This is a genomic window from Enterobacter sp. 120016, assembly GCF_018383635.1.
GTDB lineage: Bacteria > Pseudomonadota > Gammaproteobacteria > Enterobacterales > Enterobacteriaceae > Enterobacter > Enterobacter asburiae_D.
Map to the genome: position 1 here is coordinate 1 of NZ_JAHAWC010000006.1, position 56,242 is coordinate 56,242.

Genomic DNA, 56,242 nt, shown 5'->3' on the forward strand with positions numbered 1-56,242 from the left:
GACCTGAAGAAAAAGTCGATCACCATGGGTAAAGGATGTTAAAAAGTGTTCACCATGTCCCCGAACACCTGTCTACCATGTCCCCGGACCGTACACCCACGGGGAGAGGGAGCAAACACTAAAAACGGCAACAGGGTTGCCGTTTTGCTTTTACCTAGGGCTCAAACGGCCGACGCTGGAACTGATCGTGGCCGCATTTCGGACACATCGGCAGGACATCCGGCGTATACACCGCAATATGGTGGTGGCAATTCTCGCACACCAGATTTCCCAACCCGACCACCTCACCACTGTGATACACACCGTGATGGTTCAAATCCTGAAAAACCTCGCGCCACTCCAGCTGCGTTTTATCCGTGATATCGGCCAGCTCTTGCCACAGGCTCTCTTTAATCACCCGCATAAAAACGCTGTCCGTGACCTCCTCCTGACTCTCCTGGTAGCTGCGCGCGAACTCTTCCAGATCGCGACGCACGGCGCGCGTCACCTCTTCCACTTCGGTTCGCGTTAACTCACCCGTTTGCGTCACGCGGGCACGCGCTTGCTCCACCAGCGCGTCGATATCTCGCTCGCCGTTACGCAGCCGTTCCGTCAGTGTCGCCACCAGTTCGCGGTAAAATTGAGCAACCTTGTTCATCATTTTGCCTCCCGGGTAAGTAACTATTTCTAATAATAGACCTTATTTAATCGCCGCTTTGTCAGGTGAAGCACAGACCCGGTAAATTCCTGCAAAGCGCATTTGTGCGAAAGGCTGTTTTGACGCGGGCGTTTGGGCTATGCTATGCGGATCTGAATTACCACATCCATTGGCTACATTTGTAGCTGTATTGAAAACAGGACCACTGGCTGCCATGCAAGAGCAATACCGCCCGGAAGAGATAGAATCAAAAGTCCAGCAACACTGGGACGAGAAGCGCACCTTTGAAGTAACCGAAGACGAGAGCAAAGAGAAGTATTACTGCCTGTCGATGCTTCCCTATCCTTCTGGTCGACTACACATGGGCCATGTGCGTAACTACACCATCGGCGATGTGATTGCACGTTACCAGCGCATGCTGGGCAAAAACGTTCTGCAGCCTATCGGCTGGGATGCGTTCGGTCTGCCTGCGGAAGGCGCGGCGGTCAAAAACAACACCGCACCGGCGCCGTGGACGTACGACAACATCGCGTACATGAAAAACCAGCTCAAAATGCTGGGCTTTGGCTATGACTGGAGCCGCGAGCTGGCAACCTGTACCCCGGAATACTATCGCTGGGAGCAGAAGTTCTTCACCGAGCTGTACAAAAAAGGCCTGGTGTATAAGAAGACCTCTGCCGTTAACTGGTGCCCGAATGACCAGACCGTTCTCGCGAACGAACAGGTTATCGACGGCTGCTGCTGGCGCTGCGACACCAAAGTTGAGCGTAAAGAGATCCCACAGTGGTTTATCAAAATCACCGCTTACGCTGATGAGCTGCTGAACGATCTGGATAACCTGGACCACTGGCCAGATACCGTTAAGACCATGCAGCGCAACTGGATCGGCCGTTCTGAAGGCGTAGAAATTACCTTCAACGTTGAGAACTACGACCAGACCCTGACCGTCTACACCACCCGTCCGGACACCTTCATGGGCGCGACCTACCTGGCCGTGGCCGCTGGTCACCCGCTGGCGCAGAAAGCGGCAGAGAACAATCCGGAACTGGCTAGCTTCATCGACGAGTGCCGCAACACCAAAGTGGCCGAAGCCGACATGGCGACGATGGAGAAAAAAGGCGTTGCAACGGGCTTCTATGCTAAGCATCCACTGACTGGCGAAGCGATCCCGGTCTGGGCCGCGAACTTCGTTCTGATGGAGTACGGTACAGGCGCGGTAATGGCCGTACCGGGCCACGATCAGCGCGACTATGAGTTTGCCACCAAATACAGCCTGCCGATTAAAGCCGTTATTCTGGCCACCGATGGTTCTGAACCAGACCTGTCCGAACACGCGCTGACTGAAAAAGGTACCCTGTTCAACTCCGGTGAATTTAGCGGTCTGAGCTTCGAAGAGGGCTTCAACGCCATCGCCGACAAGCTGGCCTCTCTGGGCGTGGGTGAGCGTAAAGTTAACTTCCGTCTGCGCGACTGGGGCGTGTCCCGTCAGCGTTACTGGGGTGCGCCAATCCCGATGGTGACGCTGGAAGATGGCACCGTGATGCCAACGCCAGAAGATCAGCTCCCGGTGATCCTGCCGGAAGACGTGGTCATGGACGGCATCACCAGCCCGATCAAAGCCGATCCCGAGTGGGCAAAAACCACCGTTAACGGCCAGCCTGCGCTGCGTGAAACCGACACCTTTGACACCTTTATGGAGTCATCCTGGTACTATGCGCGCTACACCTGCCCGCAGTATCAGGACGGTATGCTCGATTCCGATGCGGCAAACTACTGGCTGCCGGTAGACATCTACATTGGCGGCATCGAACACGCCATCATGCACCTGCTCTACTTCCGCTTCTTCCATAAGCTGATGCGCGATGCGGGCATGGTGAACTCTGACGAACCAGCAAAACAGCTGCTGTGTCAGGGCATGGTGCTGGCGGATGCGTTCTATTACGTCGGTGCCAACGGCGAGCGTAACTGGGTTTCTCCGGTTGATGCGATCGTTGAGCGCGACGAGAAGGGCCGTATCGTTAAGGCGAAAGATGCCGAAGGTCATGAGCTGGTCTACACCGGCATGAGCAAGATGTCCAAGTCTAAAAACAACGGTATCGACCCGCAGGTGATGGTTGAGCGTTACGGTGCGGATACCGTACGTCTGTTCATGATGTTTGCCTCTCCGGCCGACATGACCCTGGAATGGCAGGAGTCCGGCGTGGAAGGCGCGAACCGCTTCCTGAAACGCGTCTGGAAACTGGTTTACGAACACACTGCACTGGGCGATGCTCCGGCGCTGAACGCCGCCGCACTGACTGAAGATCAGCAGGCGCTGCGTCGTGATGTTCATAAAACGATTGCGAAAGTGACCGATGATATTGGTCGTCGTCAGACCTTCAATACCGCAATTGCGGCTATTATGGAACTGATGAACAAATTGGCGAAGGCTCCGCAGGACGGCGAGCAGGATCGTGCCCTCATGCGTGAAGCGCTGCTGGCCGTCGTTCGTATGCTGAACCCGTTCACTCCGCACGTTAGCTTTACCCTGTGGCAGGAGCTGAAAGGCGAAGGCGATATCGACAACGCGCCGTGGCCGCAGGCTGACGAATCAGCAATGGTGGAAAACACGACGCTGGTTGTAGTCCAGGTAAACGGCAAAGTCCGCGGTAAAATTACCGTGGCGGTCGATGCAACCGAAGAACAGGTTCGCGAGCGCGCGGGCCAGGAAACTCTGGTCGCAAAATATCTTGAGGGCGTTACCGTGCGTAAAGTGATCTACGTACCGGGTAAACTGCTCAATCTGGTCGTTGGCTAAGCGCGGGAGGAAACGTGCGACAACTGGCAACAATATTCTTATCTCTGGCGGTGCTTGTCACCGCTGGCTGTGGCTGGCACCTGCGCAATACCACGGCGGTGCCCGCTGAGATGAAAACGATGATGTTCGACTCATCAGATCCGAATGGCCCACTCAGCCGGGCAATTCGTAATCAGCTGCGTCTGAACGGCGTTGAGCTTGTTGAGAAACAAACGCTGCGCAAGGATGTTCCGTCCCTACGTCTATTAGGAGGCGGTCTGTCTAAAGATACAGCCTCTATCTTCCAGGATGGGCGTACCGCAGAGTACCAGATGGTGCTGACGGTCAACGCGGCAGTTCTGATCCCGGGTAAAGACATCTACCCAATCAGCACTAAAGTGTACCGTTCGTTCTTCGATAACCCGCAGACGGCGCTGGCAAAAGATGCCGAGCAGCAGATTATCATCAACGAAATGTACGACAAGGCAGCGGAACAGCTGATCCGTAAACTGCCAAGTATTGCAGCGTCGACTAAACAAGGATCTGACATCGTTGAAAAACCGGTTGCCGGCACGCTTCCTGCTGCTAACTCTCTGGGTAAATGATGATCAGGCTGTATCCTGAACAACTCCGCGCGCAGCTCAATGAAGGGCTGCGCGCGGCGTATCTGCTCCTTGGAAACGATCCGCTATTACTTCAGGAAAGCCTGGATGCCGTGCGGCATGCCGCCGCCGCTCAGGGCTTCGATGAACACCACACCGTCCAGCTGGACAATAACACCGACTGGAACGCCCTCTTCTCGCTTTGTCAGGCAATGAGCCTTTTTGCATCGCGCCAGACCATTCAGATCCTGCTGCCGGAGAACGGTCCTAACGCGGCAATGAATGAGCAACTCGCCACGCTGGTCAGCCTGTTACACAGCGATCTGCTCATTATTGTGCGGGGCAACAAGCTCACCAAAGCACAGGAAAACGCGGCGTGGTTTACCCAGCTCGCAGCCCACGCGGTGCAGGTCACCTGCCAGACGCCTGAACAGGCGCATTTGCCCAAATGGGTGGCCGCGAGAGCGAAGCAGAACAACCTTCAGCTTGATGATGCGGCAAATCAACTGCTTTGCTACTGCTATGAAGGTAACCTGCTGGCCCTGGCGCAGGCGCTGGACAGACTCTCGCTGCTCTGGCCGGATGGCAAGCTGACCTTGCCGCGCGTCGAGCAGGCCGTTAATGACGCGGCACACTTCACGCCGTTCCACTGGGTGGACGCGCTGCTGTCGGCGAAGAGCAAACGCGCCCTGCATATTCTGCAACAGCTGCGTCTTGAAGGGAGCGAACCCGTTATTCTGCTGCGTACGCTGCAGCGCGAATTACTGCTGCTGATTACGCTCAAGCGTCAGTCCGCCCATACGCCGCTGCGTTCGCTGTTTGATAAACACCGCGTGTGGCAAAATCGCCGGGCTTTGACCACGGAGGCCGTCAACCGCCTGAGCCATGAACAGCTTCGTCAGGCTGTACAGCTTCTGATGCGCGCAGAGCTCACGTTAAAACAAGATTACGGCCAGTCGGTCTGGGCGGAGCTGGAAAGCCTTTCTCTGCTGCTCTGCCACAAGGCGCTGGCAGACGTTTTTATTGATGGATAGTATGCATTCTTTACAGGCCTTGTATGGCGGCACCTTCGACCCGGTACATTACGGGCACCTGAAGCCGGTTGAAATTCTGGCGAATCTGATCGGCCTTCAGCGCGTCACCATCATGCCCAACAATGTCCCGCCCCATCGTCCGCAGCCCGAGGCGACCAGCGAGCAGCGAAAAGAGATGCTGGCTCTTGCCATCGCAGATAAACCGCTCTTCCGACTTGATGAGCGTGAGCTGCGTCGCGACACGCCCTCCTGGACGTCGCAGACGCTTCAGGAGTGGCGCGCCGAACAAGGGCCAGACAAGCCGCTGGCGTTTATCATCGGCCAGGATTCCCTGCTGAATCTCCCCACATGGCATCAGTATGAAACCATTCTGGAGAACAGCCATCTGCTCGTCTGCCGCCGTCCCGGCTATCCGCTGACCATGCGCGAAGAGCAATACCAGCAGTGGCTGGAAGACCATCTCACCGATAATGTTGAAGATCTCCACAATCAGCCTGCCGGGAAGATCTATCTGGCGGAAACGCCGTGGTTCGATATCTCTGCGACCCTCATTCGTGAGCGTTTACAGCAGGGTTTAGCATGTGACGATCTGCTGCCGACCCCAGTGCTGGCCTATATCCATACGCACGGTTTGTATCAGAAAAGCGCAGATGAATAGCCGGAGGGCATAAAAAGCGGCTTATTGTTTATCCTGCCTTGACAGGGTAAGCCATACTGTTATTCTCCGCTGCCAGACTTTCCCGCCGATCATTGCTTTACAGAAATTGTTTTACAAAAATGGCGATGCAATCTCAGGCGGAGGGTGGGATGATACCCGCCTTCAAAAGCCCGGCCGGAGACATTTGTCCCGACACAGGCGTGAGTTCAGGTATACTGTCTGGCTACGAATTCAAAGTTATACAATCTTATTCACCCCAGGGGGAAAACTTGCAGGGTAAAGCACTCCAGGATTTTGTTATTGACAAAATTGATGACCTGAAAGGTCAGGACATCATCGCTATCGACGTTAAGGGTAAATCCAGTATTACCGATTGCATGATCATCTGCACCGGTACATCGACGCGTCATGTTGTTTCGATTGCCGATCACGTGGTTCAGGAATCGCGTGCAGCAGGGCTATTGCCGCTGGGCGTTGAAGGTGAAGCGACGGCTGACTGGGTGGTGGTCGACCTCGGCGATGTGATTGTCCACGTCATGCAGGACGAGAGCCGTCGCCTGTATGAGCTGGAAAAACTCTGGGGTTAATGCGTGAAGTTGCAGCTGGTCGCTGTCGGCACCAAAATGCCGGACTGGGTACAAACCGGTTTTACTGAATATCTGCGTCGCTTTCCAAAAGACATGCCGTTCGAACTGGTGGAAATTCCCGCCGGTAAGCGCGGCAAGAACGCGGATATCAAACGTATTCTCGATAAAGAGGGCGAACTGATGCTGGCAGCCGCAGGCAAAAACCGCATCGTCACCCTCGATATTCCAGGAAAACCCTGGGATACGCCGCAGCTGGCGCACGAACTGGAGCGCTGGAAGCAGGATGGCCGTGACGTCAGTCTGTTGATTGGCGGTCCAGAAGGGTTATCCCCCGCCTGCAAAGCAGCGGCTGAACAAAGTTGGTCCCTCTCCGCGCTGACGCTTCCCCACCCGCTCGTCCGGGTACTGGTGGCAGAAAGCCTGTATCGCGCGTGGAGCATTACTACCAACCACCCCTATCACCGCGAGTAATGACTGACCAGGGTAGATTAAGCAGCGGATGAAACTACAGAATTCTTTTCGCGACTATACGGCTGAGTCCGCGCTGTTTGTGCGCCGGGCGCTGGTCGCCTTTACCGGGATTTTGCTGCTTACCGGCGTGCTGATCGCCAACCTTTATAATCTGCAAATTGTCCGCTTTACCGACTACCAGACGCGTTCAAACGAAAACCGTATTAAGCTGGTGCCTATCGCCCCCAGCCGCGGCATTATTTACGATCGTAACGGCACCCCGCTGGCGCTAAACCGCACCATCTATCAAATCGAGATGATGCCGGAGAAAGTCGATAATGTTCAGGATACGCTTGAAGCGCTGAAAAGCGTTGTCGACCTTAACGATGACGATATCGCGGCCTTCAAAAAAGAGCGCTCCCGCTCTCATCGTTTCACCTCCATTCCGGTTAAAACCAATCTGACGGAAGTCCAGGTAGCCCGCTTTGCGGTGAATCAGTACCGCTTCCCCGGCGTGGAAGTGAAGGGATATAAGCGTCGCTACTATCCCTACGGCTCCGCGCTGACGCATGTGATTGGCTACGTCTCCAAGATTAACGACAAAGACGTCGACCGCCTTGATAAAGACGGCAAGCTGGCAAACTACGCTGCAACGCACGACATCGGTAAGCTGGGGATCGAACGTTACTACGAAGACGTCCTGCACGGGCAAACCGGCTATGAAGAGGTTGAGGTTAACAACCGCGGCCGCGTGATTCGCCAGCTGAAAGAAGTGCCTCCTCAGGCGGGGCATGACGTCTATCTGACGCTCGATCTTAAACTTCAGCAGTATATCGAAACCCTGCTGGCGGGCAGCCGTGCAGCCGTTGTGGTCACCGATCCTCGTACCGGCGGCATCCTGGCAATGGTCTCCATGCCTAGCTATGACCCGAACCTCTTCGTTGACGGCATTTCCAGTAAAGACTATTCCGGCCTGCTGAACGATCCGAACACGCCGCTGGTGAACCGCGCGACGCAAGGGGTTTACCCGCCGGCATCAACGGTTAAACCTTACGTGGCGGTCTCTGCGCTGAGTGCCGGCGTTATCAACCGTAATACCAGCCTGTTTGACCCGGGCTGGTGGCAGCTGCCGGGTTCAGACAAGCGCTATCGTGACTGGAAAAAATGGGGCCACGGTCATCTGAACGTCACCAAATCGCTGGAGGAATCTGCGGATACCTTCTTCTATCAGGTGGCGTATGACATGGGCATCGACCGCCTGTCAGAGTGGATGAGTAAATTCGGCTACGGGCATTACACCGGCGTTGACCTTTCAGAAGAACGTTCTGGCAACATGCCAACGCGTGAATGGAAGCTGAAGCGCTTTAAAAAACCGTGGTATCAGGGTGACACCATTCCGGTGGGTATCGGCCAGGGCTACTGGACGGCAACGCCGATTCAGATGAACAAAGCCATGATGATCCTCATCAATGACGGCGTGGTAAAAGTGCCTCATCTGCTGCAGAGCACGGTTGAAGACGGCAAAAAAGTGCCGTGGAACCAGCCGCACGAGGCCCCGGTGGGTGACATTCATTCCGGCTTCTGGGAAATTGCGAAAGACGGTATGTACGGCGTGGCAAACCGCCCGAACGGTACCGCGCACAAGTACTTCGCCGGTACGCCGTATAAAGTAGCCGCAAAATCCGGTACTGCACAGGTGTTTGGTCTGAAAGCCAACGAAACCTATAACGCGCACCGCATTGCTGAACGTCTGCGTGACCATAAGCTAATGACGGCGTTTGCCCCTTATGATAACCCGCAGGTCGCGGTGGCGATGATTCTGGAGAACGGCGGTGCCGGGCCAGCAGTAGGGACCATCATGCGCCAGATCCTTGACCACATTATGCTGGGTGATAACAACACCGAACTGCCGGCTGAAAACCCGGCCGCCGCTGCGGCGGAGGACCAATAATCATGACGGATAATCCAAATAAAAAATCGCTGTGGGACAAAATCCACATCGACCCAGCCATGCTGCTGATCCTGCTGGCTCTGCTGGTTTACAGCGCCCTGGTTATCTGGAGCGCCAGCGGCCAGGACATCGGCATGATGGAGCGTAAAATCGGCCAGATCGCCATGGGTCTGATCATTATGGTGGTGATGGCGCAAATCCCGCCGCGCGTCTACGAAGGCTGGGCGCCCTATCTCTACATCTTCTGTATTATTTTGCTGGTTGCGGTAGATGCGTTTGGCGCCATTTCAAAAGGGGCGCAGCGCTGGCTGGATCTGGGCGTTGTCCGCTTCCAGCCTTCGGAAATTGCCAAAATCGCCGTTCCATTGATGGTGGCACGCTTTATTAACCGCGACGTCTGTCCGCCGTCTCTGAAAAATACCGCCATCGCGCTAGTGCTGATTTTCCTGCCGACGCTGCTGGTTGCGGCGCAGCCTGACCTCGGTACCTCAATCCTTATTGCCCTCTCCGGCCTGTTTGTCCTTTTCCTGTCGGGTCTGAGCTGGCGTCTGATTGGTATCGCCGTGGTGCTGATTGCGGCGTTCATTCCTATCCTCTGGTTCTTCCTGATGCATGATTACCAGCGTCAGCGCGTCATGATGCTGCTCGATCCGGAAACCGATCCGCTGGGCGCGGGCTATCATATTATTCAGTCCAAGATTGCGATTGGCTCCGGCGGGCTGCGCGGTAAAGGCTGGCTGCACGGCACGCAGTCGCAGCTGGAATTCTTACCGGAACGCCACACCGACTTTATCTTCGCCGTACTGGCGGAAGAGCTGGGGCTGGTGGGCATCCTGATACTACTGGCGCTGTATGTCCTGCTGATCATGCGAGGATTGTGGATTGCAGCACGCGCACAAACCACCTTTGGTCGCGTCATGGCTGGCGGGTTGATGCTGATTTTATTCGTTTATGTCTTCGTAAATATTGGTATGGTGAGTGGTATTCTGCCGGTGGTAGGCGTACCGCTGCCGCTGGTGAGTTACGGAGGCTCGGCACTGATCGTGTTGATGGCCGGGTTTGGTATCGTGATGTCGATCCATACCCACAGAAAAATGTTGTCAAAAAGCGTATAAAAATAAGGGGATCGGAATGCGTAAGCAGTGGCTGGGGATCTGCATCGCGGCAAGTTTACTTGCGGCCTGCACAAGTGATGATGGTCAGCAACAGGCAACCGTCGCGCCGCCGCAGCCTGCGGTGTGTAATGGCCCGATCGTTGAAATCAGCGGTGCCGATCCCGTTTATGAACCGCTGAATGCCAGTGCCAATCAGGATTACCAGCGCGACGGCAAAAGCTATAAAATTGTTCAGGACCCTTCCCGTTTCAGTCAGGCGGGCTTTGCCGCCATTTATGATGCCGAGCCGGGCAGTAACCTGACGGCTTCCGGGGAAGCGTTCGACCCAATGCAGCTGACCGCGGCACACCCAACGCTGCCAATCCCGAGCTACGCCCGTATCACCAACCTGGCTAACGGCCGCATGATCGTCGTGCGTATCAACGACCGCGGCCCCTACGGGAATGACCGGGTGATTTCCCTGTCGCGCGCGTCTGCCGATCGCCTGAACACCTCGAACAACACCAAAGTCCGTATTGACCCGATTATCGTCGCGCAGGATGGTTCGCTCTCCGGGCCGGGTACCGCGTGTACGACGGTGGCAAAACAGACCTATGCCCTTCCTGACCGCCCAAATCTTGACGGCGGAATGGGAAGCGTCTCGTCTCCGGCAGAGCCTGCTCAGCCGGGGGGAGAAATACGCCCGATCAGCAATGATACGCTGCAAAGCGAGGATGCTACCGGCGCGCCGGTAAAGAGTAGCGGCTTTCTTGGCGCACCGACGACCTTAGCCTCGGGCGTGCTGGAAGGCAGTGAGCCCACTCCAGCGCCTGCTCCCATAGCTGCGCCAGCCACCCAGCCGGCTCCCGTAACGGCGCCAGCGGCCACGCAAAGTGCGGCGGTGGCGGCTCCAGCAGCGGCCAGCGGCAGCTATGTGGTTCAGGTAGGTGCAGTGAGCGATCAGGCCCGGGCCAAACAGTATCAACAGCGTCTGAGCCAGCAGTTTGGCGTACCAGGACGCGTTGAGCAGAACGGCGCGGTCTGGCGCATTCAGATGGGGCCGTTTGCCAGCAAATCGCAGGCAGCATCCCTGCAGCAGCGTCTGCAGAATGAAGCTCAACTTCAGTCATTTATCGCTGTTGCGAAATAATGAACCGGCGGTATCCGAATTGTCAGTTAGTGTAAAATACATTCACAAACTCATGCTTAAAGTCGGATGCCTGCCTGAATAGCATTTGCTATAGTAAGGCACTTTTTTTAATTCCATCACGGATGTCGTAGTTCTGACCATGAAGACCACTTTTTCTGCTCGTTTTGTGCAGCGCATGGCGCTGACCACGGCCCTTTGCGCTGCTGCGCTCTCTGCAGCTCACGCCGATGACCTGAATATCAAGACCATGATCCCTGGCGTTCCGCAAATCGACGCGGAATCCTACATCCTGATCGATTACAACTCTGGCAAAGTGCTGGCAGAACAGAATGCCGATGCCCGCCGTGACCCGGCCAGCCTGACCAAAATGATGACCAGCTACGTTATCGGCCAGGCGATGAAGGCAGGTAAATTCAAAGAATCGGATCTGGTCACCATCGGTAACGATGCTTGGGCAACCGGGAACCCTGTCTTCAAAGGTTCCTCTCTGATGTTCCTGAAGCCGGGTATGCAGGTTCCTGTTTCCCAGCTGATTCGTGGTATCAACCTGCAGTCGGGTAACGATGCCTGCGTGGCGATGGCCGATTTCGCCGCCGGTAGCCAGGATGCCTTCGTGGGTCTGATGAACAGCTACGTAACCGCGCTGGGTCTGAAAAACAGCCACTTCCAGACCGTACACGGCCTGGACGCAGACGGTCAGTACAGCTCCGCACGCGATATGGCCCTGATTGGTCAGGCGCTGATCCGCGATGTCCCTAATGAATACTCTATCTACAAAGAGAAAGAGTTCACCTTCAACGGTATTCGTCAGACCAACCGTAACGGCCTGCTGTGGGATAACAGCCTGAACGTTGACGGCATTAAAACTGGCCACACCGACAAAGCGGGCTACAACCTGGTGGCCTCTGCTACTGAAGGTCAGATGCGTCTGATCTCTGCCGTGATGGGCGGCCGCACCTTTAAAGGTCGTGAAACCGAAAGCAAGAAACTGCTGACCTGGGGCTTCCGCTTCTTCGAAACCGTGAATCCACTGAAAGCAGGCAAAGAGTTTGCGTCTGAACCCGTCTGGTTCGGCGACAACGACCGTGCTTCTCTCGGCGTTGATAAAGACCTCTACCTGACCATTCCGCGCGGTCGTATGAAGGATCTGAAAGCCAGCTACGTGCTGAACAGCACCGAGCTGCATGCCCCGCTGCAGAAAAACCAGGTTGTGGGCACCATCAACTTCCAGCTGGATGGAAAAACGATCGATCAGCGTCCGCTGGTTGTCCTGCAAGAAATTCCTGAAGGCAATTTCTTCGGCAAAATCATTGATTACATTAAATTGATGTTCCACCACTGGTTTGGTTAAAAATTGAACACTTGAAAGTGTGATTTTGATCCCCATATACTAAGTATCCTGATAACTCCCACCTGACGTGGGAGTTATTATTTTTTGACGTTACGCCGGAGCTGACATGAAAACCAAACTTAACGAACTGCTTGAATTCCCTACCTCATTTACCTACAAAGTAATGGGTCTGGCGAAACCTGAGCTGGTTGATCAGGTGGTTGAAGTGGTACAGCGCCATGCGCCGGGTGACTACTCTCCGTCAGTAAAACCAAGCAGCAAGGGCAACTACCACTCGGTTTCTATTACCATCACTGCGACACACATTGAGCAGGTGGAAACGTTGTACGAAGAGCTCGGCAATATCGAAATTGTTCGTATGGTGCTGTAGTCCCTTTGCGGTTACCCGGTTTGCCGGGTAACCCCTCTCCCCGCTGTGATATACTCCCCCACACCTTTTGTCCCTCGTCTTCGGAGACGCAGTTTTGTATCAGGATAAAATTCTGGTCCGTCACCTCGGGCTGCAACCTTATGAGCCTGTCTCCCAGGCCATGCATGACTTCACCGATTCACGCGATGACAGCACCCCAGATGAAATCTGGCTGGTCGAACACCTGCCGGTATTTACGCAGGGTCAGGCGGGTAAAGCAGAACATCTATTAATGACGGGAGATATCCCGGTTATCCAGAGCGATCGCGGCGGTCAGGTCACTTACCATGGGCCCGGGCAGCAGGTGATGTACGTCCTGCTAAATCTGAAACGCAGAAAGCTGGGCGTGCGTGAGCTGGTGACCCTGCTGGAACAAACGGTCGTCAACACGCTGGCGGAATATGGTATTGACGCGCATCCGCGCGCCGATGCGCCGGGCGTCTACGTTGGGGAAATGAAGATCTGCTCCCTGGGGCTGCGTATTCGTAAAGGCTGCTCATTCCATGGCCTGGCCTTGAATATTAATATGGACCTCGCGCCATTCCAGCGCATAAACCCCTGCGGCTACGCCGGCATGGAAATGACGCAAATGTGCCAATGGGTCGAAACCGCTACGCCAGAAAATATTCGTCCCGTGCTTTTGAAGAACGTGTTAGCGCTACTTAACAATCCCCCGCACGAATATATCCCTGCTTAATATATCGTACAACAGGGCTCGATAATTTGACGAGCCGCTGTTTATTTACCGCTTTTGCACTTTACAATAATCCACAGATTCTATATTTTCGAAGCGCCCGAATATTACCGCTACATATTATTTAGCCTCCAGCAAGCACGGCAAACACGGCATAAGTAACGTGAGCAATTATCACACAACTGTTTGCTTTTGATAAACAAGTGAAACAGAACCAACACTTTACGAATCTCTACAAGCATAATAAATAAATTCAACTATCATTCATATTGTGAATGTATACGGAGTGAAAGCGTGGAGTATAATAATTTACCAGCCAAACGACTGAATGAACCTGGTGGCGAAGACAAGCCGCAAATTTTTCGGACTTTACGTAATATTGATCTCAATTTACTGACTATTTTTGAGGCAGTATATGTCCATAAGGGTATCGTTAACGCTGCGAAAATTCTTAATCTCACGCCATCAGCAATAAGCCAGTCAATCCAAAAGCTACGCGCTATATTTCCTGACCCGTTATTTATCCGCAAGGGCCAGGGGGTAACACCGACGGCTTACGCCACGCATCTCCACGAGTACATCAGCCAGGGGCTGGAGTCGATTCTGGGCGCGCTGGATTTAACCGGGAGCTATGATAAGCAGAGAACCATCACCATCGGCTGCTCCCCTTCTGTGGGTGTGCTGGTGATGCCGGCGATCTTCCAGGCCGTGAAAGAACATGCTCCGCAGCTCCTGCTTCGCAACGTGCCGCTCAATGAACCTGACATTCAGCTTGCGCAGTTCCAGACGGACCTGATTATTGAAAGCGGCAGCTTCAGTGCCAGAGCGCTGGGGCAGAACGTGCTCTATGCAGATAATCTGGTGCTGGTTTGCCGGCAGCAGCATCCGGTTCTCAGCGAACCGCTGACCATCGAAAACCTGCGCAACTACGACCACTCGTCTTTCATGACCGAAGGGCAGTCAAACCATGCGCTTCGTCAGCGTATTGATGAAATTTTCCCGGAACGTCAGATCAGCTTCAGCAGTTACAATATGTTCACCACCGCATCCCTGATCGGCAGCAGCGACATGCTGTGCGTTATGCCATCACGCCTGTATGGCCTGCTACGAAAATGCTGGCCGCTGGAGAGCATTCCGCTCAGTCAGCTTAATGCGGAATCTATCGAGATTTCACTGCATTACAACAAGCTGAGTTTGCGCGATCCGGTCCTGGAAAACGTCATCCGCATTATCCGTCAGGCCTTCTGACAGGTTTAGCCAGCACAAGCCCCTGCAACAGGCAGGGCAAAAGGCACAAAACAACAACTATTTTACAAATTGGCGATCTGGCAGGCTGCTTTAACGACCGTTTCAATGATATACTGCCTGTCGTTCGTTCAAAAATAGTTGATAAATACAACATTCCCTTGAATTGAAACGCTTTCCTTCGATATTCGCAACTGGAACACGCACGCTATGAGTAAACCCATTGTGATGGAACGCGGTGTTAAATACCGCGATGCCGATAAAATGGCCCTTATCCCGGTTAAAAACGTGGCTACAGAGCGCGAGGCGCTGTTAAGAAAACCGGAATGGATGAAAATCAAACTTCCGGCCGACTCTTCGCGTATCCAGGGGATCAAAGCGGCGATGCGCAAGAATGGCCTTCACTCCGTATGTGAAGAAGCCTCTTGTCCGAACCTTGCTGAATGTTTCAATCACGGTACCGCGACGTTTATGATTCTGGGTGCTATCTGCACCCGCCGCTGTCCGTTCTGCGATGTTGCTCATGGCCGTCCAGTCGCACCTGATGCTAACGAACCCCAGAAGCTGGCGCAGACCATCGCCGACATGGCGCTGCGTTATGTGGTGATCACCTCCGTTGACCGTGACGATCTGCGTGACGGTGGTGCTCAGCACTTCGCCGACTGCATTACGGCCATTCGCGAGAAGAGCCCTAACATCAAAATCGAGACGCTGGTACCTGACTTCCGTGGCCGTATGGACCGCGCGCTGGATATCCTGACCGCAACGCCGCCAGATGTGTTTAACCACAACCTGGAGAACGTGCCGCGTATCTACCGTCAGGTCCGCCCGGGTGCTGACTATAACTGGTCTCTGAAACTGCTGGAGCGTTTCAAAGAAGCGCATCCGCATATTCCGACCAAGTCTGGTCTGATGGTGGGTCTGGGTGAAACCAATGAGGAAATCATTGAGGTGATGCGCGATCTTCGCCGCCACGGTGTGACCATGTTGACCCTGGGACAGTATCTGCAGCCAAGCCGTCACCACCTGCCGGTACAGCGCTACGTGAGCCCGGACGAGTTCGATGAAATGAAAGCCGAAGCGATGGCGATGGGCTTCACCCACGCTGCCTGCGGCCCATTCGTTCGCTCCTCATACCACGCCGATATGCAGGCAAAAGGCGAAGAAGTTAAATAATGCTGTAATATTCTTTTACAGTAATACAAAAAAACCGGCCTCATGAGCCGGTTTTTTTTCGCAAGCCCTCAGGCGTTGCTGTCACTCTTTGTGAGAAAGCTTGTCTGCCGGGACGTCATCCTCGGCGCTTTTCTTCGCCGCTGCATCATCGTCGTTCATCGCTTTCTTAAAGCCTTTGATGGCAGCCCCCAGGTCACCACCCAGCGTGCGTAACTTCTTGGTACCAAACAGCAGGACGACCAGTGCGGCAACCACCAGCAGTTTGGTAATACTAATCTCACCCATAGATACCTTCTTTACTTAAAACAGGCTGCATTCAGCGCCAAAACCTGATTGTATTAACGGTCATTTAGCGCGTGCACACAATAGCAATCTGTAACAAGGTGAATCAAGCATTGTTGAAAAAAACATCACAATAATTGCGGTGGCGCAAACCGACGATTGCGAAGAACGGGTAATTGCTGACGCGCAAGCGCAATTCTCTCTAAGTTTATCTCCGCCACCAGCAAATGCGGGGCTTCAGCGGCGGCGGCGATCGTCACCCCCAGCGGATCAACCACCCTGCTTTGCCCGATGTTTTTCGTGCCACATTCCCCTGCGGCAACGACGTAGCAGGTTGTATCCAGCGCGCGCGCCGCAAGCAGCGTTGTCCAGTGGTGCTCTTTTAACGGCCCTCTGACCCACGCGGCAGGCAGTACCAGTACGTCCGCCCCCTGCAGCGCCAGATGGAGCGCCAGCTCGGGAAAACGCAGGTCATAGCACGTCATCAGCCCAATCTTAAATCCGTCAATCTCCAGCAGCGGGGGGATATCGTCTCCGGGATCAACGCGACGCGACTCCTGAATGCTGAACGCATCATAGAGATGAAGCTTGGCGTAGCGTGCGACAATAGCCCCGCCACGAAGAGCCACAAGCGTATTGACTGCTCGACCCGGCGCTGAGGGAACATGGATCGTTAAGATCGTCGTCATCGTATTGCCCGCGCTCTGGGCAAGCAGCTGCTGTAAAAATTCACCGTCCAGCGGCTGCGCGGACTTCACGGATAAATCCGGGTCATTATCATCCCTGGCCAGCAGCGCCTCGGGGAGAACCAGCAGCGACGCGCCTTTCTTCCGGGCCTGCTTCATCAGGTCGACGCACGTGAGCGCATTTTCACGCCAGTCAGGCGTGACCACAAATTGCCCTACCGCAACATACATATTTGTCCCCTCATCATAAACGGCGTTAAACTCGCTTCTCTTACACATCAAATAGCAGGTATTTAGCGTGTTACAACTACTTTTAGCCGTTTTTATTGGTGGGGGAACGGGTAGCGTTGCGCGATGGTTTCTGAGTATGCGGTTTAACCCCCTGCATCAGGCGATTCCCATGGGGACGCTTGCCGCTAACCTGATCGGCGCCTTTATCATCGGCATGGGGCTGGCCTGGTTTAACCGCATGACGCACATCGACCCGATGTGGAAAGTCCTGATTACAACGGGTTTCTGCGGCGGGTTAACCACCTTCTCGACCTTTTCTGCGGAAACGGTTTTTCTCTTTCAGGAAGGCCGTATCGGCTGGGCGCTGATGAATATGGCGACCAATATGTTCGGCTCCTTTGCGATGACGGGGATCGCATTCTGGCTATTTTCTTCCGCAAGCGCGCATTAACAGCCGAACCGTTAATGTTGGCTTAATTTTTCTCTGTCACTCTGGATGCAGTACTGAACGAGGGTGACAGAATGAAAGAGAGTCTGATGAGCGCAGGAATGGTGTTGTTGAGCGTGCTGATCGTTGCCAGCTTCCTGAAAATGTATCTGCTTGGCTGATTCAAAAACAAAAAAAACCCGCTCAGTGAGCGGGTTTTGAAATTCTTGCTGACGCGTCTGAATTACAGAGCGATTACGTTAGCAGCAGAAGGGCCTTTGGCACCGTTAGTGATTTCGAACTCTACACGCTGACCTTCAGCCAGAGTTTTGAAACCATTAGTCTGGATTGCAGAGAAGTGTACGAACACGTCTTTGCTGCCATCTTCAGGAGTAATGAAACCGAATCCTTTGGACTCATTAAACCACTTAACGTTACCTTTAATCTTAGACATCAAAATTACCTTTACATTAAAAAACGACACAAATGCTGTGTCGGTTATCAGTACATCAATTGTGGGACCTTTTGTCCAGCGGATCTTTGATAAAAAGTGACTAAAGTCGCGTTAATTTTCACTGACAGATTTTTATCGCTTATGAATCAACGCCTGCGCGTTTTTTCACCACCATTTCACGTTTTGTCAGTTAAAACTGAAAACGCATCCAGGCGAAGTAAACGTTTCCGTTGTTGTAAGTCCCCGGAATGTAGGTCATCTGGAACGTTGCGGGGCCATAGCCAATAGAGGCCAGCGGCAGCAGCACCGGGATCGGGATGTAGTTCCAGTTGTCACGTGCAGTGACCCCGGCGGTATAGCCCAAACCGACGTGGAAGTTCTCGTCCGCCAGCGGACGCCAGGTTTTCTCCCAACCATACCCCCCAATCGGCTCCCATTTATTAAACGAGTCTTTGAAGGCCATCAGATAGATGCCATGCCAGTTTCCCTTTTCATCCCAGCGAGACTGGCCAAAACCCGCGCCCCACGGACGCTCGTTGTATTTATCGGTTTTCTCTTTGTCATAAGCAAAACGCGCATGCCACGTTATTGCCGGAACATAGAGATCGTAATGTTCAGGTGCCGTCCATGTCTGGGAAACATTATCCGTAAAGGTTGAAAACCAGCCTTTATCCGCCGCGTTGCCTTCTGCCTGTGCAACAGAAGAAAACGTTAACTGCCCAAAAATAAACAACAAAATAGAGAAAAATGTATTACGTACGATCACAATGCAATTACCATTCTTAGTATTCGAGGCAAAGTTTACCATAAAATAGTTGAATCAAGGCTTAACGGCATCGGCGTTATTCCTAATTATTCGGTCTCTTTCCGGGAATATTCTTAAAGAAAGCGAGAGATACATGCAAATAAGCCCACAAGGGGTGTGACTTTTCACATTAAGCCTTGTTAATCAACGGCATGCAAAACCACACAAAACATTAACAATTTGTTATCATTAATGGGACATGTTGCGCTATTTCTGACGGTCAAGGGCCGTATGACATAAATGTATGGGCCATGGCAAAAACACGGTTGTTCTGTTCTCTAGTCGTCTGTTTATTGATTTTAATCAGCAAGAACAGGCCAATTATTCGGCACATTTCATCCTTCTTTTTTTTATTGATTTTTTGTGCTCCATTGCAGCAGAGATACAGGGGAAGTCATGCTTACGTTATTCGAGCTCCTTATTGGCGTCGTCGTCATTGTCGGCGTCGCGCGCTACATCATTAAAGGCTACTCGGCCACGGGCGTATTATTTGTTGGCGGTTTAACACTGCTGATTATCAGCGCAATAATGGGGCACCAGGTGTTACCAGCCAGCGCGACCAGCACCGGTTACACCGCTACAGATATTGTTGAATACATTAAAATATTGCTCATGAGCCGCGGCGGCGATCTGGGCATGATGATCATGATGCTGTGCGGTTTTGCAGCCTACATGACCCACATCGGCGCCAACGACATGGTCGTTAAGCTTGCCTCCAAACCCCTGCAGTACATCAACTCGCCGTATTTGCTGATGGTCGCGGCCTATTTCCTCGCCTGCCTGATGTCGCTGGCCGTTTCGTCGGCTACCGGACTTGGCGTACTGCTCATGGCGACGCTGTTCCCGGTCATGGTGAACGTCGGTATCAGCCGCGGTGCGGCAGCGGCAATTTGCGCGTCTCCGGCAGCCATTATTCTCTCCCCGACCTCTGGCGACGTTGTGCTGGCAGCAAAGGCGGCGGAGATGCCCCTCATTGACTTCGCCTTTAAAACCACGTTACCGATCTCGATTGTTGCCATCGTGGGCATGGGTATCGCGCATTTCTTCTGGCAGCGCTATCTCGACAAGAAAGAAAACATCAGCCATGAAATGATGGACGTGAGTGAAATCACCACCACCGCTCCCGCGTTCTATGCCATTCTGCCGTTCACCCCGATCATCGGGGTGCTGATTTTTGACGGCAAATGGGGTCCACAGCTGCACATCATCACCATTCTGGTCATCTGTATGCTGCTGGCCGCCGTGCTGGAGTTTGTGCGCGGTTTTAACACGCAAAAAGTCTTCTCAGGTCTGGAAGTAGCGTATCGCGGTATGGCGGATGCCTTCGCTGGCGTGGTGATGCTGCTGGTTGCGGCAGGCGTTTTTGCCCAGGGTCTGAGCACAATCGGCTTTATCCAGAGCCTGATTTCTATCGCCACCTCGTTCGGCTCGGCCAGTATTATCCTGATGCTGGTTCTGGTGGTGCTCACCATGCTGGCGGCCATGACCACCGGTTCCGGTAATGCGCCTTTCTACGCTTTCGTTGAGATGATACCGAAACTGGCCCACTCATCCGGTATTAACCCGGCCTATCTCTCCATTCCCATGCTGCAGGCGTCAAACCTGGGCCGTACCATTTCTCCGGTGTCGGGCGTGGTCGTTGCCGTTGCCGGGATGGCGAAAATCTCGCCATTCGAAGTCGTCAAACGCACCTCAGTGCCCGTTATGGTTGGCCTGATTATCGTGATTATCGCCACGGAAGTGCTGGTACCCGGCGCGGCCTAAGCTAAATTAGGGATATCCAAAAAGCGCCTGCGGGCGCTTTTTGTGCTTTAATAACTTCCAGAAATTAATCGTGCTCATTCGATCAGGAAATCATATGTTCAGGAAGGATATCGTCATCCCGTCTGGCGCAATGGCGCTTGCACTCTGTCTCTTCTCCGCACAGGCGGAACCGCTGAAGGCAACACAGTATGGTGATTTCGATCGCTATGTGCTGGCGCTGTCCTGGCAAACCGGGTTTTGCCAGAGCATGGTCGAGCGCAACCGTAATGAACCTGACGAATGTCGCCTGCAAAAAGAGCGCGAGAATAAAGCCGATTTTCTGACCGTTCACGGGCTATGGCCCGGCCTGCCGAAATCTATTGCCGCGCGCGGCGTGGATGAACGTCGATGGATGCGTTTCGGCTGTGCCACACGTCCGATTCCGAACATGCCGGAAGTGAAGGCCAGTCGCAAATGCGATGCCGCCGAAACCGGACTGTCGCTTTCCGCTGCCGCCAAGCTCAACGACGTGATGCCGGGCGCGGGCGGAAACTCCTGCCTGGAACGCTACGAATATGCCAAACATGGCGTCTGCTTTGGTTTCGACCCCGATGCCTATTTCGGCACGATGGTGCGGATGAATCAGGAAGTTAAAAGCAGCGCGGTCGGTAAATTCCTCGCCGACAACTACGGGAAACCCGTCAATCGCAGCGACTTTGACAGTGCCGTTGCCAAAAGCTGGGGCAAGGAGAACATCAAAGCGATCAAGCTGACCTGCAACGGTAATCCGGCGTATCTGACCGAAATGCAGATTTCCCTGAAGGCAGACGCCATTAACAACCCGCTTTCAGCGGCGTCATTTGCACCGCAGCCACATCCGGGTAACTGCGGAAAACAGTTCGTGATTGATAAAGCCGGTTACTGATCTACCGTCGGGCGCACCATATCAAACCGGTTTTCGTCACTGATGCCATAGTACGCCGTCGGCCCACCCGCACGCAGGATGGGCTGCGCTTTTGCCGTCTGGTATATCCCCTCTTCCAGCAGCGTTTCGGCGATATGGATACCGACCACCTCCCCCAATACCAGCCAGGTATCGACCGGCGTGCCGTCGGCACCGGTAAGCTGAATGCACTGCGACAGGCGGCACTCAAAGTTCACCGGGCTTTCTGCGACGCGGGGCGCGTTAACCAACCGGCTTGCCGCTGGCGTTAGCCCGGCGAAGCTAAATTCATCCCGATCGTGGGGAAGCATTGCTGAGGTTTGGTTCATCGCTTGTGCGAGATCGCGCGTCGCCAGGTTCCAGACAAATTCCTTTGTTTCGGTAATATTACGCACGCTGTCCTTCCAGCCGTTGCTGGAAAAGCCGATGATCGGCGGACGATAGTTAAAGCAGTTAAAGAAGCTATACGGCGCGAGGTTCAGCTGACCGGCCTTATCGCATGAGGAGATCCAGCCGATCGGACGTGGACCAATAATGGCGTTCAGCGGATCGTGCGGCAGGCCGTGACCCTTAGACGGTTGGTAGAAGTACATAGTTCTCTCTCGTTGGTGGGCAACGCCCTGGTTCAGGATCTCAGCGTAACGTATTCCTCCCGGAATGAAGACTGAATAAATTTCAGCGAAAATTCATATGGACCATGAATGTGACCTTCATCACTTCAAACTTGGGCGCTCAGCCAGTATCATCGGGAGAGTTAAACCCTCGCTGCCAGACGGCGAGGGTTTTCTTTTGGATCGGTTTCTGCGTGACACGCAGCATTAACGACATGGAGTAAAAATGTCCAGACCTACAATTATCATCAATGAGCTCGACGCAGAACGTATCGACAGATTGCTGGAAAAAGCAGAGTTTGCCTCACTTCCCGTGGCCGACGCCCTGAATGAGGAGCTCGACCGGGCGCAGATGTGCACGCCTGAGTCAATGCCGCATGACGTGGTCACCATGAACAGCCAGGTAAAATTCCGCAACCTGACCACCGGCGAAGAGCTGACCCGCACGCTGGTTTACCCGGCGCAGATGACCGACAGCAGCGCCCAGCTTTCCGTGCTTGCGCCTGTGGGTGCCGCGCTGCTCGGTCTACGCACGGGCGATACCATCCACTGGGAATTGCCGGGCGGCGCCTCTGCCCATCTTGAAGTGCTGGCATTACTGTACCAGCCAGAAGCCGCGGGCGATTACCTGCGTTAACCTCTTCTGAACAAGCGCCTCCGCGTTGCACAGAGGATGCAGCCGCATCCTCTTTCCGCAAATTCACCCCATTTTCCTATATCGCGCAAAGCGGCCTTCATCCACGCTTAATCTGTTTTGGTGCCGCGGGGACGGTCATGAGTGAGATACTGGTTATCACACTTATTTTTCTGATATTTGTGGCGATTATCGTCACGGCCGTGCTCTACCTTGAACGCCACAGGTAAGCGAGCACTCATGCAACCCCACCCGGAAAAGCGTTCACCAGGCCCTTAACTTTCTGCTCTGCGGCCTCGGGCGTTTCTGCTCCGGGGACCAGAATCACCTTCCGGCACTCCTCCTCCCGTTTTTCGAATACCTGATAGGCGCGTTCCGCATCAGCAAGGGGAAGATAATGGGTCACGATCTCTTCCGGCGTAAGCAGCCCTTTTTCGATCAGCGGTAACAGTTCACCCAGCCAGGCATGGACGTGCGTCTGGCCCATCTTAAACGTCAGCCCCTTATCAAAGGCATCGCCAAACAGGAAGCCATGAATAAACCCGGCGTACACGCCGGGTACGCTAACCACCCCACCGCGTCGAACGGCAGCAATGCACTGACGCAACGCTTTGCCGCTGCTGCCTTCAATTTTAAGATTGCTGAGGATCGTTTCGGTGGTGCTGCCTTTCGCTTCGAACCCTACCGCATCAATCACGGCGTCAACGCCGCGCTGGCCAGCGGTCTGCTCGATGATTTTTTCCGCTGCGTCGTTATCATCATCAAAGTTGATGGGGATTGCGCCGTAACGCGCCTCGGCAAAGCGCAAACGGTACGGGTGGTGATCGATAACAAAGATCTGCTCCGCTCCCAGCAGCCGCGCGCAGGCAATGGTCAGTAGCCCCACCGGCCCGGCGCCGAAAACCGCTACGCTTGAGCCTTTTTCAATCTGCGCATTTTTTGCGGCCTGCCAGGCCGTGGGCAAAATATCGGAAAGGAAAAGCGCCTTATCATCGGAAAGGAGTTGTGGGACCTTAAACGGCCCGACGTTGCCTTTTGGCACGCGGACATATTCTGCCTGTCCCCCCGGCACGCCGCCATAGAGATGGCTATAGCCAAACAGCGCGGCCGGCGCGGGGATTTGCTTTTTGTTCAGCGCGGCGCCCTGCCCGGCATTGGTATTCTCACAGGCCGCGTATTGCTGCAGGCGGCAAAAGAAACAGTCCCCGCAGGCGATGACAAAGGGGATCACCACCCGATCCCCTTTTTGCAAATTCTTCACCTCTGCGCCGCACTCGACGATTTCCCCCATAAACTCATGGCCAAAAATGTCGCCGTGCTGCACCTTCGGGATCTTTCCGCGATAGAGATGCAAATCGGAGCCGCAGATCGCCGTGGCCGTGACGCGCAGAATGATATCGTCGGGCTGTTCGATGATGGGATCGGGGACATTCTCGACGCGAACATGGTGCGGACCGTGATACGTAAGTGCTTTCATGCGACCTCCGAAAGGTTCCAGGTAAGTGTATAAGGGTAGCTACCCCTCAAGGTCTGCCCCGGAATACGGGGCTTTTGAGATTTATCCTGGCGAGATAAGAAAACTGACGGAGCGCTTACAGAAACCATTTATATTTTATGGTTAAATGAGTTCAGCGTTTATAAACAAGGAGAAACGGGTATGTATCAGAGAATCATTATGCCGGTTGATGTTTTTGAGATGGAGCTGAGCGACAAGGCCGTTCGCCATGCGGAGTTCCTGGCGCAGCAGGACGGAGTCATCCATCTGCTGCACGTCCTGCCGGGCTCCGCCAGCCTGAGCCTTCACCGCTTTGCCGCCGACGTGCGTCGCTTCGAGGAGCATTTGCAGCATGAAGCGGAAACCCGTCTGCAAACCATGGTCAGCCACTTCAGCATCGACCCTTCACGGATCAAAACGCACGTCAGATTCGGCAGCGTACGCGATGCGGTAAACGAACTGGCGAACGAGCTGAAAGCAGACGTGGTGGTCATCGGTTCGCGCAACCCTTCCATTACCACGCATCTGCTGGGCTCTAACGCCTCCAGCGTGATCCGCCACACCCACATACCGGTGATGGTCGTAAGATAAAAAAAGAGGCCACCTTTCGGTGGCCTCTCGCTATTGCAGGTGTAGCCTTACTTTCTTCTATTATGCGGTTTTGGTGCGGATCAGATAGTCAAACGAACTCAGAGACGCCTTCGCACCTTCGCCCGTGGCGATGATGATCTGTTTGTACGGCACGGTGGTGCAGTCGCCTGCCGCAAACACGCCCTTCACGCTGGTTTCACATTTCGCATCGATGATGATTTCGCCCATGCGGTTGCGCTCAATCGCGCCTTCCAGCCAGGTGGTGTTTGGCAGCAGACCAATCTGCACGAAGATCCCTGACAGCTGAACACTGTGCACGTCGCCGCTCACGCGGTCGCGGTATTCCAGGCCGGTCACTTTGCTGCCGTCGCCCTTCACTTCCGTGGTCTGCGCGTTCAGGACGATATCGACGTTTTTCAGGCTGCGAACTTTATCCTGCAGAACCTGGTCAGCCTTCATCTCTGGCGCGAACTCCAGAAGCGTAACGTGTTCAACAATCCCCGCCAGGTCGATAGCCGCTTCCACGCCGGAGTTGCCGCCGCCGATCACCGCCACGCGTTTGCCTTTAAACAGCGGGCCGTCGCAGTGCGGACAGTAGGTCACGCCTTTGGTACGGTACTGATCTTCACCCGGTACGTTCATGTTGCGCCATTTCGCGCCGGTGGCAATGATAATGCTGCGCGCTTTCAGCACCGCGCCGGACGCGGTTTCAATCTGGTGTAAACCACCCTCGACCGCTGCCGGAACCAGCCTGCTGGCGCTCTGGCTGTCGATCACGTCCACGTCGTAGTCGCTGACGTGCGCCTTCAGCGCCCCCGCCAGCTTCTGGCCTTCGGTCTTCGGCACGGAGATGTAGTTTTCGATGTCTACGGTATCCAGCACCTGGCCGCCGAAGCGTTCGCCCATCAGGCCGGTACGAATACCTTTACGCGCGGAGTACACCGCTGCCGCCGCACCCGCAGGGCCAGAACCGACGATCAGCACGTCGTAGGCATCGCGTTTGTTCAGCTCTTCCGCCGCACGCTTTTCTGCGCCGGTATCCACTTTGGCAACGATTTCGGTCAGCGTCATGCGGCCCTGGCCGAACTCTTTACCGTTCATGTAGACCGCCGGAACGCCCATCACGTTGCGATCGGTGATTTCATTCTGGAAGGTACCGCCGTCAATCGCCGTGTGCTTAATGCGCGGGTTCAGGACCGACATCAGGTTCAGCGCCTGCACCACGTCCGGGCAGTTGTGGCAGGAGAGCGAGTAATAGGTTTCAAACTCGAAATCACCGTCGATATCGCGGATCTGCTCCAGCAGCGCCTGCGCTTCTTTTGACGGATGCCCCCCGGTCCACAGCAGCGCCAGCACCAGTGAGGTAAATTCGTGACCAAGCGGAGAGCCAGCAAAGCGCGGCCCCTGGTCGGAGCCTGGGTTGGTAATCAGGAAAGAGGGCTTACGGACCGGCAGCGCGTTGTCTTCTTTGAAGGTCACTTTCGGAGACAGTTCGGCGATCTCCGCCAGCAGTTCTTTGATTTCTGCCGATTTGGCGCTGTCGTCAAGCGTAGCAATCAGCTCAACGGGTTTGGTCAGTTTCTCAAGGTAGGCCTTGAGCTGGGTTTTCATATTTGTGTCGAGCATTGTTCTTCCCTCTCTTAAGACGTCATCATGCAAGCTGCCTTATACGGGCGGCCTGAATGCAACTTGCATCATGGTGCTGGAATGAAATGGGCGCGGGTGCGCCCATTGATTGCCGGGTGGCACTTCGTTTACCCGGCCTACGATACGGTAGGCCTGTGCAAGCGCAGCGCCGCCAGGCTTTACAGACTTAGATCTTGCCGACCAGATCCAGAGATGGAGCCAGCGTCGCTTCGCCTTCTTTCCATTTCGCCGGGCACACTTCGCCTGGGTGAGAAGCCACGTACTGAGCGGCTTTCACTTTACGCAGCAGGTCAGAAGCATCACGGCCGATACCTTCAGCGGTAACTTCGATAGCCTGGATAATGCCCTGCGGGTCAACAACGAAGGTGGCGCGGTCAGCCAGGCCTTCATCTTCACGCATATTTTCGAAGTTACGGGTCAGGGCGCCAGTCGGGTCACCGATCATCGCGTATTTGATTTTCGCGATGGTTTCAGAGCTGCCGTGCCATGCTTTGTGGGTGAAGTGGGTGTCGGTAGAGACAGAGTAAACGTCTACGCCCAGCTTCTGCAGTTCGTCGTAGTGGTCTGCCACGTCGCCCAGTTCAGTCGGGCAAACGAAGGTAAAGTCAGCCGGATAGAAGAAGAAGACGCTCCAGCGGCCTTCGGTATCTTTCTCGGTAACTTCGATGAACTCACCGTTTTTGAACGCCTGGTTTTTGAAAGGTTTAATTTTGGTATTAATCAAAGACATCTGTACTTCCTCCGTGTTTTCGTTGAGATGTAAGGTAACCAACTTTATTCATCGGGGCTAATGCGTATGCTTTATCAAATCAATCAGCCAAACCTTACAACGTCGACAAGACAACAAGGTGAACCTTTTACAGGAAAGCCTGAAAGTAAAAAGGCCGCCTCAACGGGCGGCCCTGATACCTGAATTCCCCGCAGGTAGATTCAGTGCCAGCCGAAGCTGGCGTTGCGTTGCGCTCTACAACCCTTTATATCAAGGCGGTAACAGCCGTTTGATTACACCACCCGTGCAGGGATTGAGCAATCCATAAGAGCGGCATTCCTGCCTATAGCTGCGATAGGTTGTGTCAAACATCATTCCGGAGCGTTATAAATTTATTTTTATTATAAAACTATCGCAATATATAAATGACAATTGTCATTTAAAGCGTTCATTCCCTCTTCTAAGATAAAATTATCTTAATCACCTTTGAAGCGCTATTTCAATAATCTGACGTCGTGATATATTAAGAACAGTTTAATTTAAAATTAAGAGAGTTAACCGAAAGGATTGTAAATGGTTAACTTCAAACTATAGTTATCAGTGATGTGATAACCACAGCAAACACGGCATCCTCAGGACGAAACATGGCAAACCTCTACGACCTTAAAAAATTCGATCTTAATCTGTTAGTCATTTTCGAGTGCATTTACCAACATCTTAGTATCAGTAAAGCCGCCGAGACGCTGTATATCACCCCCTCTGCCGTGAGCCAGTCGCTGCAACGCCTGCGAGGACAACTCAACGATCCTCTGTTTATCCGTTCCGGTAAAGGGATCACGCCCACGACCGTCGGCGTCAATCTGCATCATCATCTGGAACAGAACCTGAACCAGCTTGAGCAGACCATCAATATGATGCACAGCAGCGGGTTGAAGAAGAATTTTGTCATTTACTGCCCGCAGTTTATGAGCACCAAAACGATGCTTGAGCCAATGAAATTGCTCATGAACAAGTATAATTATTCAGTTGAATTACATGATGTTTTTCTCGCCCCTGATTCCGCAGAAGATCTCCTGGCTTACCGAAAGGCCGACCTGATATTTTCTTTTGCCTCCTCCAACAGCCGCTCTATCGCCTGCAGTCTGTTTCATAAACTTCCGTTTGTTCTCGTTTGTCGGGAGGATCATCCCCGCATGAGCGGAAAACCGACGCGTGAAGAGATTCTGAATGAAAACTTCACCGCCTACCTGAGCGATGAGAACAGCGTCAAAGACTACCAGGAAAAAGCCGAGAGCCTGTTAACAGAAAGAAATATCGTTTATCGAAGCGACTCTTTTATCTCCCTTCTGTCGGTGATCAGTTCATCCGACCTCATAGGGTTAGCGCCCACACCGGCCTTTGAACAATATGGTCCAGCGCTTAACCTGCGCAAAGTGGAGACAGACATTCAATTTCCCAGTATTGATATTTACATGATGTATAATCGCTCCGCGCTAAATAGCTCAGCATTCGCGAGTTTTATTGAAGAAATAACTTTACCGTGAGATGTTAGCGTGGTTCTCGCACAGAGTGGGAGCCACCTTTTCCAGAAACATACACCATCGTTATAGAAACATTCAGCATAAACTTTATACACCTCATAAATTATTGACTGATATAATTCTCACTCTAGTATTGACACCAACGTCTGGTATTTATTCCTCAGGATGAGAATAAGCATGTCAATTTATAAATACCCCTTAAACCAGGATGTTCTTACTGCGGCGAGGGAACGTATTAAATGGACTCTCGAAAACTTACCCAGGACCTGTGTCTCTTTTTCAGGAGGTAAAGACTCCACCGTCATGCTGCATCTGGTTGCCAGGCAGGCGCGGCTGATGAAAACCAAAATAGATGTCCTCTTTATCGACTGGGAAGCGCAGTTTTCCCATACCATCACCCATGTTGAGCATATGCGCGAGTTGTACAGCGATGTTATCGGCCATTTCTGGTGGGTAGCGCTTCCCCTCACCACGCAAAATTCCCTGTCGCAATTCCAGCCGGAATGGCAATGCTGGGAACCCGGCACCCGATGGGTCCGCCAGCCTCCTGACGATGCGATAACCGATCCCGCTTTTTTTCCCTTCTACCAGCCCGGCATGACGTTTGAAACCTTTGTCCGCAGCTTCTCCGACTGGTTCTCTCACAATCGCCCGGCGGCGGTGATGATTGGCATCCGCGCCGATGAGTCTTACAACCGTTTTCTGGCTATCGCGTCGGCGCGTAAGCAGCGGTTTGCCGATGATAAGCCCTGGACAACCATCGCACCGGGGGGGCATGCCTGGTATGTTTATCCCCTCTACGACTGGAAAACTGCCGATATCTGGACCTGGTTCGCCAAATCGGGATGTTGCTATAACCCGCTCTATGACCTGATGTTCCAGGCCGGCGTGCCGCCCCGCTATATGCGTATTTGCGAGCCCTTTGGCCCGGAGCAACGCCAGGGGCTATGGCTCTACCACGTTGTTGAGCCCGATCGCTGGGCGGCCATGTGCGAGCGCGTGAGCGGCGTGCGCAGCGGGGGGATTTACGCCGGGCACGATAACCATTTTTACGGCCACCGGAAAATCCTGAAACCCGAACACCTCTGCTGGCGCGAATATGCCATGCTGCTCCTCGACAGCATGCCGCAAAATACCGCTGAGCATTACCGCAATAAAATCGCCATTTATCTGCACTGGTATCAGAAGAGAGGCATAGAGGATATTCCCGATACGCAGGACGGCGATATCGGCGCCAAAGACATTCCCTCCTGGCGCCGTATTTGTAAGGTTATCCTTAATAACGACTACTGGTGCAGAGCGCTATCGTTCAGCCCAAATAAACCCAAACATTATCAACGCTACAGCGACAGAGTGAAGGCGAAACGCAAGGAGTGGGGCATATTATGCGACAAAGACTAATTACCGAGATGGAAACGTACCTTCAGTCACTTCCCGAAGAGGATCGCATTAATGCCATAAATGCTTTTCGCGAAGCGATCCATAAAAACAGTCCTTTTCGTGAGCAACCGATCGACTGTGTCCTCTGGATCAGACAGGACGCTATTACCGCTAACGACTACAACCCCAATAACGTTGCCCCACCAGAAAAACGGCTGCTCAGTAAGTCGCTGGAACTCGATGGATTCACCCAACCTATCGTTGTGACAGAAAGTGAACCGCAGCACTACGAAATTGTGGATGGTTTTCACCGTCATGAAATCGGTAAAAATCGGGCGGCGCTGAAGCATCAGCTCAAGGGGTATCTCCCCATCACCTGCCTGCGTCAGGACCGGCAGGATAAACATGACCGTATGGCCGCAACCATTCGTCACAACCGGGCGCGGGGCCGGCACCAGATTAACGCCATGTCGGAGATCGTTCGCGAGCTGGTGCAGCTTGGCTGGAACGACGAGAGAATAAGCAAGGAGCTGGGAATGGACGGGGATGAAGTCTTGCGCCTCAAGCAAATCAACGGTCTGCTGGAGCTGTTTGCAGACCGCCGCTACTCAGAAGCCTGGACGGTAAAATAATCAGAGCGTGTTGAGACGCTCTGCCGCCGCCAGCAGCGTCGATTCCTGCTTCGCAAAACAAAGACGGATCAGCTTATGCGGGAAGGGATCGGCGCAGAATACCGACAGCGGAATGGCGGCCACGCCCACCTCTTTCGTGAGCCACTGGCAGAAGCTGACGTCGTCGAGATCGGAAATCGCGCTGTAGTCGGCCAGCAGGAAGTAGGTCCCTTCACAGGGTAAAATCTCCAGGCGGCTTTTGCTCAGCGCGTTCACAAACAGATCCCGGCGTTTTCGATAGAAGTCCGGCAGCTCGCGGTAGTGCTCCGGCTCGGCGCGCAGCATATCCGCCAGCGCCAGCTGGGCAGGCGTGTTCACCGCAAAGGTCAGGTACTGGTGCACTTTACGCAGCTCGGCGCTGATAGCGGCCGGGGCCACGCAGTAGCCCACTTTCCAGCCGGTCATATGGTAGGTCTTACCAAATGACGAGACGGCGATGGCGCGCTCGCGAAGCTGCGGATGGGCCAGCACGCTGGCGTGCCCCTCTTCTGCAAAGCAGATGTGCTCGTAGACTTCATCGCTCAGCACGTAGATCTCACGTTCGGCAATCGCCTGCCACAGCGCGGCGAAATCGGCTTTCTGCCACACCGTCGCCGACGGATTGTGCGGCGTATTCAGGATCACCAGGCGGGTTTTGTCGCTCAGCAGCGCAGCAAATGCCTGCCAGTCAGGACGGAAATGCGGCGGCTGTAACGCCACGCGTTTCACCACGCCGCCGGAGAGTTCAACCGCAGGCGCATAGCTGTCGTAGCTCGGGTCAAAGCAGATGACCTCATCGCCCGTGCGCACCAGCGCGGTGATGGCCGCATACAGCGCTTCGGTCGCTCCTGCCGTCACCGTGATCTCGCTGTTCGCATCTGGCTTATGGCCATACAGCTCCGCCGTTTTATCCGCAATGGCTTCACGCAGCGCCTGCACGCCCGTCATCGGCGCGTACTGATTCGCCCCCTGCGCCACGTGGTACGCCAGACGCTCCTGCAGATAGGTCGGGCCGTCGAAATCCGGGAACCCCTGGGAAAGGTTAATGGCGTTGTGCTGCTGCGCCAGGGCGCTCATCTGCGTAAAGATGGTGGTCCCGAGATTGGGAAGCTTACTCTGCGGAATCAATGCGTTATTGCTCATTGTGTCGTGCCTGCTTGTAATACTTATGTTGCTGCCACTATAACACGATGTTAGTCTTTGGCAATCAAGACGCTTAGACGTCTATACCATATAAATATTCCCGGCCGCGAGGGTAAAATGACAGACAACCTGCAACTCACACATCTGGTCGACGCCTGCCGCTGGATTGGCGCCAAAGGCTGGGCCCCCGCCACCGGCGGCAACATGTCGGTGCGTCAGGACGAACGCCTGTGCTGGCTCAGCGAGTCCGGCAAGGACAAAGGCAGCCTGACGACGGAGGATTTTCTGCAGGTGGAGATCGCCACCAACCGCGCGCCCTCTGGCCGCAGGCCGTCGGCGGAGACCGGATTGCACACCCTTATCTATCGTCTGTTCCCGGAGGCCAACGCCGTCCTGCACGTGCATACCGTCAACGCCACGGTGCTGTCGCGTCTGGTCAAAGAAGCCGAGCTCAACATCAGCGGCTTTGAAATGCAAAAATCCCTCACCGGGCAGACCACGCATCTGGATACGGTGGCTATCCCGGTTTTTGATAACGACCAGGACATCGACGCCCTCGCCTCCCGAATCGCCCATTACGCGCAGGAACGCCCGCTTAATTATGGTTTTCTTCTTCGCGGTCATGGCTTAACCTGCTGGGGACGCGATGTGGCCGAGGCCCGCCGTCATCTGGAAGGATTAGAATTCTTATTTGAATGCGAAATGCGTTTACGACAACTGGAGAGAGTATGATTCGCGCGATTGTGACGGATATTGAAGGCACCACCAGCGATATCCGTTTTGTCCATGATGTTTTGTTCCCCTACGCGCGTGAGCGGCTGGCGGCCTTCGTGACCGCGCAGCAGTACGCCGAGCCGGTCAAATCCATTCTGGACAACCTGCGTGATGAAATCGGCCACCCGCACGCCAGCCTCAGCGAGCTTATCGACGCCCTGTTTGCCTTTATGGATGAAGACCGCAAATCCACGGCGCTCAAAGCCCTGCAGGGAATCATCTGGCATGACGGCTACGTGAACGGCGACTTTACCGGCCACCTCTACCCGGACGTGCTGCCTGCGCTGGAAAAGTGGAAAGCGCAAGGAATTGATCTCTATGTTTATTCCTCAGGCTCCGTCGCCGCGCAGAAACTGTTATTTGGCTACAGCGACGAAGGTGATATTACTCATCTGTTCAGCGGCTATTTTGATACCCACATCGGCGCCAAGCGCGAGGTGCAGTCTTATCAAAACATTGCGGCGCAAACGGGCATCGCCCCGTCGCAGATCCTGTTCCTCTCCGATATCCATCAGGAGCTGGACGCGGCTGAACAGGCAGGTTGTCGCACCCTGCAGCTGATTCGCGGCGATGATGACGGCGCAAGCCATCACCACCAGGTTCACCAGTTTGACGAGATTAATCCGGAGCAGATCCCTTCATGAGCGCATTGACCATTTATTCCGATAAAGACGCCAGTCAACACCAGTGGCACAGCACCGACGCCGCCGAGATCGCCCAGCAGCTCAACGCTAAAGGCGTGCGGTTTGAACGCTGGGCTGCGGATCGCGATTTAGGACACGATCCCGCGCCCGAAGCCGTGATCGAAGCGTATCAACATGCGATTGACAAGCTGGTGGCGGAGAAAGGCTATCAGAGCTGGGACGTGATCAGCCTGCGCGCCGACAACCCGCAGAAAGAGGCGCTGCGCGCGAAGTTCCTGAACGAACACACCCACGGCGAAGACGAAGTGCGCTTTTTCGTGGAAGGCGCGGGGCTGTTCTGCCTGCACATTGGCGATGAGGTGTATCAGGTGCTGTGCGAGAAAAACGACCTGATTTCCGTTCCCGCGGGCACACCGCACTGGTTTGATATGGGCTCAGAGCCGAACTTTACCGCCATTCGTATTTTCGATAACCCGGAAGGCTGGGTGGCGCAGTTTACGGGCGATGCGATCGCGGATGCATATCCAAGGCTGGCATGATCTTTTCTCCCTCTCCCTGTGGGAGAGGGCCGGGGTGAGGGCATCAGCGCGCACTACGCGTTAAGCCCTTTTGCATACGCCACCAGTTGATCCACCACAACCCCCCACCCTTCGTGGAAGCCCATCTGCTCATGCTGCTCGCGGATTTCCTTCGTCGGATGGCGCGCTATCGCCGTGTAGCGGGTTTTGCCCTCGCCTACGTCTTCCAGCAGCAGGATCGCCGTCATAAACGGTTTCTCCGCTGGTTTCCAGCCTTCCTCGTAACCGTCGGTAAAAACCAGCTTTTTACCGGGATCGATTTCAAGAAAAATCCCCCGGTTATCCATCCGCTGCCCGTCCACATCAAACACGGTGTTAAAGCGCCCGCCTACGCGCAGGTCGAGGTCGCATTCGATCACCTTATGGGGAGCAGGAATGAAGAAATTTTTGATGTGTTCCGGCGTAGTCCAGCAGAGCCACAGCAGGTCGCGCGGTGCGTCCACCACGCGCTCCAGTTTTAAGTCTGTTTCAGGATCGAGCGTCACGATGTTGTCCTCTCAGGGGAACCCCTTACAAGGATAGCCGGACTCAGGCGAATTTCCCGTTTGCCACCGCTTCCGGCGTGACCATGCCCGTATCCAGCACCCAGCCGCTAATCAGCGAGGCAGGCGTAACGTCAAACGCCGGGTTATAGACCTGCGCATTTTCCGGCGCCCACTGCACCGCGCCAAAGCTTCCGGCTACGCCCGTCACCTCGCTGGCGGCGCGCTGTTCAATCGGGATCGCGTCACCGTTCGGGCAGTCCGGATCGAGGGTCGTTTGCGGCGCGGCAACGTAGAACGGAATGCCGTGGAATTTCGCCAGCACCGCCAGAGAATAGGTGCCGATCTTATTCGCCACGTCGCCGTTGGCGGCAATACGATCTGCGCCCACCCACACGGCGTCCACTTTCCCTTTCGCCATCAGGCTGGCGGCCATGGAGTCGGTAATCAGCTTGTACGGCACGCCCAGCTCGCCAAGCTCCCACGCGGTCAGTCTACCGCCCTGCAGCAGCGGACGGGTTTCATCCACCCAGACGCAGCTGACGTTGCCGTCCTGATGCGCGCGGGCAATCACGCCCAATGCGGTGCCAACGCCCGCCGTTGCCAGCCCGCCGGTGTTGCAGTGGGTCAGCAGGCGGCTGCCGGGCTTAACCAGCGCGCTGCCGGCTTTCGCAATCGCGTCGCAAAGCCGTTTGTCTTCGTCAATCAGCCGCAGCGCTTCGGCAACCAGCGCCGGAACATAATCTTCCTGCCACAGCGCAATCTTCATGCGGTCGAGATTGTTCATCAGGTTCACCGCCGTCGGGCGGGAGGCGCGCAGGGTTTCCAGCGCCGCCGCCAGCTCGTCGCGGCTTTTGCCGTTTTCCGCCAGCAGCGCCAGCAGCAGGCTTGCAGAGAGACCAATCAGCGGCGCGCCGCGCACCCGCAGGGCATGAATGTGCCCAACCAGCGCCTCTACGGTCGAGGCATCCAGCCAACGTTTCTCCTGCGGAAGCGCCTGCTGGTCGAGAATAAAGAGCTGATTATTCGCCACCCGCAGGCTGGTCGTCTGTAATGTCTGCATGTCGTTAATTCCCTGTTGCGTTGTTGTAGCACATTGTGTCAGGATGAAATCCAGATGTATAGACGTCTACATGTCTTTATTAGCAAACCCGTGAGGAACAGGCCATGTCGCAATACCGTACCTTTACCGCTCAGGACGCCGTGGAATATGCCAGGCAGTTTGGCGGCCTTGATGACCCATCATCGCTGGTGGAGGCGCAGGAGGTAGGCGACGGCAACCTCAATCTGGTCTTTAAAATTTTCGACAGCGCGGGCGTGAGCCGCATCATCGTCAAGCAGGCGCTGCCCTACGTGCGCTGCGTCGGGGAGTCCTGGCCGCTGACGCTGGACCGCGCCCGCCTTGAGGCGCAAACGCTGGTCGAGCACTACCGGCACAGCCCGCAGCACACCGTAAAAATCCACCACTTCGACCCGGAACTGGCGGTAATGGTGATGGAAGATCTCTCCAGCCATCGCATCTGGCGCGGCGAGCTGATCAGCAATATTTACTACCCGCAGGCGGCGCAGCAGCTGGGCGAATACCTCGCACACGCGCTGTTCCACACCAGCGACTTCTACCTGCACCCGCACGAGAAAAAAGCGCAGGTGGCGAAATTCATCAACCCGGAGATGTGCGAGATCACCGAGGATCTGTTCTTCAACGATCCGTACCAGATCCACGAGCGCAACAGCTACCCGGCCGAGCTGGAAAATGACGTAGCGGCCCTGCGCGACGATGCCCAGCTAAAAATTGCCGTGGCCTCCCTGAAGCACCGTTTCTTTTCTCAGGCTGAAGCCCTGCTGCACGGCGATATTCACAGCGGGTCGATTTTTGTGGCCGACGGCAGCCTGAAGGCCATCGACGCCGAGTTCGGCTATTTCGGGCCGATAGGTTTTGATATTGGTACCGCCATCGGCAACCTGCTGCTGAACTTCTGCGGCCTGCCGGGGCACCTGGGCATTCGCGATGCCGCCGCCGCGCGCGAGCAGCGCCTGAGCGATATTCAGGAGCTGTGGAACACCTTCGCGGAACGCTTCCAGGCGCTGGCAAACGAGAAAGCCCGCGACGCCGCGCTCGGCGCACCGGGCTATGCCTCCGCGTTCCTGAAAAAGGTCTGGCATGACGCCATCGGGTTCTGCGGCACCGAGCTCATTCGCCGCAGCGTTGGGCTTTCCCACGTCGCGGATATCGACACCATTCAGGATGAAGCCATGCGCCACGAATGCCTGCGCCACGCGATAACGCTCGGTAAAGCGCTGATTGTCATTGCCGACCGCATCGACAGCGCGGAAGAGCTGGTGGCACGAGTGCGGCAGTACAGCTGATTTTCTCCCTCTCCCTGTGGGAGAGGGCCGGGGTGAGGGCATCAAACTGCACTTACCCCAAATACTCAATCACCGATAACCCGCCGTTATAATCCGTGCTGTAAATAATCCCCTGCGCATCCACAAACACGTCGCACGACTGGATCACCCGCGGGCGATTTGGCCGCGTATCCATCATCCTCTCCGGCGCCGCGGGCACCAGCGCCCCCGTTTCCACCGGGCGATACGGATTGGAAATGTCGTACGCGCGCACGCCCGCGTTCTGATACGTTGCAAAAATCAGCGTCGAGCTGACGAAGCTTCCCGGCCGGTTCTCATGCAGGTTGTGCGGGCCGAAATGCGCCCCTTTCGCCACGTAGTCGGTTTCACCCGGCTGCGGGAAGGTCGAGATGCTCACCGGGTTCGACGGCTCGCGGATATCAAACAGCCAGATGAGCTTCTCGCCGTCTTCCTGATTGTCCAGCACCGCTTCGTCCAGCACCACCAGCAGGTCGCGGTCCGGCAGCGGCAGCGCGGTGTGCGTCCCTCCGCCAAACGGCGGGCTCCAGTTGCGGTGGCTAATGAGCTTCGGCCGGGTGCGGTCCTTCACGTCCAGCAGCGTCAGGCCGCCGTCGCGCCAGCTGCCGTAGGCGGTGTCGCCCGCGATAATCGCGTGGTGCAGCGCGTAGCGTTTCCCTTCCGGCCAGTTCGGCTTCTCCCCTTCCGCCTGGTTCATCCCCGGCAGCCACCAGCGCCCCGCCACTTCAGGCTTACGCGGGTCCGCAAGATCGATGGTCAGGAAGATATAGTCGGTAAAGCCGTCAATAAGCGCCGACACGTAGGCCCAGCGGCCACCGACGTACCAGATGCGGTGAATGCCGATGCCGCTCAGCGACAGAAAGCCGATTTCGCGCGGCCTGTCCGGCGTGGAGATATCAAACACGCGCAGCCCGGCGCTCCAGCCTTTGTCCTTCACGTCGCTGACGGTCTCCCCCACCTGGCGGGTGTAGTAGACCTTCTCGTCGGCAAAGCGGGCATCGGCAAACAGATCCCGGGCGTTAATCACCAGCAGCAGGTCGTCATGCGCCTGCAGGTGCACGTTCCAGGTGCCGGGCGGCGCGGGCACGTAGCCTGCCGTTTTTGGGTTCTTCGGGTCGCGCACGTCGACAATCGAAAAGCCCTGCGACACCATATGGCCGATATAGGCGAAACCGCGATGCACCATCAGCTGCACGCCGTCCGGACGACCACCCTGGTCGCTATGGCCAATCAGCCGCATATTGCGGCTGTATTCTGGAGGGGGTAAAGAAGTCACCTTGAACTCCTGTTGGTTTTCTCCCTCTCCCTGTGGGAGAGGGCCGGGGTGAGGGCATCAGGCCGCACCTGACGCCACCCGGCTTGGTGTTATTTATTTTTCGCTTCCAGCGTCGCAAACCACGGCGCGATAAAATCTTCCGTCTGGCCCCAGCCCGGAATGATTTTCCCCAGAGACGCCACGTTCACCGCGCCCGGCTGGGCGGCCAGCAGCGCCTGCGGAATGGCGGCCGCTTTGAAATCGTAGGTCGCTGGCGTCGCTTCCCCGGCAATCTTGTTCGCCACCAGACGCACGTTGGTCGCGCCAATCAGCTTCGGATCCACCGCCACGCTCACCTTCCACGAACTGCCCGGTTCGCGCATCAGCTGCAGATCCTGGTTGGAGATGTCGATGCTGTAGAGCTTGATCTCGGTGCGACCGTTCTCCTTCAGCGCCTTATACGCGCCCTGGCTGAAGGCGTCCCACGTGCCCCAGATGGCGTCGATTTTGCCTTTCGGGTATTTCGCGAGGATCGCGCCTACCTTGTTGGCGGTATCACCCTGCACGTCAGAGGACACTGCGCCGATGGACTCCAGCTCTTTGATGTCCGGATACTGCTTTTGCAGCGCTTTATAGGCTGCCTGACGGCGCTCCATCGGCGGGAAGCCCGCCACCCACAGCTTGACGATATTGGCCTTGCCGTTGAAATCTTTCGCCAGCTGGCCGAAGGAGAGGTTCGTCAGCGAGGCATCATCCTGCTGGGTGACGGTCACGCCCGGGATCTCGCCGTTAACGGCGGTATCAAAGACGGCGACTTTAATCCCGGCATCCACCGCTTTCTTCACCAGCGCGGTGGAGTACGGATCGCGCCCCTGAGAGAGAATAATCCCGTCATATTTCTGGCTGATCGCCTGGTTCACGAAGTCCTGGAATTTGGCGTCATCCCCGTTGCTTAAAAAGGTGCTGACCTTAAAGCCGAGCTTTTTCCCTTCCTGAATTGCCCCGGCAATAAACTGCGTGGTGTTGTCGTCTGAGCCAAGGTTACGGATCACCGCGATGCGGATCGGGCCGTCATGGTTGGCAATGGCAGCCGGAAGCGGCGCGGGCGTAGCCGCGAAGCCTGGCAGAGCCGTAAGCAACCCAAGTGCTACCAAAGAGAGTGCAATCTTTTTCATTTTTTATCCCGTTGTGTTGTCAGCGTTTTTGTATGTAGGTAATCGCCAGTGCCACTGCGAGCACCAGCCCTTTTATAATGTCCATGGCGTAATACGGCACGGAGAGCATCACCAGCCCGTTCGACAGCACGCCGAGAATGACCGCGCCGACCAGGGTTCCCAGCGCGTTCGGCTTGCCTGAGCCTGCCAGCGAGAAACCAATCCACGCCGCCGCCACCGCATCCATCAGGTATCCGCCGCCCGCATTCACCTGCGACGAACCGATACGCGACGCCAGCAAAATCCCGCCCAGGCCCGCCAGCAGCGAGGCGATCACGTAGGCCGCCACCTTGTAGCGCGTGGTGCGAATACCGGAGAGACGCGCCGCTTCGGGGTTGCCGCCAATGGCGTACATCCGGCGTCCGTGCGTGGTCAACGAGAGGCCAAGCTGCGCCAGCACGGTCACCACCAGCATGACGATCACAATGGTCGGCACCTGCCCCAGCAGGCTAAACGCCGCCGGAATGGTCCCTTCCGCCATGTCGCCGCTCGGCAGCACCATGTTCTCGGTAATCGATCCGCCGTAGCTGTAGGTCATCGCCACGCCCTGAATGACAAACAGGCTGGCAAGCGTCGCGAGCATGTCCGGAATACGCAGGATGACGATCAGGAAGGCGTTAAACAGCCCCACCAGCGTGCAGAGCGCGAGGGTGATCAGAATCGACTCAGTGGTACCAAAGCCGTGCCAGACGAAAAGAGAAATCACCAGCGCGTTCGCCAGCGAGGCGGTGGATCCGACAGAGAGATCGAACCCGCCGATGGTCAATGAAATCGACACGCCAATGGCAATCACCGTCACGATGGCAATCGAGCGCAGAATGTTGATGATGTTGTTCGGATCGAGGAAGCTGTCCGACGCTAGGCCAAAGACGGCCACCAGCGCGACGACGGTTAACAGCATGCCCCACCTGTAGAGAAAATCGAAAATCTGCTGACGGCCAGATGCCGCCGCGTTCACTGAAAGGGCCTTGCTCACGACGCCGTTCCTCCGGTTGAATAATAAAGTAGTGTCTCTTCGCGGGCCTCGGCCCCGGCGATTTCCGCCACGATGCGACCGTCCCACAGCACGCAGATGCGGTCGCACAGCCCGACCAACTCGGCAAACTCGCCCGAGGCGTAAATCACCCCTTTGCCCTCGCGCGCCAGCCCGTCAATCAGCTGGAACAGGTCGGTTTTGGCCTTCACGTCCACGCCTTTGGTCGGCTCGTCGAATATCAGCACGCTAGCGTCATTGCGCAGCCATTTACCGATGGCGACCTTCTGCTGGTTGCCGCCGGATAAGCGGCGCAGCACCTGCCCCGGACCACGGGCGCGCACGCCGACGCGGGCAATCACCTCTTCCGCCCAGCGCCACGCCTGACGATGGCCAAACAGGCTCCAGCGCGAGAAGCTGTTATCCGCACACACGGCAAGGTTCATGCTCACCGGCTCGTCGATAAAAATGCCCTCTTTGCGGCGCTCCTCCGGCACCAGCGCCAGACCGCGCAGCACGGAGTCGGCCGGATCGCGCGGCTGCCAGGACTGATGATTCAGCTCGCCGCGCGCCACGCGGCTTTTGGTGGCGCCAAACAGCGCCTTGCAGAGTTCGGTTTTCCCCGCCCCCGCCAGCCCGGCAATCCCGAGAATTTCGCCTTTGCGCAGGTGAAGGGAGATATCTTTTAGCAGCGCGTCGTCGTGAAGCCCCTCAACGCGCAGCAGCGTTTCGTCGCCGTGCGGCGGTCGCGCGGGCGGATAGATATCGCTCAGCACGTGGCCGAGCATCTTCTCGACGATCGCTTCGCCGCTAAGATCGGCCATCGGGCCGGACTCGATCAGCTTGCCGTCGCGCAGCACCGTTAAGGTGTCGCAGATGGCCTTCAGCTCGTGAATACGGTGGGAGATAAACACCACGCCGATACCCTGCTTCTTTAAACGTCTTACCACCGCAAACAGGCGCTCGCTCTCGTGCGCATCCAGCGGCGCGGTGGGTTCATCAAGGATCAAAAAACGGCAGTGGTGGGACAGGGCCCGCGCCAGCAAAATCTGCTGCTTTTCGGCCAGCGAACAGCTGTCGATGGAACGGCGCACGTCCAGAGGGACATCCAGCTGCGCCAGCGCCTGTCTCGCCTGCTGGCGGATCGCGCGCCAGCTGAAGCGATGCCCCGGCTGCGCCAGCTGGTCGAGCATGATGTTTTCGGCAATGCTCAACCCCGGGATCAGCGCCACGTCCACCTCCTGCTGTACGAGGTGGATCCCCAGCCGTTTGGCGTCAAGCGGTTCGCGGATCGTTACCGGCTGGTTGTTAATGCTGATCTCACCCTCATAGTGGTCGTGCGTGCCGCACAGCACCGCCATCAGGGTCGATTTCCCCGCGCCGTTGGCACCGGTCAGCGCATGTACGGATCCGCCGGTTAAGGTGAAATTCACGCGCGACAGCGCCTGAAAGCCGGAAAAGGCCAGGCTGATACCGCGCATCTCAAGGCGACTGGAAACCATCCGCGTAAATCCTTCATTACTCTTCTGATTTATCGAATTTTTCACAGCTCCGGTTGACTGACAACGACGGAAAAGGCATAAGATAAAGCGAAATATTATTAGCCATCCGGATGTCCAGACATAACATCGGGTTAGCGCTTGCTAAAAAAGGACAACACCATGAGCAACACCGATATCCGCGTCGTGCCTGGCCCGGCGAACTACTTCTCACATTCCGGAAGCCTGACGCAGCTGGATAACTTCTTTACTCCGGAACAGCTTTCCCGCGCGGTGTGGATCTACGGCGAGCGCGCTATCGAAGGCGCGCGCCCTTTCCTGCCGGAGAGCTTTAACGCGCCGGGGGCGAAACGCCTGCTGTTTAAAGGCCACTGCAGCGAGCGCGACGTCACCCATCTGGTGAATGAATCCGGCAGCGACGCCAGCGTGGTGATTGGCGTCGGCGGCGGCGCGGTAATGGATACCGTGAAGGCCGTGGCGCGCCGCTTAGGGGTGCCGTTCGTGGGTATTCCCACCATTGCCGCCACCTGCGCGGCGTGGACCCCGCTCTCCGTCTGGTACAACGATGCCGGTCAGGCGCTGCATTTTGAGATCTTCGACGACGCTAACTTCCTGGTGCTGGTGGAGCCGCAGATCGTCCTTAACGCCCCGGCGGAATATCTGCTCGCGGGCATCGGCGATACGCTGGCGAAGTGGTACGAAGCGGTGGTATTGGCACCTGAGCCGGAGAACCTGCCGCTGACCGTGCGGCTGGGCATCAACGGCGCGCTGGCGATCCGCGACGTGCTGCTGACGCGCAGCGAAGAGGCGCTGGCCGACCAGCAGCGCGGTGACCAGACGCAGGCGTTCCGGGACGTGGTAGATGCGATTATCGCCGGTGGCGGGATGGTCGGCGGCCTGGGTGAACGCTATACGCGCGTGGCGGCGGCGCATGCGGTACACAACGGCTTAACCGTGCTGCCGCAGACGGAAAAATACCTGCACGGCACCAAGGTAGCCTACGGCATTCTGGTGCAGAGCGCCCTGCTCGGCCAGGACGACGTGCTGGCGCAGCTGGTGGCGGCATACCAGCGTTTTAACCTGCCGACCACGCTTCGCGAGCTGGACGTCGACATCAATAACCGGGAAGCGCTGGATAAGGTCATTGCCCACACCCTGCGCCCGGTGGAGTCGATTCACTATCTGCCGGTTGCGTTAACGCCTGACGTTCTGCGCGCCGCGTTTGAGAAAGTGGAATCCTTCAGCCGTTAATCGCCCTGACCGTCTATACCTAATGATGATTCTTACCACTCTCGTAACGAGGTCATCATGCAGATCGATTTAACAGGTAAAAAGGCGCTGGTTACCGGTGCCAGCCGCGGGTTGGGTCGGGCAATTGCACTCTCGCTGGCGCGCGCCGGTGCGGATGTGATTATTACGTATGAAAAATCGGCCGATAAAGCCCAGGCGGTCGCCGATGAGATTAAGGCGCTGGGACGACACGGCGAAGCCGTGCAGGCGGACAGCGCCAGCGCGCAGGCGATTCAGGATGCCGTCACCCATGCGGCGCGTTCCCTTGGCGGGCTGGATATTCTGGTCAATAACGCCGGGATCGCGCGCGGCGGCCCGCTGGAATCCATGACGCTGGCGGATATTGACGCCCTTATCAACGTCAACATTCGCGGCGTGGTAATCGCCATTCAGGAAGCGCTGGTGCACATGTCCGACGGCGGGCGCATTATCAACATCGGCAGCTGTCTGGCGAACCGCGTGGCGCAGCCGGGGATCGCGGTTTACTCGATGACCAAATCGGCCCTTAACTCCCTCACCCGCGGACTGGCCCGTGATTTAGGGCCGCGCGGCATTACCGTTAACCTGGTCCACCCCGGCCCCACCAACAGCGATATGAACCCGGAAGACGGCGAACAGGCTGACTCTCAGCGTCAGCTTATTGCGCTGGGTCACTACGGCCAGCCGGAAGACATCGCGGCGGCGGTCACATTTCTCGCCAGCCCGCTTGCCGGGCAGATCTCCGGTACCGGTCTGGACGTGGACGGCGGTTTGAACGCCTGATCGCATATTCCGTGCAAGCCTCTGTCGCCCGGCAGAGGCGTTTCCGAGCGCCCTCGACGGTTCGCGTTTTGCCGCTTTCTCCCGTTTTTTCTCCGCTCTACAGTACCCCATTAGAAATTCGGAATTTATCTAATAGTCTTATTATTTCCTTATATTTTGTGTGGGCGTACAGTGGAGGTACGGATGAAGATTGTCTGGTCAAAGAATGCAAAGAAAGAGTTTTCCAAAATCGATGGCCGATATCAGCGAAGAATCAAAGCAAAACTTGCTGAGCTGGACGATCGCTCAGCTCCCCGGCCCGATATCAAAAAAATATCGGCAACAGAAAATCATTTCCGGCTACGCGTTGGTGATTACCGCATTCTGATTACACTTCGGGACGATCCCGATAACCATTGTTATGTTTTGGCCGTCAAGCGCAGAACATCAACGACCTACCTTCACGAGGAGAAAGCCCCCTATGGCTGTTCAGCTAATTAAGGACGATGACGGAAAAGCGCAGTACGTCGTTATTCCCTATGATGAATACTTTCGTATGTGCTTACAGATGGCAGAAATTGACGACGAAACCGATGATGATCTAGAGGATATTGAAGTCGAACACGATTGTTATGATGACGTAGGATTACCTGGTGAAGTATGCGACGTCATGCATAACGAGAACGTCAGCCTGCAGGCCGCGTGGCGTATCCTGCGCGGCATGTCCCAGCAGGAGGTGGCGGAAAAACTCGGCATCACCCAGTCCGCCGTGTCACAGCTTGAAGCGCTGGACTCCCGTCCGCAAAAGCGCACCCGCGAAAAGCTGGCGGCAATTTATGGCTGCAAGCAGGAGCAGATCAGCCTCTATTTACCGAAAGAGGGTTAACAGCACTTAGCCCCGCCCTTGCCGCCGTAGCGGGCGTCCTGACGGTCGCGGAAAAATTCTTCGTAGGTCATGGGCGTCTGGTCCGGATGGTTGACGCGCATATGCTCGACGTAGTTGTCGTAGTCCGGCACGCCAATCATCATTTTGGCGGCCTGGCCCAGGTACTTACCTGCTTTGGAAAGGGTGTCGAACATAAGTCATTTCTCGTTTGTTTCCCTCACCCCGGCCCTCTCCCAAAGGGAGAGGGAGGATAAGAAAAGTAGGCCGGGTAAGCGCTAGCGCCACCCGGCACACAGGTTAATGCGCCCCTTTGGCCTGGGTGACAATCTCTTCCAGGTTTTCAGGCATCGGCTCGTACGGCGTCTCTTTCGCCGTTGGCTTATCGTTTTTCAACGCCGCCAGCGCGGTCTTGAGAGAATACAACGCCAGCACCACAACCACCACCATAAAGAAGATGGTCAGCCCGGCGTCCAGACGGTTGTTGAACACCAGCTGCGACAGCTGCGACTCGGTGTACTGCGCCGGGATCTTACCGCTGTCGATCATCGCCTGGAACTTGTTGGCGATCGCCAGGAAGCCCACCTTGTTGTCCGGGCTGAAGGCTTTCTGCCAGCCCGCCGTCAGGGTACAGATCAGCAGCCATGCGGTTGGCACTAATGCCACCCAGGCGTAACGCTGGCGCTTCATCTTGAACAGCACCACCGCGCAGAGCATCAGCGCCATGCCCGCCAGCATCTGGTTGGCGATACCGAACAGCGGCCACAGGGTGTTAATCCCGCCCAGCGGATCGACCACGCCCTGGTGCAGGAAGTATCCCCACGCCAGCACGCACAGCGCCGTTGCCAGCAGGTTCGCCGGGAGCGAATCGGTACGCTTCAGGTTCGGGGAGATCACGCCCAGCAGATCCTGGAGCATAAAGCGCGCCGCGCGGGTTCCCGCATCCACCGCCGTCAGGATAAACAGCGCCTCGAACAGGATGGCGAAGTGATACCAGAAGGAGACGTCCATCAGCCCGCCCAGCGCGCCGTGCAGGATGTAGGCCATCCCCACTGCCAGCGTCGGCGCCCCGCCCGCACGGGAGATAATCGACTGCTCGCCCACTTCACTGGCGATGCTCGTCAACGTATCAGGGGTAATCGCAAAGCCCCAGCCGCTTACCACCTGCGCGGCGGATGCCACCACGTCAACGGTTCCGGCAGGCGCCAGCACCGCCATCGGGCTGTTCATCGCGAAGTACACGCCCGGGTCGATGATACAGGCCGAGACCAGCGCCATGATGGCAACAAAGGACTCCATCAGCATGCCGCCGTAGCCAATCAGGCAGGCCTGATTTTCATTCGCCAGCATCTTCGGCGTGGTGCCGGAGGCAATCAGCGCGTGGAAGCCGGACACCGCGCCGCAGGCGATGGTGATAAACAGGAACGGGAACAGGTTACCGGTCCAGACCGGGCCGGTACCGTCAATAAATTTGGTCAGCGCGGGCATGGTCAGGGTCGGGCGCATAATCAGAATGCCGATCGCCAGCCCGATGATGGTGCCGATTTTCAGGAAGGTGGAGAGGTAGTCACGCGGAGCCAGCAGCAGCCACACCGGCAGCACCGCCGCCACAAAGCCGTAGCCCACCAGCATCCAGGTCAGCTGCACGCCGGTAAAGTCGAAGAACGGCGCCCAGGTCGGGCTTTCCGCCACCCAGCCGCCGGAGATAATGGCGAACACCAGGAATACCAGACCAATCACCGACACTTCACCAATGCGCCCCGGGCGCAGGTAGCGAATGTAGACCCCCATAAACAGCGCCAGCGGAATGGTGAAGGCAACGGTATAGGTTCCCCACGGGCTGTGGGTCAGCGCTTTCACCACGATCATCGCCAGCACCGCGAGGATGATCACCATGATCATAAAGGTCGCCACCAGCGCAATCACCCCGGCGGTTGCCCCCATCTCCTCTTTCACCAGCTCACCCAGCGAACGCCCGTCGCGGCGGGTCGAGACGAACAGCACCATAAAGTCCTGCACCGCGCCCGCCAGCACCACGCCCGCGAGGATCCAGATCATCCCAGGCAGGTACCCCATCTGCGCCGCCAGCACCGGCCCCACCAGCGGGCCCGCTCCGGCAATTGCCGCAAAGTGGTGGCCAAACAGCACTTTTTTGTCGGTCGGCACGTAGTCCAGCCCGTCGTTATGGCGGACGGCAGGCGTCATGCGCGTCGCGTCAACGCCTAATACGTTCTTCGCGATATAGCGGCCATAAAAACGGTACGCGATCAGATAAATGCAGACGGAGGCGACGACGATCCAGAGCGCGTTGATCTGTTCCCCCCGATTGAGGGCGATATAGCCCAGGGCAAAGGCTCCCACAACGGAGAGCCCTGCCCATGTAAGGTATTTCCCTGAGTTGTTCATAGTGGTTATCCGTTGTTGTGAAACAGTGAGATGTTACATTTTGTTTCTAGAACAACGCCGAAAATTTAACAACTTTGAAACGCAATAATGCGTGGTCAAACCAGACATTTACACCACATTGTTAAGCCGATCACTTTCGCGACGTCCTCGGTCACACTTTTGCCTTTTTCAGCCAGACGCGGCCTTACGGAATGATTTGTATCATTTTTTTTGCTCATAACCTCGCCAGAATGATCCTGCGCAATCGCGCGCTTACAAGGAAAAGGATATGAACAGTTCTGTACCTCAGGATCATAAGGTCGGGCCGGGCGCGTACTTCGCCCTGGCGTTTGCAGCCGTTTTCTTCTCCGGCCTGTTAGGCGGAAAAGAGTGGTACGGCGTCTTTGATTTCACCACCCTCAACGGTGCGTTTGGCAAAGTGGTCAGTAAAGCCAGCCTGGATGACGGCACCCTGACGACAGCCAGCAGCGCCTTTCGCGGCACCGGCGGCAGCGGCGCGATGGACGGGTTTCTCTTCGCGCTCGGTTTAATTCCCGCGGTGATGTTCGCGCTGGGGATGATCAACGTGCTGGAGCACTACGGCGCGCTGCGTGCCGCCCGCAAACTCTTAACCCCGCTGCTGCGCCCGCTGCTGGGCATTCCCGGCACCACCGGGCTCGCGCTGATTGGCAGCCTGCAAAGCACCGACGTGGGCGCGTCGCTGACCCGCAATCTGTCAGACGAAGGGCAAATCAGCGAAAAAGAGAAGGACGTTTTCGCCATGTTCCAGTTTTCCGCCGGGGCGATGATCACCAACTTTTTCTCTTCCGGGGCGATCCTCTTCACGCTGGTTGCCGTTGACGGCACGGCGGCGGTTCCCACGTCCATCGGAGCCTGTATCGCCGTCATGTTCATCATGAAAATCGTGGGCGCAAATCTGCTGCGCTTGATCCTGTCCTTCACCCGTAAAGGAGACGCCGCATGAGTGCCCCACAGTCTAACCCCGTGATTACCGATGTCTTCGTCGAAGGCGCGCGCAAGGGCTGGAGCATTGCGACCGGCAGCACCCTGCCCAACGTGGTGATGGCGTTTATCATCATCAAAGCGCTGGAAATTACCGGTGCCCTGAAAGGGCTGGGCATGATCTTCGCCCCATTGATGGGCCTGTTCGGCCTGCCGGGTGAGGCCGCCGCCGTGCTGATTGGCGGCTGGATGTCGATGGGCGGCGGGATCGGCGTCGCCATCGGCCTGTTTGATAAAGGCATTATCACCGGCGAGCACCTGGCGATCCTGGCACCCGCCATCTACCTGATGGGCTCGCAGGTGCAGTATCTGGGCCGCATTCTGGGCGTGATCGGCACCCGCGCCAAACGTATCCCGCTGATGATCGCCATCTCGGTAGTCAACGCGTTTTTAGCCATGCTGCTGATGCGCATTATTCTCTGAACAGGACGTGAATATGAATCTTGACCACTATATTGAAGAGCTGAAAACCCTGGTGAACGTGGACTGCGGCACCCAGACCATTGCGGGCGTTGCCGCCGTGGCAGGCATTATGCAGCAGCTCTGGCAGCGCGAGGGGTGGCACACCGAGCAGGTGAATCTGGGCGATAAGGTGGGCCCCGGCGTGTTCGTCAGCAACAAGCCGCAGGCGGAACGCTTTGACGTGCTGCTGGTCGGGCACCTGGATACCGTGTTTGCCCCCGGCACCGTCGCCGAGCGTCCGATGAGCGAGGACGATACCCGCCTGTACGGCCCCGGCGTCTCGGATATGAAGAGCGGACTTCTGAATATTTTGTGGGCGATGCGCGGGCTCGACGCCGCGGACAAAGATCGTCTCGCGATTGCCGTGGCGATGAACCCGGACGAAGAGACCGGCTCGGTGCACTCCCACGAATGGATCGGCGAGCTGGCTAAGCGTTCCCGCTGCGTGCTGGTCTGCGAAGCCGCCCGCGCCGACGGTTCGCTGGTGAAAGCGCGTAAAGGGATGGCGGGCTATCACCTCACCTTCAGCGGCGTGGCGGCACACGCGGGCAACGACCCGGAGAAAGGCCGCTCGGCGATTACCGCCCTGGCCAACAGCGTTATCGCCATTAATGCGCTAACCGACTGGGATCGCGGCACTACGCTCAACGTCGGGGTGATTAACGGCGGCAGCGCGGCCAACGTGGTCGCGGATAACGCCGTAGCCGAACTCGACGTGCGCTTCTGGGAAAACGACGAGTACGACCGGGTGAATCAGGCGCTGGAGGCGTTATGTGAAAAAGGCTTTTTAGACGGCGTGACCACGACGCTTGCGCGGGTGAATCACAAACCGGCGATGGCAGCCAGCGTTGCGACGCAGGCCCTGATGCAGCAGGTTGAAGCGGCAGGAAAAGCGGAGGGTATCGACATCACCTGGCAGGCGGTCGGCGGCGGCAGCGACGCCAACCACACCGCCGCGCTGGGCATCCCGACGCTCGACGGCCTGGGGCCGATTGGCGCCGGGTTCCACAGCCCCGCGGAATGGCTGGATAAAGCGTCGATTGAACCGAGAATTCGATTACTCAGACGCGTAGTCTCTATGCTTTAATTTTGCACTAAACCGTCCCCTCTCCCTGTGGGAGAGGGTTAGGGTGAGGGCAACAGACCGCACAATATCAACCCAACACCATCGTACTCAACCGGCAGGTGCAGCACCGCCGCCCCTGCTCGTCGAATACCACAATCTCCCAGCTCTGGGTGGAGCGGCCCAGATGCAGCGGCTGGCACACCCCGCGCACCTTACCGTGAGAGACCGCACGATGGTGCGTGGCGTTCAGCTCCGTTCCCACCACGCTCTGCCCGTCGCGGGTCATCAGAAAACCGGCCATTGAGCCCAGCGTTTCCGCCAGCGCCGCCGACGCGCCGCCGTGCAGCAGGCCAAACGGCTGATGGGTGCGCGCATCCACCGGCATCTCCGCTTCCAGCGTGTCGTCGCCGATACGGGTATAGACGATGCCGAGATGCGCCACCAGGGTGTTCAGGCTGGTTGCGTTCAGCTCCTCGAGCGGTAAATGACGTTTCCAGATCATTTTACGCTCCCAGCGTGGAGCCGCCGTCCACCACGATATCCTGCAGGGTGATATGGCTGGCGGCATCGGACGCCAGGAACAGTACCGTGCTGGCAATCTCCTGCGGACGGGCGATTTTGCCCAGCGGAATGCCGAGCTTGAACTGCTCGCCAAAGCCGCGAATACGCTGCTGCTCCGCGTCGTCGCGGGTCCAAAGAGTGCGCTGCATATCGGTGTCCGTTGAGCCCGGCGACACCAGGTTACAGCGCACGCCGCTGCCCGCCAGCTCCAGCCCGACGGTCAGGGCCAGGCTTTTCAGCGCCGCCTTCGAGGCGCCATAGGCGCTCATGCCGATGCGCGGCGTGTGCGCCGCGTCGGACGCCACGGTGACTATCGCCCCGCCCTGCTGACGGCGGAACTGGCCCATCGTCTGCTGGAACAGGTTGAACGCGCCGCCGACGTTGACCGCAAAGGTCTGCTGCCAGTCCTCCTGCGAGAGCCGATCCGTCGCCCCCATGCGCAAAATGCCCGCCGCGTTGACCAGCACGTCCAGCCGCTCAAGGGTATTAAGCAAACGGCCACACGCATCGCTGACCTGAGCAAAATCCGCCACGTCCAGCGTTTCGGTGGCGAAAGGATAATCACCCAGCGGAAACGCCAGATCGAAGCCGGTCACCTGTGCGCCTGCCTCCACAAAGGCCAGCGCCGTCGCGTAGCCAATCCCCTTCCCCGCGCCCGTCACCCAGACGGTCTTGCCGGTAAAATCAAAACCCATCACTTCACCTCGCGGGAGAGCAGCGCCCACCAGGCGTCGATTGTTGGATTTTTTGCCAGCATCACGAAATCAATATCGCCGTGCACTTTGCGCCAGCGGGCGGCCAGCGCCATCATGCGCACCGAGTCCAGGCCGTAGTCGATCAGGTTTTCTTCATCCATTGGCTCGTCGGACTCATCCAGCAGCGGCAGGATCAGCTCGCGCAGCGCGGCTTTAGTCGCCGGAACGGACGGCAGCAGCTCGTCGGTCATCACCACGCGGCCCGAGCGTCCGGCCACGTAGTTCAGCGACATCAGGTGCTCGTCGCGGGTGAAATCCGCCAGCGCGTCGGCGATAAAGAACGGCTTGATGTCGCGCATAAAGGCATCGGTGGCGGTGGTCATGCAGCCGATATGGGCGTAGACGCCGGTAATCAGCAGCTGGTTGCGGCCCGTCTCTTTCAGCATCTGCTCCAGCGGCGAGCGGTGGAACGCGCTGTAGCGCCACTTCACCAGCACCGTGTCGGCTTCGTCCGGCGTCAGTTCAGCGACGATACGCTGCTGCTCCGGCGAGCGGGTCAGTCCTGGCCCCCACATATCGTTCAGCAGGGCGCGGTCTTCATCGCTCTGCTCTTTCGGCTGCGCGGTGTAGTAGACCGGAATATGGTGTGCTTTGCAGTAAGCGCGCAGTCTGGCGATATTCGCCACCACCTGCTGCATCATCGCGCTGTTTTCGCCCCAGAAGTTCAGGAAATACTCCTGCATATCGTGGATCAACAGCGCGGCGCGCTCCGGCTCAAAGCTCCAGTTCACCTTGTTGGTCGGCAGCTCTGCGGCGGTCGGCAACGCGTAAGCGGTTAATTTTGGAATGGCCATACTCTGTTCCTCAGCCCCGGGCGCGTTCAGCGAGCCACAGGCGCAACTGTTTCTTATCGACTTTGCCGACCGGCGTCAGCGGGAGCGCATCCACGCTCTCCACGCGGTCCGGCAGCTTGAATTCGGCAACGCCCTGCTCGCGCAGGAAGCGGCGCACCTCGACCGCGCGCAGCGGCTGTTTCACCACCAGATACGCGCAGCTTTTTTCGCCCAGCAGGCTGTCCTCCATGCTTACCAGCGCGGCGTGGATCACCGCCTCGTGCCGCAGCAGCAGGTTTTCGATCTCTTCGGCGGCGATCTTCTCGCCGCCGCGGTTGATCTGATCCTTCTCGCGCCCCTGCACGGTGATGTAGCCCTGCTCGTCAATGGCAATCAGATCGCCGGAGCAGTAAAAGCCGTCGGCGTCAAAGGCGCTGGCGTTGTGTTCCGGGCTGTTGAAATAGCCGCGGAAGGTATACGGCCCGCGCGTCATCAGACGCCCAACCTCACCGCGCGGCAGCGGGTTGCCGTGCTCGTCCGCCACCCACACTTCGTCGTCCGGGCACATCGGGCGGCCCTGGGTGTTGATGATGCGTTCCGGCGCGTCGTCGAGCGCGGTGTAGTTCACCAGCCCTTCCGCCATGCCGAACACCTGCTGAAGCTGGCAGCCGATTTCCGCCGGAATGCGCGCCGCAAGCGTGGCGGAGAGGCGTGCGCCCCCCACCTGCAGCAGCCTGAGGGAAGTGAGCTGCGCGTTCCCCGCGCCGTCGGCAATCGCCTGCAGCCAGAGGCTCACCGCCGGGGGGACCAGCGAGGTGACGTTAATCTGATGCCGTTCAATCAGCGGGAAGCAGAGCGTGGCGCTCGGATCGTTCGCCAGCACCACGCAGCCGCCCGCGGTGAAGACGCCTAACGATCCCGGCGAGCTCATGGCGTAGTTATGCGCCGCGGGCAGCGCGTTCAGGTAACGCGTTTCAGCGGTAATGCCGCAGATCTCGTTGCTGCGGCGAATGCTGTAGTCGTAATCGTTATGCGTGCGCGGGATCAGCTTCGGCGTGCCGGTGCTGCCGCCGGAGAGCTGGAAGAAGGCCACCTCGTCGGCGGGCGTCGGGTTCGGGATGAAGTTGTCCGCCGGACGCGCAATCGCCGCTTCCAGGGCGTGGTCAGCCTTATCGCCGCGCAGGAGTACGACGCGTGCCGAGCGGTGCGCATCCTCAAAGGCGTTGAGAAAGTCATCGCCCGCAAACAGCGCGTGGTCGCGATCGGCAATCAGCACGGCGGGTTTGATCTGCTCCGCGTAGGCGTTCAGCTCGCTGCTCTGATGGCTGAAGAGCGCATTGACCGGCGCGACGCCGATTTGCAGCAGCGCGAAGAAGGTGATGTAGAACTCGGCCACGTTGCCGAGCTGCACCAGCGCGGTCTCGCCGCGGTGCAGCCCCTGCGCCTGAAGGGCAGACGCGAGGTTGTTCACCGCCTGATTAAACGCGCGGTAGGTGATGTGCCGCTCGCCGTCGATTATCGCCACGGCATCGCTGTCCGCGCGATCCGTCAGGATGTGGGTCAGCGGCAGATCCTGCCAGTAGCCTTTTTCGCGGTAGCGGCGGGCAAACGCCTCAGGCCAGCGGGTAAAAGGGATGGTCATGAGTCTTCCTTAGTGCAAACCAAACACGTTGAGCATGGTGGAGAGCTTCACGCCCGTTTCGCGCCACTCGCCCACCGGCGAGGAGGCGGGCACAATGCCCGCACCGGCAAACAGGCGAACGGTATTTTTATGCAGACGCGCGCAGCGGATGGTCACCACCCACTCGCCGTTGCCTTCGCTGTCGCACCAGCCGACGATGCCGCCGAACAGCTCGCGGTCGAACGGCTCCAGCTCGGCGATCAGTTCTTTCGCCGCCTGGTGCGGGAAACCGCTCAGCGCCGGCGTCGGGTGCAGCAGGCAGGCCAGCGTCAGGGCGTTTTCATTTTCACGCGCCTCGCCTTCTACCGGCGTTGCCAGATGCCACAGCGTCGGCGTGGTAATCAGCTGAGGAGAATCCGGCATGCTGAGACGGTGGCTGCGCGGTGCCAGAATGGCCTTCATCGCCTGGGTCACCAGGTCGTGCTCGTGACGGTCTTTTTCGGAGGCCAGCAGCTTATTGCCCGCTTCGCGATCCAGCACGTCGTCCGGCTGACGACGCGCCGAGCCTGCCAGCGGCAGCGAGCTAAAGTGCGCGCCCTCTTTGCGCAGCAGCAGTTCCGGGCTTGCGCCCAGCAGCACGCCGCCGTCTTCCAGCGGCACGTGGAAGTTAAAGCTCGCCGGGTTCTGGGCGATCAGGCGCTCCATCAGCGCACCGCTATCCATGTTTGTGTCGGTCGCGATATCAATCAGGCGCGACAGCACGACCTTGTTGACCTGCGGCGTGGCGGTCAGCGACGCGGCGCGCGCGACCATCTCTTCGAACACCGGCTGCGGCGGAATCTCGGTACGTTTTTCGATATTCAGTGACTGCGCACCGGAGAAATAGCGTGAAGACTGCTGACGCGCCGGGCGAGAAAACGTCTGCCAGCGTTCGGGAATAAACAGCGACGACGGCTTGCGGGTATCGAACGGGATAGCCCCTACCATCACCGGATGAGCGATACCGCTGGCTTTCGCATTCCGGAAGGCCTGGGCTAATTTTTGCTGGAAGTGCCCCGCCGGATCGTCGCCGCCAACGGCGGACTCACTGAAGCGGGCAAAGCAGCCGGACGTGGTAAAGCTGCGGTAGGGCGACATAAAGAAAAAGCGGTCTGATTCGAGCGTGGTTGCGGTGTGCTGAACTTCCTCAGCCAGGGACGTATCCATATCATCCTCCTCAAAATGATAAAAGAAGCAATAATGATTATCATTTATATTTTCGTCGGCTAACCTAATCCCACATCGCTTCGCTGTCAACCGTCGGGCAAACAACTTGTGCGACAAAAGCTTGCATCCCTTCGCGGTAGCCATGAAAATGAGAAGCATTATCTTCAAAAAAAACAGGATGTCGCGCTGTGAAATTCCCTGCTCTATTCCGTAATACCCTGCTTTTACCTGGACTTTTTGTTTTAGGACTTGCCTCAGCCGCTGCCGCCGACTGGCCGCGTCAGGTGACCGACAGCCGCGGCGTTCACACGCTTGAGAGCAAACCGACGCGCATTGTCTCCACCAGCGTGACCTTAACCGGCTCCCTGCTGGCGATTGACGCCCCGGTCATTGCCAGCGGCGCGACCACGCCGAACAACCGCGTGGCGGATGGGCAGGGTTTCCTGCGTCAGTGGGGAGATATCGCAAAACAGCGCAAGGTTGCGCGGCTGTACATCGGCGAGCCGAGCGCCGAAGCGGTAGCGGCCCAGATGCCGGATCTGATTTTGATCGGCGCCACCGGCGGGGATTCCGCGCTGGCGCTGTACGATCAGCTCTCCGCCATCGCCCCAACGCTTATCATCAACTACGACGACAAGAGCTGGCAGGCGCTGCTGACCCAGCTGGGCAGCATCACCGGACAGGAAAAACAGGCTGCAGAGCGCATTGCCGCGTTTGATAAACAGCTCGCGCAGGTAAAACAGCAGATGAAGCTGCCGCCGCAGCCGGTGAACGCCATCGTCTACACCGCCGCCGCGCACAGCGCCAACCTGTGGACCGCTGAATCCGCGCAGGGCAAGCTGCTGCACCAGCTGGGCTTTACGCTGGCGGAGCTGCCCGCCGGGCTGCAGACCTCCAAAAGCCAGGGCAAACGCCACGACATTATTCAGCTGGGAGGGGAAAACCTGGCGACGGGGCTGAACGGCGAAGGGCTGTTTGTGTTTGCCGGCGACCAGAAAGACGTGGATGCGATTTACGCCAACCCGCTGCTGGCGCATTTGCCGTCGGTGAAAAACAAACGGGTTTGGGCATTGGGAACGGAGACGTTCCGCCTCGATTATTACAGCGCGATGTTGGTATTAAACAGATTGAATGCGTTGTTTAAGTAGGCATTTTCCCTCCCTCTCCCCGTGGGAGAGGGCCGGGGTGAGGGCATCAGGCCGCACCGTCGTTCAACACACTCTCCTGCCTGAACCGCCGCAATTCCACCAACGCCACTAACAAAATCACGCCAACCATCGCTAACGCAAACCCGCTGCTGCTCGCCGAGGCCACCGGAGTCATCATCGCTCCCAGCCCGCCGAGGATCGCTGCGCCAATCGCATCCCCCGTGACGTTTTGCGCCGTCCACAGGCCGTTAATGCGCCCGAGCATGCCTTCCGGCGTCTGGGTCTGGATCAGGGTGTACTGCAGCAGCGAGCTGATGGCGCTCAGCCAGCCGAAGATCACCAGGCACAACACGCCCAGCGCCCACACCGGCATCAGGCTGAAGAAGCCGATGGCGATAAACGACGCCAGCGTGGCAAGCAGCATAATCAGCCCCGGACGCGCGCTCTGCGCCAGGTTCCCGCTGGTCAGCGCCCCGCACGCCGCGCCGAGCGGAATGGCGGCGTAGAGAATGCCAATCTCCGAGGCGCTCATCTGCCACTCTCCCGCCAGCGCCGGGTACAGCACGCGCACGGCGCTCGCCATCGTCAGCAGGCCGCCGAGCAGCGCAATGCCGCCAATCAGCGAGTTGTTGAACAGGAAACGAATCGCGGCCATCAGCGATTTCAGCGGATGCTCGCGCGGCTGCGGCGGAGGAGGCAGCAGCGGCAGGCGCAGCAGCGTCAGGGTGGTAATGAAGG

General features: G+C 56.9%; 59 protein-coding genes (1 of these 59 cut by a window edge). 35 read left to right on the forward strand and 24 right to left on the reverse strand.

Features of this window, described 5'->3' with window-relative positions; genetic code table 11:
• Positions 1–154 precede the first annotated feature (154 nt).
• The gene (locus tag KIF87_RS10590) at positions 155–637 is read right to left on the reverse strand and encodes a zinc ribbon-containing protein (RefSeq protein ID WP_029740138.1); all 483 of its coding nucleotides are present in this window, start codon (positions 635–637) and stop codon (positions 155–157) included.
• Positions 638–851: 214 nt separating this feature from the next.
• Between KIF87_RS10590 and leuS the strand changes: the two genes are divergently transcribed.
• The 14 genes from leuS (at position 852) to lipA (ending at position 15,814) form a co-directional block, all read left to right on the forward strand.
• Complete coding sequence (gene leuS, locus KIF87_RS10595) at positions 852–3,434, forward strand: leucine--tRNA ligase (protein WP_213328700.1); 2,583 nt, start codon at positions 852–854, stop codon at positions 3,432–3,434.
• A gap of 14 nt (positions 3,435–3,448) precedes the next feature.
• Positions 3,449–4,018 (forward strand): LPS assembly lipoprotein LptE, encoded by a 570-nt coding sequence (gene lptE, locus KIF87_RS10600; protein ID WP_213328701.1) that lies wholly within the window; start codon positions 3,449–3,451, stop codon positions 4,016–4,018.
• Positions 4,018–5,049 (forward strand): DNA polymerase III subunit delta, encoded by a 1,032-nt coding sequence (gene holA, locus KIF87_RS10605; RefSeq protein ID WP_213328829.1) that lies wholly within the window; start codon positions 4,018–4,020, stop codon positions 5,047–5,049. The genes lptE and holA overlap by 1 nt, the downstream gene beginning before the upstream one ends.
• Positions 5,042–5,707: a nicotinate-nucleotide adenylyltransferase gene (gene nadD, locus KIF87_RS10610; protein ID WP_213328702.1), complete on the forward strand. Its 666-nt coding sequence runs from the start codon at positions 5,042–5,044 to the stop codon at positions 5,705–5,707. The genes holA and nadD overlap by 8 nt, the downstream gene beginning before the upstream one ends.
• A gap of 269 nt (positions 5,708–5,976) precedes the next feature.
• The gene (gene rsfS, locus KIF87_RS10615; protein WP_023334893.1) at positions 5,977–6,294 is read left to right on the forward strand and encodes a ribosome silencing factor; all 318 of its coding nucleotides are present in this window, start codon (positions 5,977–5,979) and stop codon (positions 6,292–6,294) included.
• A gap of 3 nt (positions 6,295–6,297) precedes the next feature.
• Positions 6,298–6,765, forward strand: coding sequence for a 23S rRNA (pseudouridine(1915)-N(3))-methyltransferase RlmH (rlmH, locus tag KIF87_RS10620; RefSeq protein ID WP_003858701.1), 468 nt, complete (start codon positions 6,298–6,300; stop codon positions 6,763–6,765).
• Positions 6,766–6,793: 28 nt separating this feature from the next.
• Positions 6,794–8,695: a peptidoglycan DD-transpeptidase MrdA gene (gene mrdA / locus KIF87_RS10625; protein ID WP_063143184.1), complete on the forward strand. Its 1,902-nt coding sequence runs from the start codon at positions 6,794–6,796 to the stop codon at positions 8,693–8,695.
• Positions 8,696–8,697: 2 nt separating this feature from the next.
• Positions 8,698–9,810: a peptidoglycan glycosyltransferase MrdB gene (gene mrdB, locus KIF87_RS10630; protein WP_023310746.1), complete on the forward strand. Its 1,113-nt coding sequence runs from the start codon at positions 8,698–8,700 to the stop codon at positions 9,808–9,810.
• A 16-nt stretch (positions 9,811–9,826) separates the two neighbouring features.
• Entirely contained in the window at positions 9,827–10,939 is a 1,113-nt protein-coding gene (rlpA, locus tag KIF87_RS10635) for an endolytic peptidoglycan transglycosylase RlpA (RefSeq protein WP_213328703.1), read from the forward strand.
• Positions 10,940–11,078: 139 nt separating this feature from the next.
• A complete protein-coding gene (gene dacA / locus KIF87_RS10640; protein WP_014069323.1) occupies positions 11,079–12,290 on the forward strand; it encodes a D-alanyl-D-alanine carboxypeptidase DacA in 1,212 nt (403 codons plus the stop codon).
• Between the two features lie 106 nt (positions 12,291–12,396).
• Positions 12,397–12,660: a DUF493 family protein YbeD gene (gene ybeD, locus KIF87_RS10645; RefSeq protein ID WP_006177135.1), complete on the forward strand. Its 264-nt coding sequence runs from the start codon at positions 12,397–12,399 to the stop codon at positions 12,658–12,660.
• A 94-nt stretch (positions 12,661–12,754) separates the two neighbouring features.
• Complete coding sequence (gene lipB, locus KIF87_RS10650) at positions 12,755–13,396, forward strand: lipoyl(octanoyl) transferase LipB (protein WP_213328704.1); 642 nt, start codon at positions 12,755–12,757, stop codon at positions 13,394–13,396.
• A 291-nt stretch (positions 13,397–13,687) separates the two neighbouring features.
• Positions 13,688–14,641: a YbeF family transcriptional regulator gene (locus KIF87_RS10655; protein ID WP_121425462.1), complete on the forward strand. Its 954-nt coding sequence runs from the start codon at positions 13,688–13,690 to the stop codon at positions 14,639–14,641.
• 207 nt (positions 14,642–14,848) lie between these two features.
• A complete protein-coding gene (gene lipA, locus KIF87_RS10660; RefSeq protein WP_023334887.1) occupies positions 14,849–15,814 on the forward strand; it encodes a lipoyl synthase in 966 nt (321 codons plus the stop codon).
• 81 nt (positions 15,815–15,895) lie between these two features.
• On the opposite strand, the gene tatE is transcribed toward lipA, so the two are convergent.
• Together tatE and KIF87_RS10670 are read right to left on the reverse strand one after the other, a co-directional pair.
• Complete coding sequence (gene tatE / locus KIF87_RS10665; RefSeq protein ID WP_023310742.1) at positions 15,896–16,099, reverse strand: twin-arginine translocase subunit TatE; 204 nt, start codon at positions 16,097–16,099, stop codon at positions 15,896–15,898.
• 125 nt (positions 16,100–16,224) lie between these two features.
• A complete protein-coding gene (locus tag KIF87_RS10670) occupies positions 16,225–17,013 on the reverse strand; it encodes a deaminated glutathione amidase (protein WP_213328705.1) in 789 nt (262 codons plus the stop codon).
• Between the two features lie 67 nt (positions 17,014–17,080).
• Between KIF87_RS10670 and crcB the strand changes: the two genes are divergently transcribed.
• Positions 17,081–17,464: a fluoride efflux transporter CrcB gene (gene crcB / locus KIF87_RS10675; RefSeq protein WP_213328706.1), complete on the forward strand. Its 384-nt coding sequence runs from the start codon at positions 17,081–17,083 to the stop codon at positions 17,462–17,464.
• Positions 17,465–17,684: 220 nt separating this feature from the next.
• Here the strand turns inward: crcB and cspE are convergent, their stop codons facing one another.
• Positions 17,685–17,894, reverse strand: a complete 210-nt coding sequence (gene cspE / locus KIF87_RS10680; RefSeq protein ID WP_000034825.1) for a transcription antiterminator/RNA stability regulator CspE — start codon at positions 17,892–17,894, stop codon at positions 17,685–17,687.
• Between the two features lie 190 nt (positions 17,895–18,084).
• A complete protein-coding gene (pagP, locus tag KIF87_RS10685; RefSeq protein WP_168979849.1) occupies positions 18,085–18,702 on the reverse strand; it encodes a lipid IV(A) palmitoyltransferase PagP in 618 nt (205 codons plus the stop codon).
• Between the two features lie 393 nt (positions 18,703–19,095).
• Here pagP and dcuC point away from each other — a divergent pair, with 393 nt between their 5' ends.
• Both dcuC and rna read left to right on the forward strand, forming a co-directional pair.
• On the forward strand, positions 19,096–20,463 hold the full coding sequence (dcuC, locus tag KIF87_RS10690; protein WP_213328707.1) for an anaerobic C4-dicarboxylate transporter DcuC: 1,368 nt from the start codon (positions 19,096–19,098) through the stop codon (positions 20,461–20,463).
• A 130-nt stretch (positions 20,464–20,593) separates the two neighbouring features.
• Entirely contained in the window at positions 20,594–21,367 is a 774-nt protein-coding gene (rna, locus tag KIF87_RS10695; protein ID WP_502757628.1) for a ribonuclease I, read from the forward strand.
• On the opposite strand, the gene KIF87_RS10700 is transcribed toward rna, so the two are convergent.
• Positions 21,361–21,978 (reverse strand): flavin reductase family protein, encoded by a 618-nt coding sequence (locus KIF87_RS10700; RefSeq protein WP_213328709.1) that lies wholly within the window; start codon positions 21,976–21,978, stop codon positions 21,361–21,363. The genes rna and KIF87_RS10700 overlap by 7 nt on opposite strands.
• A 244-nt stretch (positions 21,979–22,222) precedes the next feature.
• On the opposite strand from KIF87_RS10700, the gene rnk reads away from it, so the two are divergent.
• The gene (rnk, locus tag KIF87_RS10705; RefSeq protein WP_023334880.1) at positions 22,223–22,633 is read left to right on the forward strand and encodes a nucleoside diphosphate kinase regulator; all 411 of its coding nucleotides are present in this window, start codon (positions 22,223–22,225) and stop codon (positions 22,631–22,633) included.
• Positions 22,634–22,770: 137 nt separating this feature from the next.
• Complete coding sequence (yldA, locus tag KIF87_RS23400) at positions 22,771–22,860, forward strand: small membrane protein YldA (protein ID WP_283771125.1); 90 nt, start codon at positions 22,771–22,773, stop codon at positions 22,858–22,860.
• An 8-nt stretch (positions 22,861–22,868) separates the two neighbouring features.
• Here the strand turns inward: yldA and KIF87_RS10710 are convergent, their stop codons facing one another.
• Positions 22,869–24,107 carry a zinc-dependent alcohol dehydrogenase gene (locus KIF87_RS10710; protein ID WP_213328710.1) on the reverse strand — a complete coding sequence of 413 codons (1,239 nt, stop codon included), beginning with the start codon at positions 24,105–24,107 and terminating at the stop codon, positions 22,869–22,871.
• A 180-nt stretch (positions 24,108–24,287) separates the two neighbouring features.
• Here KIF87_RS10710 and uspG point away from each other — a divergent pair, with 180 nt between their 5' ends.
• Complete coding sequence (uspG, locus tag KIF87_RS10715; RefSeq protein WP_023310731.1) at positions 24,288–24,716, forward strand: universal stress protein UspG; 429 nt, start codon at positions 24,288–24,290, stop codon at positions 24,714–24,716.
• 60 nt (positions 24,717–24,776) lie between these two features.
• Here uspG and ahpF read toward each other — a convergent pair whose 3' ends face one another.
• Together ahpF and ahpC are read right to left on the reverse strand one after the other, a co-directional pair.
• Positions 24,777–26,342 carry an alkyl hydroperoxide reductase subunit F gene (gene ahpF, locus KIF87_RS10720; RefSeq protein WP_029740125.1) on the reverse strand — a complete coding sequence of 522 codons (1,566 nt, stop codon included), beginning with the start codon at positions 26,340–26,342 and terminating at the stop codon, positions 24,777–24,779.
• A gap of 187 nt (positions 26,343–26,529) precedes the next feature.
• Positions 26,530–27,093: an alkyl hydroperoxide reductase subunit C gene (gene ahpC, locus KIF87_RS10725; protein ID WP_010428492.1), complete on the reverse strand. Its 564-nt coding sequence runs from the start codon at positions 27,091–27,093 to the stop codon at positions 26,530–26,532.
• Between the two features lie 623 nt (positions 27,094–27,716).
• On the opposite strand from ahpC, the gene citR reads away from it, so the two are divergent.
• From citR to KIF87_RS10740, 3 genes are all read left to right on the forward strand, one after another.
• A complete protein-coding gene (citR, locus tag KIF87_RS10730; protein WP_213328711.1) occupies positions 27,717–28,616 on the forward strand; it encodes a DNA-binding transcriptional repressor CitR in 900 nt (299 codons plus the stop codon).
• Positions 28,617–28,790: 174 nt separating this feature from the next.
• Complete coding sequence (locus tag KIF87_RS10735) at positions 28,791–30,014, forward strand: phosphoadenosine phosphosulfate reductase (protein ID WP_213328712.1); 1,224 nt, start codon at positions 28,791–28,793, stop codon at positions 30,012–30,014.
• The gene (locus KIF87_RS10740; protein ID WP_213328713.1) at positions 29,999–30,625 is read left to right on the forward strand and encodes an IbrB-like domain-containing protein; all 627 of its coding nucleotides are present in this window, start codon (positions 29,999–30,001) and stop codon (positions 30,623–30,625) included. Before KIF87_RS10735 ends, KIF87_RS10740 begins: the two co-directional genes overlap by 16 nt.
• Here KIF87_RS10740 and KIF87_RS10745 read toward each other — a convergent pair whose 3' ends face one another.
• A complete protein-coding gene (locus KIF87_RS10745; RefSeq protein ID WP_213328714.1) occupies positions 30,626–31,786 on the reverse strand; it encodes a pyridoxal phosphate-dependent aminotransferase in 1,161 nt (386 codons plus the stop codon).
• Positions 31,787–31,903: 117 nt separating this feature from the next.
• Here KIF87_RS10745 and KIF87_RS10750 point away from each other — a divergent pair, with 117 nt between their 5' ends.
• From KIF87_RS10750 to KIF87_RS10760, 3 genes are read left to right on the forward strand one after another with little or no spacing between them, the layout of a single operon-like run.
• On the forward strand, positions 31,904–32,518 hold the full coding sequence (locus KIF87_RS10750) for a methylthioribulose 1-phosphate dehydratase (RefSeq protein WP_061715768.1): 615 nt from the start codon (positions 31,904–31,906) through the stop codon (positions 32,516–32,518).
• The gene (mtnC, locus tag KIF87_RS10755) at positions 32,515–33,204 is read left to right on the forward strand and encodes an acireductone synthase (protein WP_213328715.1); all 690 of its coding nucleotides are present in this window, start codon (positions 32,515–32,517) and stop codon (positions 33,202–33,204) included. The genes KIF87_RS10750 and mtnC overlap by 4 nt, the downstream gene beginning before the upstream one ends.
• Entirely contained in the window at positions 33,201–33,743 is a 543-nt protein-coding gene (locus tag KIF87_RS10760) for a 1,2-dihydroxy-3-keto-5-methylthiopentene dioxygenase (RefSeq protein ID WP_015571163.1), read from the forward strand. The genes mtnC and KIF87_RS10760 overlap by 4 nt, the downstream gene beginning before the upstream one ends.
• A 53-nt stretch (positions 33,744–33,796) precedes the next feature.
• Here KIF87_RS10760 and KIF87_RS10765 read toward each other — a convergent pair whose 3' ends face one another.
• Both KIF87_RS10765 and mtnA read right to left on the reverse strand, forming a co-directional pair.
• On the reverse strand, positions 33,797–34,267 hold the full coding sequence (locus KIF87_RS10765; RefSeq protein WP_213328716.1) for an SRPBCC family protein: 471 nt from the start codon (positions 34,265–34,267) through the stop codon (positions 33,797–33,799).
• 43 nt (positions 34,268–34,310) lie between these two features.
• On the reverse strand, positions 34,311–35,327 hold the full coding sequence (gene mtnA / locus KIF87_RS10770; protein WP_213328717.1) for an S-methyl-5-thioribose-1-phosphate isomerase: 1,017 nt from the start codon (positions 35,325–35,327) through the stop codon (positions 34,311–34,313).
• Positions 35,328–35,431: 104 nt separating this feature from the next.
• Between mtnA and mtnK the strand changes: the two genes are divergently transcribed.
• Positions 35,432–36,631: an S-methyl-5-thioribose kinase gene (gene mtnK, locus KIF87_RS10775; RefSeq protein WP_213328718.1), complete on the forward strand. Its 1,200-nt coding sequence runs from the start codon at positions 35,432–35,434 to the stop codon at positions 36,629–36,631.
• A gap of 52 nt (positions 36,632–36,683) precedes the next feature.
• On the opposite strand, the gene KIF87_RS10780 is transcribed toward mtnK, so the two are convergent.
• From KIF87_RS10780 to KIF87_RS10795, 4 genes are all read right to left on the reverse strand, one after another.
• Entirely contained in the window at positions 36,684–37,925 is a 1,242-nt protein-coding gene (locus tag KIF87_RS10780) for an LVIVD repeat-containing protein (RefSeq protein WP_213328719.1), read from the reverse strand.
• An 89-nt stretch (positions 37,926–38,014) separates the two neighbouring features.
• Positions 38,015–39,079, reverse strand: a complete 1,065-nt coding sequence (locus KIF87_RS10785; RefSeq protein ID WP_213328720.1) for a sugar ABC transporter substrate-binding protein — start codon at positions 39,077–39,079, stop codon at positions 38,015–38,017.
• A 19-nt stretch (positions 39,080–39,098) separates the two neighbouring features.
• The gene (locus KIF87_RS10790) at positions 39,099–40,094 is read right to left on the reverse strand and encodes an ABC transporter permease (protein WP_023334863.1); all 996 of its coding nucleotides are present in this window, start codon (positions 40,092–40,094) and stop codon (positions 39,099–39,101) included.
• Entirely contained in the window at positions 40,091–41,593 is a 1,503-nt protein-coding gene (locus KIF87_RS10795) for a sugar ABC transporter ATP-binding protein (RefSeq protein ID WP_213328721.1), read from the reverse strand. Before KIF87_RS10795 ends, KIF87_RS10790 begins: the two co-directional genes overlap by 4 nt.
• A gap of 159 nt (positions 41,594–41,752) precedes the next feature.
• Between KIF87_RS10795 and KIF87_RS10800 the strand changes: the two genes are divergently transcribed.
• The 4 genes from KIF87_RS10800 (at position 41,753) to KIF87_RS10815 (ending at position 44,507) form a co-directional block, all read left to right on the forward strand.
• Positions 41,753–42,841, forward strand: a complete 1,089-nt coding sequence (locus KIF87_RS10800) for an oxidoreductase (RefSeq protein ID WP_213328722.1) — start codon at positions 41,753–41,755, stop codon at positions 42,839–42,841.
• A gap of 57 nt (positions 42,842–42,898) precedes the next feature.
• Positions 42,899–43,642 (forward strand): SDR family NAD(P)-dependent oxidoreductase, encoded by a 744-nt coding sequence (locus tag KIF87_RS10805; RefSeq protein ID WP_193940251.1) that lies wholly within the window; start codon positions 42,899–42,901, stop codon positions 43,640–43,642.
• A gap of 183 nt (positions 43,643–43,825) precedes the next feature.
• Complete coding sequence (locus KIF87_RS10810; protein ID WP_023303272.1) at positions 43,826–44,122, forward strand: type II toxin-antitoxin system RelE family toxin; 297 nt, start codon at positions 43,826–43,828, stop codon at positions 44,120–44,122.
• Positions 44,103–44,507 carry a helix-turn-helix domain-containing protein gene (locus KIF87_RS10815; RefSeq protein WP_032661025.1) on the forward strand — a complete coding sequence of 135 codons (405 nt, stop codon included), beginning with the start codon at positions 44,103–44,105 and terminating at the stop codon, positions 44,505–44,507. The genes KIF87_RS10810 and KIF87_RS10815 overlap by 20 nt, the downstream gene beginning before the upstream one ends.
• Here the strand turns inward: KIF87_RS10815 and KIF87_RS10820 are convergent.
• Positions 44,504–44,701 carry a YbdD/YjiX family protein gene (locus KIF87_RS10820; protein ID WP_006809671.1) on the reverse strand — a complete coding sequence of 66 codons (198 nt, stop codon included), beginning with the start codon at positions 44,699–44,701 and terminating at the stop codon, positions 44,504–44,506. The genes KIF87_RS10815 and KIF87_RS10820 overlap by 4 nt on opposite strands.
• 103 nt (positions 44,702–44,804) lie before the next feature.
• Entirely contained in the window at positions 44,805–46,910 is a 2,106-nt protein-coding gene (gene cstA / locus KIF87_RS10825) for a pyruvate/proton symporter CstA (RefSeq protein ID WP_213328723.1), read from the reverse strand.
• Between the two features lie 268 nt (positions 46,911–47,178).
• On the opposite strand from cstA, the gene KIF87_RS10830 reads away from it, so the two are divergent.
• Genes KIF87_RS10830 through KIF87_RS10840 form a run of 3 tightly spaced genes read left to right on the forward strand, consistent with a single transcriptional unit; the run spans position 47,179 to position 49,461 of the window.
• A complete protein-coding gene (locus KIF87_RS10830; protein ID WP_010428444.1) occupies positions 47,179–47,874 on the forward strand; it encodes a nucleoside recognition domain-containing protein in 696 nt (231 codons plus the stop codon).
• Positions 47,871–48,335 (forward strand): YjiG family protein, encoded by a 465-nt coding sequence (locus KIF87_RS10835; RefSeq protein ID WP_121425485.1) that lies wholly within the window; start codon positions 47,871–47,873, stop codon positions 48,333–48,335. The genes KIF87_RS10830 and KIF87_RS10835 overlap by 4 nt, the downstream gene beginning before the upstream one ends.
• A gap of 13 nt (positions 48,336–48,348) precedes the next feature.
• Entirely contained in the window at positions 48,349–49,461 is a 1,113-nt protein-coding gene (locus KIF87_RS10840; RefSeq protein WP_213328724.1) for a M20 family metallopeptidase, read from the forward strand.
• A 67-nt stretch (positions 49,462–49,528) separates the two neighbouring features.
• Here KIF87_RS10840 and entH read toward each other — a convergent pair whose 3' ends face one another.
• The 5 genes from entH to entC are packed head-to-tail and all read right to left on the reverse strand — an operon-like array spanning position 49,529 to position 54,356.
• The gene (entH, locus tag KIF87_RS10845) at positions 49,529–49,942 is read right to left on the reverse strand and encodes a proofreading thioesterase EntH (RefSeq protein WP_063143215.1); all 414 of its coding nucleotides are present in this window, start codon (positions 49,940–49,942) and stop codon (positions 49,529–49,531) included.
• A gap of 1 nt (position 49,943) precedes the next feature.
• Entirely contained in the window at positions 49,944–50,696 is a 753-nt protein-coding gene (entA, locus tag KIF87_RS10850) for a 2,3-dihydro-2,3-dihydroxybenzoate dehydrogenase EntA (protein WP_249665869.1), read from the reverse strand.
• Positions 50,696–51,550 (reverse strand): isochorismatase, encoded by an 855-nt coding sequence (locus KIF87_RS10855; RefSeq protein ID WP_213328726.1) that lies wholly within the window; start codon positions 51,548–51,550, stop codon positions 50,696–50,698. Before KIF87_RS10855 ends, entA begins: the two co-directional genes overlap by 1 nt.
• A 10-nt stretch (positions 51,551–51,560) precedes the next feature.
• Positions 51,561–53,171, reverse strand: a complete 1,611-nt coding sequence (gene entE, locus KIF87_RS10860) for a (2,3-dihydroxybenzoyl)adenylate synthase EntE (RefSeq protein WP_213328727.1) — start codon at positions 53,169–53,171, stop codon at positions 51,561–51,563.
• A 9-nt stretch (positions 53,172–53,180) separates the two neighbouring features.
• Entirely contained in the window at positions 53,181–54,356 is a 1,176-nt protein-coding gene (entC, locus tag KIF87_RS10865; protein ID WP_213328728.1) for an isochorismate synthase EntC, read from the reverse strand.
• 188 nt (positions 54,357–54,544) lie between these two features.
• On the opposite strand from entC, the gene fepB reads away from it, so the two are divergent.
• The gene (gene fepB, locus KIF87_RS10870; protein ID WP_213328729.1) at positions 54,545–55,504 is read left to right on the forward strand and encodes a Fe2+-enterobactin ABC transporter substrate-binding protein; all 960 of its coding nucleotides are present in this window, start codon (positions 54,545–54,547) and stop codon (positions 55,502–55,504) included.
• A gap of 46 nt (positions 55,505–55,550) precedes the next feature.
• Here the strand turns inward: fepB and entS are convergent, their stop codons facing one another.
• A protein-coding gene (gene entS / locus KIF87_RS10875; protein ID WP_213328730.1) for an enterobactin transporter EntS crosses the window boundary here: on the reverse strand, positions 55,551–56,242 show its 3' portion. It continues 556 nt past the right edge of the window; only the last 692 of its 1,248 coding nucleotides appear in the window; its start codon lies beyond the right edge, outside the window — the gene reads right to left on this strand; its stop codon occupies positions 55,551–55,553.

Coding starts and splice junctions, on each gene's coding strand:
- KIF87_RS10590 (WP_029740138.1), bottom strand. CDS start 637: ATGAACAAGGTTGCTCAATTTTACCGCGAACTGGTGGCGACACTGACG.
- leuS (WP_213328700.1), top strand. CDS start 852: ATGCAAGAGCAATACCGCCCGGAAGAGATAGAATCAAAAGTCCAGCAA.
- holA (WP_213328829.1), top strand. CDS start 4,018: ATGATCAGGCTGTATCCTGAACAACTCCGCGCGCAGCTCAATGAAGGG.
- nadD (WP_213328702.1), top strand. CDS start 5,042: ATGGATAGTATGCATTCTTTACAGGCCTTGTATGGCGGCACCTTCGAC.
- mrdA (WP_063143184.1), top strand. CDS start 6,794: ATGAAACTACAGAATTCTTTTCGCGACTATACGGCTGAGTCCGCGCTG.
- mrdB (WP_023310746.1), top strand. CDS start 8,698: ATGACGGATAATCCAAATAAAAAATCGCTGTGGGACAAAATCCACATC.
- rlpA (WP_213328703.1), top strand. CDS start 9,827: ATGCGTAAGCAGTGGCTGGGGATCTGCATCGCGGCAAGTTTACTTGCG.
- dacA (WP_014069323.1), top strand. CDS start 11,079: ATGAAGACCACTTTTTCTGCTCGTTTTGTGCAGCGCATGGCGCTGACC.
- ybeD (WP_006177135.1), top strand. CDS start 12,397: ATGAAAACCAAACTTAACGAACTGCTTGAATTCCCTACCTCATTTACC.
- lipA (WP_023334887.1), top strand. CDS start 14,849: ATGAGTAAACCCATTGTGATGGAACGCGGTGTTAAATACCGCGATGCC.
- tatE (WP_023310742.1), bottom strand. CDS start 16,099: ATGGGTGAGATTAGTATTACCAAACTGCTGGTGGTTGCCGCACTGGTC.
- KIF87_RS10670 (WP_213328705.1), bottom strand. CDS start 17,013: ATGTATGTTGCGGTAGGGCAATTTGTGGTCACGCCTGACTGGCGTGAA.
- cspE (WP_000034825.1), bottom strand. CDS start 17,894: ATGTCTAAGATTAAAGGTAACGTTAAGTGGTTTAATGAGTCCAAAGGA.
- pagP (WP_168979849.1), bottom strand. CDS start 18,702: ATGGTAAACTTTGCCTCGAATACTAAGAATGGTAATTGCATTGTGATC.
- dcuC (WP_213328707.1), top strand. CDS start 19,096: ATGCTTACGTTATTCGAGCTCCTTATTGGCGTCGTCGTCATTGTCGGC.
- rna (WP_502757628.1), top strand. CDS start 20,594: ATGGCGCTTGCACTCTGTCTCTTCTCCGCACAGGCGGAACCGCTGAAG.
- KIF87_RS10700 (WP_213328709.1), bottom strand. CDS start 21,978: ATGTACTTCTACCAACCGTCTAAGGGTCACGGCCTGCCGCACGATCCG.
- rnk (WP_023334880.1), top strand. CDS start 22,223: ATGTCCAGACCTACAATTATCATCAATGAGCTCGACGCAGAACGTATC.
- yldA (WP_283771125.1), top strand. CDS start 22,771: ATGAGTGAGATACTGGTTATCACACTTATTTTTCTGATATTTGTGGCG.
- KIF87_RS10710 (WP_213328710.1), bottom strand. CDS start 24,107: ATGAAAGCACTTACGTATCACGGTCCGCACCATGTTCGCGTCGAGAAT.
- uspG (WP_023310731.1), top strand. CDS start 24,288: ATGTATCAGAGAATCATTATGCCGGTTGATGTTTTTGAGATGGAGCTG.
- ahpF (WP_029740125.1), bottom strand. CDS start 26,342: ATGCTCGACACAAATATGAAAACCCAGCTCAAGGCCTACCTTGAGAAA.
- ahpC (WP_010428492.1), bottom strand. CDS start 27,093: ATGTCTTTGATTAATACCAAAATTAAACCTTTCAAAAACCAGGCGTTC.
- citR (WP_213328711.1), top strand. CDS start 27,717: ATGGCAAACCTCTACGACCTTAAAAAATTCGATCTTAATCTGTTAGTC.
- KIF87_RS10735 (WP_213328712.1), top strand. CDS start 28,791: ATGTCAATTTATAAATACCCCTTAAACCAGGATGTTCTTACTGCGGCG.
- KIF87_RS10740 (WP_213328713.1), top strand. CDS start 29,999: ATGCGACAAAGACTAATTACCGAGATGGAAACGTACCTTCAGTCACTT.
- KIF87_RS10745 (WP_213328714.1), bottom strand. CDS start 31,786: ATGAGCAATAACGCATTGATTCCGCAGAGTAAGCTTCCCAATCTCGGG.
- KIF87_RS10750 (WP_061715768.1), top strand. CDS start 31,904: ATGACAGACAACCTGCAACTCACACATCTGGTCGACGCCTGCCGCTGG.
- mtnC (WP_213328715.1), top strand. CDS start 32,515: ATGATTCGCGCGATTGTGACGGATATTGAAGGCACCACCAGCGATATC.
- KIF87_RS10760 (WP_015571163.1), top strand. CDS start 33,201: ATGAGCGCATTGACCATTTATTCCGATAAAGACGCCAGTCAACACCAG.
- mtnA (WP_213328717.1), bottom strand. CDS start 35,327: ATGCAGACATTACAGACGACCAGCCTGCGGGTGGCGAATAATCAGCTC.
- mtnK (WP_213328718.1), top strand. CDS start 35,432: ATGTCGCAATACCGTACCTTTACCGCTCAGGACGCCGTGGAATATGCC.
- KIF87_RS10785 (WP_213328720.1), bottom strand. CDS start 39,079: ATGAAAAAGATTGCACTCTCTTTGGTAGCACTTGGGTTGCTTACGGCT.
- KIF87_RS10795 (WP_213328721.1), bottom strand. CDS start 41,593: ATGGTTTCCAGTCGCCTTGAGATGCGCGGTATCAGCCTGGCCTTTTCC.
- KIF87_RS10800 (WP_213328722.1), top strand. CDS start 41,753: ATGAGCAACACCGATATCCGCGTCGTGCCTGGCCCGGCGAACTACTTC.
- KIF87_RS10805 (WP_193940251.1), top strand. CDS start 42,899: ATGCAGATCGATTTAACAGGTAAAAAGGCGCTGGTTACCGGTGCCAGC.
- KIF87_RS10810 (WP_023303272.1), top strand. CDS start 43,826: ATGAAGATTGTCTGGTCAAAGAATGCAAAGAAAGAGTTTTCCAAAATC.
- KIF87_RS10815 (WP_032661025.1), top strand. CDS start 44,103: ATGGCTGTTCAGCTAATTAAGGACGATGACGGAAAAGCGCAGTACGTC.
- KIF87_RS10820 (WP_006809671.1), bottom strand. CDS start 44,701: ATGTTCGACACCCTTTCCAAAGCAGGTAAGTACCTGGGCCAGGCCGCC.
- cstA (WP_213328723.1), bottom strand. CDS start 46,910: ATGAACAACTCAGGGAAATACCTTACATGGGCAGGGCTCTCCGTTGTG.
- KIF87_RS10830 (WP_010428444.1), top strand. CDS start 47,179: ATGAACAGTTCTGTACCTCAGGATCATAAGGTCGGGCCGGGCGCGTAC.
- KIF87_RS10835 (WP_121425485.1), top strand. CDS start 47,871: ATGAGTGCCCCACAGTCTAACCCCGTGATTACCGATGTCTTCGTCGAA.
- KIF87_RS10840 (WP_213328724.1), top strand. CDS start 48,349: ATGAATCTTGACCACTATATTGAAGAGCTGAAAACCCTGGTGAACGTG.
- entH (WP_063143215.1), bottom strand. CDS start 49,942: ATGATCTGGAAACGTCATTTACCGCTCGAGGAGCTGAACGCAACCAGC.
- entA (WP_249665869.1), bottom strand. CDS start 50,696: ATGGGTTTTGATTTTACCGGCAAGACCGTCTGGGTGACGGGCGCGGGG.
- KIF87_RS10855 (WP_213328726.1), bottom strand. CDS start 51,550: ATGGCCATTCCAAAATTAACCGCTTACGCGTTGCCGACCGCCGCAGAG.
- entE (WP_213328727.1), bottom strand. CDS start 53,171: ATGACCATCCCTTTTACCCGCTGGCCTGAGGCGTTTGCCCGCCGCTAC.
- entC (WP_213328728.1), bottom strand. CDS start 54,356: ATGGATACGTCCCTGGCTGAGGAAGTTCAGCACACCGCAACCACGCTC.